The organism is Oceanimonas sp. CAM02 (assembly GCF_032842915.1).
Taxonomy (GTDB): Bacteria; Pseudomonadota; Gammaproteobacteria; order Enterobacterales; family Aeromonadaceae; genus Oceanimonas; species Oceanimonas smirnovii.
The window spans coordinates 1-57,671 of the sequence record NZ_JAWJBK010000027.1; the positions used below are offsets into that span (position 1 = coordinate 1).

Here is a 57,671-nt window from a genome sequence, read left to right on the forward strand (position 1 = left end):
TGCCTGGCGGCCATAGCGTTGTGGAACCACCTGACTCCATGCCGAACTCAGCAGTGAAACGCAACCGCGCCGATGATAGTGTGGCAGCTGCCATGTGAAAGTAGGTCACTGCCAGGCACCCAATAAGAAAAAGCCCTTCACGTTCGTGAAGGGCTTTTTTCGTTTCTGCATCTGATACCCGCTACCCTTTCTATGCTTGCTCCCCAGCTTGTGTATACAATTCTTCTATTCTAATTGATGCATAGCTTTGCTTTTACTGACGTCAATAAAGAGTGTTATAGATCACATTGGTGCAAATCTTGTGTACAAAGAGTTCACATCGATATAACACTTCTGTTTTTTTTACGGTATTATCTATTCATCTCCGCACTCGGTAACAAGCCTTGAAGTGGAGAATGGAGGGTAGTGCCACCGTCTCGACAGGATGTTGGCCAATTAAAAAATGACAGCACTATGGCTGCTCATTGGCAACGATTAACAAAGGGATCTGTTATGACCCAGGAAGCAAACGCCACTCAAGGCAAAAATCACGATCTGCTCTACTCATTACACGACAAGCCCAGTTTCTGGCCGTCTACCTTTGCTGCATTGCAGCACGTACTGGCCAGTCTGGTTGGCGTCATTACTCCCACCCTGATTGTGGGTGGCGCGCTCGGATTGGGTGAACACGTTCCTTATCTGATCAGCATGGCACTCATGGTGTCCGGTGTGGGTACTTTTATTCAGTGTCGCCGCATCGGTCCCGTGGGTGCCGGTATGTTGTGCCTGCAGGGCACCAGCTTCGCGTTTCTGACTGCCGTACTGTCTGCCGGTTTTATTGTTAAAAACCGCGGTGGTACGCCGGAAGATATTCTGGCCACCATCTTTGGTGTGAGCTTCTGTGCCGCCTTTATCGAGATCTTCCTGAGCCGCTTTGTACACAAGCTGCAGAAGATTATTACTCCTGTTGTTACCGGTACCATCATTATTCTTATCGGTATTCCGCTGATTAAAGTAGCCATGACCGACATTGGTGGTGGTTTTGGTGCGCTCAAGACCGATGCCTTCGGCTCGCTCGATAACCTGCTGCTGGCTGGTATTGTGCTGGTAAGTGTTATTCTGCTGAATCGCTCCAAGAATCCCATGGTTCGTCTGGCTGCCGTCGTTATTGGCCTGGCTCTGGGTATGTTGGCTGCCTTCTTTATGGGACGTCTGGATTTCTCCCACGTGGCCAACCTGCCGCTGGTATCCATCCCGGTTCCGTTCAAGTTTGGTTTTCAGTTTGATCTGGCTGCCTTTATCCCGCTGGCCATTCTGTTCTGTGTGAGTGCCATGGAAACCACCGGTGACCTGACTGCCAACTCCACCATCTCCCGTGAGCCGGTGAAAGGTCCGATCTATATCAACCGTATTCGCGGTGGTGTGCTGGGTGACGGTATCAACTCCATGATTGCTGCTGTTTTCAACAGCATGCCCTCTACGACCTTCAGTCAGAACAACGGTGTTATCGCCCTGACTGGTGTGGCCAGCCGCTTTGTCGGACTCTATATTGCTGCCATTCTGTTCATTATGGGTCTGTTCCCCATTATCGGTGGTGTACTGCAGACCATGCCCAAGCCGGTGCTGGGTGGTGCGACTCTGATCATGTTCGGTACAGTGGCAGTCGCCGGTATTCGTGTACTGTCTCAGGCCAACCTGGACCGTCGTAACATGATGATAGTGGCCATTTCAGTAGGTATGGGTATCGGTGTATCCACTGTGCCGGAAGTGCTGCAGGCCCTGCCGGATACTGTAGCCAACATTCTGAGCTCCCCGGTTGCTATGGGTGCCATTACTGCCATCTCTCTGAGCCTGATTCTGCCCGAGGGGCGTACTCAGGACGAGGAAGAAGAGAAAGCGGAAGCTGAAGAAGCGGCTCCGGTGATAGACGGTAAAAAAAAATTAGGTGAGGTTGGTTAATACTCACTGACAAATTGAGCCCGAATAAGCTCAATCCCCTGGCGTACCTTCCCGGATTGTACGTCAGGGGTTTTTACATCCGGGGGATGCGAACTTTCCTGTTATATGGAGTAGAAAGTCTGATGCAAAACCCCAAGACACTCTGGATTAAATCACCCCTTGCCACTCTGGACTCTGCCTGTGCCGGCGGTGTGGTGGTCAGTGACAACACTATTATTGAGCTGGTTGCCAAGGGGGATGTACCCCAGCACTCAATTGATGACACCTTTGATGCCAGCGAGCATGTATTGCTGCCGGGGCTGATTAATGCCCACCATCATTTCTATCAGACCCTGACCCGCGCCCATCCGGTGGCGCTGAACAAGGAGCTGTTTTCCTGGCTGACCTCTCTCTATCCGGTGTGGGCCAAATTGCAGCCGGAAATGATAGCCGTCTCCACGCAAATCGCGCTGACTGAGCTGTTGCTGTCGGGATGTACCACTGCCAATGATCATCATTACCTGTTTCCTCAGGGGCTTGAACAGGCCATTGATATTCAAATGGAGCAAGCTCACAGGCTGGGCGTGCGAGTGCATCTGACCCGGGGTTCCATGAGTCTGGGACAGGAACAGGGCGGATTGCCGCCGCAGTCAACAGTACAGAGTGAAGAGACCATTCTTGCCGACAGTGAGCGACTGATCCATCGTTATCATGACCATGCAGCCGGAGCCATGAGCAGAGTGGCGCTGGCTCCCTGCTCTCCCTTTTCGGTGAGCAGCGAATTAATGAAAGCCTCGGCCCGGCTTGCTGAGCAGCATGATGTGCAATTGCATACTCATTTAGCCGAAACTCACGACGAAACCGAGTTTTGCCAGCGCATGTTTGGTATGCGTCCGGTGGATTACCTGGAGTCAGTAGGCTGGCTTAACAAGCGAACCTGGCTGGCTCATGGCATTCACTTCAATGAAGAAGAAATTATCCGGCTGGGTAAAGCCGGCACTGGCATTGCTCACTGCCCCTCATCCAATATGTTATTGGCTTCAGGTATGTGCCCGACTCTGGATCTGGAAGCTGCCGGTTGTCCGGTAGGCCTGGGAGTAGACGGCTCTGCGTCTAATGACGGATCTAACATGATACTGGAAGTGCGGCAGGCATTACTCCTGCAACGGCTGCGTTATGGTGCCAGTAAAATTACGCATCAAAAGGTACTGAACTGGGCTACCCAAGGGTCGGCTGCCTGTCTGGGACGTGACGATATCGGTGAGATTGCTGTTGGCAAACAGGCTGATCTGGCATTGTTCCGGCTCGATGATATTCAGTTTGCCGGTGCCGGTGATCCGCTGGCAGCACTGGTGCTTTGCGGTGCTCAACGAGCGGACAGGGTCATGGTCGCCGGCCGTTGGCGAGTAACAGAGGGCGCGGTGGAAGGCCTGGATATTGGTGCCTTAAAAGCGCGACAGCGTGAACTGGCAGCACAACTGCGCTAGCACTGGGGACTTTACCAGCGCTTCGTGATATAAATCACGTTTTTATTCGTGGGTATATAAGTTGCGCTGGGATATTAAAGGCTGGTTCGGATTACAGTTGCTGGCACTGATATTGCTTGCCACCTGGTGGCAGGGCTACTGGCTTGGTCTGGATGAGGGAGTATTCTGGTGGTTTAATGAGCGGCTGATAACTGTCCCCGGTTTTGCCGGGCTGGTCGCTTTTGTAAACCAGCGCTGGATAGATGGTGCCATCGCGTTGCTGATGGCACTCTTTGTATTTCGCTATGCCTGGCTGGCATCGGGCAGAGAGCGGGCGCGTATTTGCTGCCTGCTTATTATTATGGCCGGCTCTTTTTCATTGCAGGCAGCGGCAGGCAAGGCATTGCCGGTGAAGCGGCCGAGTCCGACTCTGGCCTATGAGCAAGCGGAGCGGGTCAGCCGGCTGGTGCCGGACATTAAAGCCAAAGACGCCTCGCAAGATTCCTTTCCCAGTGACCACGGTATTGGTTTTGCTACCTTTTTGCTGTTTGCCATTTACCGCTTTCCCCGCCGTTATCTCTATGCAGTCGTGCCTCTGGTGCTGATTCTGGCGATGCCCAGGGTGATGTCGGGAGCGCATTGGTTTACTGACTTTTTCTGTGGTTCCATTCCGCTGGCATTAATCACTGCTGCCTGGTTGTTTCATACTCCGCTGGCACACTGGCTGACTGAAACACTGGTGCGTCCGGCAGAAAAACTGCTGCGGCACTGGCGACTTCAGGGCTAAGCAAAAGGGCGGCGTGACCGCCCTTTGTGATTATTGCGGCAGGCTGATCAGTTCACTGCGGGGAAGTATGTCGTAATCCACAATAACCGGCAGACCTTGCAGCTGCCGGCGCAGCATATCAAAGGCGGCAAAGGCCAGCAGACGGCGGCGCATCAGCGGATCACGAAAATGCATTTTCAGGGTTTGAGCCCGGCAGCCTTCCGGCGTTAATAGCGCCAGAGGAATGCCTTCCGGCCCTTCGGCACCAATGGCCAGAGTGGTGGCCCGGCCGGAGCCTTTCAGCCACTGAGCCAGATCGTCAGCCGTATCAGGCAGTCCCGCCAGATAATGACCCTCAAATTCGCTGGTCAGGGTGTGCAGGGTGTCGGTCAGGCGGCCGCCGCTGGCATCTTCAAATACCACCAGATCCCGGTCGTGCAATTGTGCGGCCAGACCTTCAAACTTCAGCTCGTTACGGGCTACCACATGGCTGCCTACTTGCTCCAGTAACTGGGTTTCAGCAGTTCTGATGGCCTCGCGATTATCAGTGCCGATAATCAGTTTCAGCTCTATGGTAGGAGAGTTAGCTCGATAACCAAGCGTAATGCCGTCAGGCCAGGGCAGCGGATCCAGCCGGTCACTTAAGCCAGACTCAGACAGCCCGAACAAAAAGTAGCGGCGTACCTGGCTCTGACCTCGCTGACCCAGGCGGTTACGCAGCCGGGGCAAAATTTCCTGATCCATCATGTTCTTCAGCTCGGACGGCACCCCCGGAGTAAAGAAAAACAGCGCCCGGTTATATTGCACGGCAAAGCCACAGGCAGTACCAACAGGGTTGTCTACCAGTTCGGCGCCTTCCGGCAGCATGGCTTGCTTGATGTTGCTTTCCGGCATATTACGATTGCGACCGGCGTATTTCTCCTGCATCAGCTTCAGCCATGGTTCATTCAGCACCAGGGGCACGCCGGCGGCTTCGGCCATGGCCTCAGCACTGATATCATCGGAAGTGGGGCCCAGCCCGCCATTGACGATAACCACATCTGCATGGTGGCTACGCTGCTCAAACAGCTCCACCAGATCGGCTTTGTCATCGCCCACGGTAAAGCGCCGGCGCACCTGCCAGCCCTGTTCCAGCAGCCGTTGCGACAGCCAGCCGGCATTGGTATCGGTTATCAGGCCGGTAAGCACTTCATCGCCGGTGCTGATGAGTTCAATCACGGGTTCCATATGCAAATCCTTGAACAAAACTGGCCAAATTCTATCGCATCTGGCAGCAGTAACACAGGTTACTGATGACAAGCAGCGACCCATATTGTAGATTTCTAGATGTCTAGACTTTTCTACCGATGCAGTACATGGAGTAAGCACATGCCCATCAGAATTCCGGATCGCCTGCCGGCGGCCAACGTCCTGAGCCAGGAAAATATCTTCGTGATGACGGAGACGCGCGCGGTTAATCAGGACATACGACCGATGCGGGTGCTGCTGCTCAATTTAATGCCCAAGAAAATTGAAACCGAGAATCAGCTGCTGCGTATGCTGTCGAATTCGCCCCTGCAAATTGGCGTGGATCTGCTGCGCATTGACAACCGGCCTTCCAAAAACACGCCTCAGTCTCATCTGGAGCATTTTTACTTTGATTTTGAGCAGATCAAGGATCAGTTTTACGACGGTTTGATTATCACTGGCGCGCCGCTGGGGCTGACCGATTTTTGTGATGTGGTGTACTGGGACAAAATTGAACAGGTAGTGGAGTGGTCCAAAAGCCATGTGACTTCCACTCTGTTTTTGTGCTGGGCAGCCCAGGCCGGCCTCAAGATTTTGTATGATCTCGACAAACGTACCCGGCTGGAAAAATTATCCGGTGTGTATGAACATCAGAATATGGGGCAGTATGAACCACTGGTGCGTGGTTTTGATGATGTGTTTCTGGCTCCTCACTCCCGCTATGCAGACTTTCCGCTGGACTTGATTCGGGAAAAAACCAACCTCAAGGTACTGGCCGGCTCCGAGCAGGTGGGTATGTATCTGGCGGTAAGCCCGGATCGGCGGCAGGTGTTTGTGACCGGCCACCCGGAATATGACCCCGATACCCTTCATCAGGAATACATGCGGGATCTGTCGGCGGGCATAGAGCCCAGCATGCCGGTGAATTACTATCCCGGCAATAACCCCGATAATGCCCCGCGGGCTACCTGGCGCAGCCATGGTCATCTGCTGTTTTCCAACTGGCTCAACTATCACGTTTATCAGCTGACGCCCTACGATCTGAACACCCTCAGCGCCACCGGCGACACCCTGACCAAAGACTGGGAAGACTGAACATTAAAAAAGGGGCTCACGCCCCTTTTTGTTATTCGATGGGAAAGCCGGCTTTCTCTGCGGCCTTGGCCTTGTTGATCATGGGGGTGATGGTCATGCCCTGCACGATAATCGAGAACAGCACGATGGCGTAGGTCATCATTAATATCAGATCCCGCAGGTCTACCTGACCATCGCTGCCCAGCTTCACCCCCGCCGGAATCGACAGTGCCATTGCCAGTGACAGACCGCCTCGCAGACCGCCCCAGGTAAGAATGCGTACCGAATATTTGTTATAGCTGCGAACCCGGCGAAAGCCGGTATACGGCAGAGCCACACTGAGGAAGCGGCCGGCCAGTACCAGCGGTACCGACAACAATACCAAAATCCAGGCTTGCCAGTGAAACTGTACCAGCAGCATGGCCAGACCAATCAGCAGGAACAGCAGGGCGTTGAGGAATTCGTCCAGCAGGTGCCAGAAGTGATCCAGGTATTTCTGGCTCTGATCCGAAAAGCCGGTATAGCGGGTCCAGTTACCGATAATAATACCTGCCACCACCATGGCCAGGGCACCGGATACACCCAGGACGTTGGCCATGGCAAAACCGGCAGTGGGGACGCACAACGTCATCAGCAGCTCCATGGAGCCATCGTCGGTGGCGCTGATCATAATGTGACACATCAGTCCCAGCAGGGCACCGAAGATGATGCCGCCCACCGCTTCGTGAGTAAACAGGGTCAGCACGGAACCAAAACTGGCCTCGTTGCCGTTAAAGGCCACCGCGAAAATGGTCAGAAAGGCGACCAGGCCGATACCGTCGTTGAACAGCGATTCACCTTCGATCTGAATGGAAATCTGCTCCGGCGCTCCCAGTTTCTTGACAATGGCCAGTACCGCTATGGGATCGGTAGGGGAAATCAGGGTGCCAAACAGCAGGCAGTAAATAAAGGGAATGGGAATGGCAGCGACATAGCCCAGCAGCCAGAGACCACCGGCCACAACAAGCGTGGAGATAAGTACGCCAAAAATGACCAGAATCGAAATTTCCCATTTCTGACTTTTTAATGCGGGCAGATTAATTCCCAGGCCCCCGGCAAACAGCAGAAAGCCAAGGATCCCTTGCAGGAGGAAGGAGCCGAAATCGATAGTTTTAATGACTTCCACCGCATGTTCCTGCAGTCCGGGCCAGGTCGTTTTACCCAGAATCAGCATAAAAACAGAGATGGCAAGAGCGCCGGAGGTAATGGCAATGGTGGTCTGAATTTTCATGATGTACTGATTGACGAAGGCAATGGTGATCGCCATGGCAGCCAAAAAGCACAGAGTGTAATAAACGCTCATGTGAGGGCTCTTCTGAAAGGTTATTTTATTATTTTGCAAGCTTGGTTGGCCGAATATATTCGGTTGCACATAGTTTGCCCTATCAGCCCTGGCTTCACTAGCAAAAATGCCGTGAGGATGTGTATTTTTACACCTTGTTTACCCCCGTAAAACATCAGCCATGCAGATGGCCGGATTTCCGATTGGTTAAATTGTGGTAGCATGAAAGCTGCATACAGGAATCAGGTTGTAACAGGAGTAAGCAGTGTCCAGATCCCCCGTGTTTTCTCAGCTCGAACAGGCTTTGGCCGAACGCATTTTGATCATAGACGGGGGCATGGGCACCATGATCCAGTCACACCGGCTGGACGAGGCCGCCTACCGGGGCGAGCGCTTTGCCGACTGGGGCAGTGATCTCAAGGGCAACAACGATCTGTTGGTGTTGACCCAGCCCGAGATCATCGCCCAAATCCACAGCGATTATTTCGCCGCCGGTGCCGACATAGTGGAAACCAATACCTTTAACGCCACCACCATCGCCATGGCCGACTACCACATGGAAAGTCTGGCGGCGGAGATCAACCTGGAGGCGGCCAGACTGGCGCGCCGGGTGGCCGATGAATGGACCGCCAAGGAGCCCCACAAGCCGCGCTTTGTGGCCGGGGTATTGGGCCCGACCAACCGCACCGCCTCCATCTCGCCGGACGTGAACGACCCCGGCTACCGCAACATCAGCTTTGACCAGCTGGTGGCGGCCTACACCGAGGCCACCGAAGCGCTGATCGACGGCGGTGCCGATCTGCTGATGATCGAGACCATCTTCGATACCCTCAACGCCAAGGCGGCGGTGTTTGCCATTGAAGGGGTGTTTGAGAAGCGTAACGTGCGCCTGCCGGTGATGATTTCCGGCACCATTACCGACGCCTCCGGGCGCACCCTGACTGGCCAGACCACCGAGGCCTTCTATCACTCCCTGCGCCACGCCCAGCCCATCTCCTTTGGCCTGAACTGTGCTCTTGGCCCGGATGAACTGCGCCAGTACGTGGCCGAACTGTCCCGTATCAGCGAGACCTATGTTTCTGCTCACCCTAACGCCGGTCTGCCCAACGCCTTTGGTGAATACGACCTGGACGCCGCCGAGATGGCCGCCCATATTCGCGAGTGGGCCGAAAGTGGTTTCCTCAACCTGGTGGGCGGCTGCTGCGGCTCCACCCCCGAGCATATTCGTGCCATCGCCGAGGCGGTCAAGGGCGTAGCTCCCCGGCCACTGCCCGAGCTGCCGGTGGCCTGCCGGCTGTCCGGCCTGGAGCCGGTGCTGATCACCCCCGAGAGCATGTTCGTCAACGTGGGCGAGCGTACCAACGTGACCGGATCGGCCAAGTTCAAGCGGCTGATCAAGGAAGAGCTCTACGACGAGGCGCTGGAAGTGGCGCTGCAGCAGGTGGAAAACGGCGCCCAGATCATCGACATCAACATGGACGAGGGCATGCTCGACGCCGAGGCCTGCATGGCCCGCTTCCTCAACCTGATCGCTGGTGAGCCCGATATTTCCCGCGTGCCCATCATGATCGACTCTTCAAAGTGGGAAGTGATTGAGGCCGGCCTCAAGTGCATTCAGGGCAAGGGCATCGTCAACTCCATCTCCCTGAAGGAAGGGGAAGCCAAGTTTATCGAGCAGGCCAAACTGGTGCGCCGTTATGGTGCCGCTGTGATCGTCATGGCCTTTGATGAAGTGGGTCAGGCCGACACCCGGGAGCGCAAGTTCGAAATCTGCCAGCGGGCCTACCGGGTGCTGGTGGACAAGGTGGGCTTTCCGCCTGAAGACATTATCTTCGACCCCAATATCTTTGCGGTGGCCACCGGCATCGATGAACACAACAACTATGCGGTCGACTTTATCGAGGCGGTCAAGGACATCAAGGACAACCTGCCTCACGCCATGATCTCCGGCGGCGTGTCCAACGTGTCGTTCTCGTTCCGGGGCAACGAGCCGGTGCGGGAAGCCATTCATGCGGTATTTCTGTATCACGCCATCAAGAACGGCATGGACATGGGTATCGTCAACGCCGGTCAGCTTGCCATCTATGAAGACATCGAGCCCGAGCTGAAGGAGAAGGTGGAGGCGGTGGTGCTCAACCTCAACGATAACGCCACCGAGGCCCTGCTGGAAGTGGCCGAGCGTTATCGCAACAGTGGTGGCCCTGCCAATGACGCCCGGGATCTGGAATGGCGCAGCTGGCCGGTGAACAAGCGCCTTGAGCACGCTCTGGTCAAGGGCCTGACCGACTTTATCGAGGAAGACACCGAAGAGGCCCGCCAGCAGGCGGCGCGCCCGCTGGACGTGATTGAAGGCCCGCTGATGGACGGCATGAACGTGGTCGGCGATCTGTTCGGCGAGGGCAAGATGTTCCTGCCCCAGGTGGTGAAATCGGCCCGGGTGATGAAGCGGGCGGTGGCCTACCTTAACCCCTATATCGAGGCCACCAAGGCGGTGGGTCAGAGCAACGGCAAGATTGTGATGGCCACGGTCAAGGGCGACGTGCACGACATCGGCAAGAACATCGTCGGTGTGGTGTTGCAGTGCAATAACTTTGAGGTGGTGGACCTGGGAGTTATGGTGCCCTGCGAGACCATCCTTAAGACCGCCCGGGAAACCAACGCCGACATGATTGGCCTGTCGGGGCTGATCACCCCGTCACTGGATGAAATGGTACACGTGGCCAAGGAAATGCAGCGTCAGGGCTTCAAGATCCCGCTGCTGATCGGCGGCGCTACCACCTCCAAGGCTCATACCGCGGTCAAGATTGAGCAGAACTACGACGAGCCGGTGGTGTATGTGTCCAACGCTTCCCGCGCCGTGGGCGTGGTGCAGAGCCTGCTGAGTGAGACCAACAAGCCGGCCTTTGTGGCGCGGCTCAATCAGGAATACGAGGTGGTGCGGGATCAGCACGCCCGCAAAAAGCCCCGCACCAAACCGGTGACCCTGGCCGAGGCCCGGGCCAACAAGGTGAACATCGACTGGGACGCTTACACCCCGCCGGTGCCGGTGAAACCGGGCATTCATGAATTCCGCAACGCGCCCATCTCGGTGCTGCGGGAATACATCGACTGGACGCCGTTTTTCCTCACCTGGTCACTGGCGGGCAAGTATCCGCGCATTCTGGAAGACGAGGTGGTGGGTGAAGAAGCCAAACGCTTGTTCGCCGATGCCAACGCCATGCTCGACACCTTGGAGGCAGAGGGTGAGCTGAGCTGTGCCGGGGTGATCGGTCTGTTTCCCGCCAACAGCGTGGGCGACGACGTGGAAATCTACGCCGACGAGTCCCGCTCGCAAGTGCTGCACACGCTGCGCTTTTTGCGTCAGCAGACCGAGAAGAAGGATGGTTTCCCCAACTACTGCCTGGCCGACTATGTGGCGCCCAAGGGCAGCAAGCCGGACTACATCGGCGGCTTTGCGGTCACCGGTGGCATCGGCGAGGACGAGATCGTCAAGCGTTACAAGGATGCTCACGACGATTACAACGCCATCATGGCCAGCGCCGTGGCAGACCGGCTGGCGGAGGCCTTTGCCGAGTACATGCACCTTAAGGTGCGGCGGGAGTACTGGGGCTATGCCCCGGACGAAACGCTCAACAACGACGAGCTGATCCGCGAAAAGTATCAGGGCATTCGTCCGGCGCCGGGCTATCCCGCCTGTCCCGAGCACACCGAAAAAGGCACCCTGTGGCAGTGGCTGGACGTGGAAAACCGCATCGGCATGAAGCTGACCGAGTCCTACGCCATGTGGCCGGGAGCGGCAGTGTCGGGCTTCTATTTCTCCTATCCGGACACCCGCTACTTCGCGGTGGCCCGCATTCAGGAAGACCAGCTGCTGGATTATGCCGCGCGTAAAGGTATGACCAGAGAAGACGCTGAAAAGTGGCTTGCCCCTAACCTGAGTGACTGATGAATCAAAGGCGCCTCTGGCGCCTTTTTGATAAATATTTATCCGTCTTGTTCTGCATCAGTTCAGCAGGGTATATGCTTGTTACTATAAACGGATTTATTAGTGTTAAAAGCTGTGTCTGTGTGCCCTTGCGTCAGGCTGCTGCATCAGGATAAAACTGGTGCTGGACAGTGCTGATTCCCTGGCGTAATTTCAGGCAGCTTTTTAAAAGTGGGAGGAGGTTCCCATGTTTACTGTATCCCGCCCGGGAAAAACTATCTCACAATTACTTGGTTTTTTGCTGCTGGTTTGTCTGACGACTCAGGCTCACGCCAATCCACGTTATGCGGCCATCGTGATCGACGCCGAAAACGGCACAGTACTGCATGCGGCTAATGCTGATGCCAGCCGCTATCCGGCGTCACTCACTAAAATGATGACCCTCTACCTGTTGTTTGATGCCATGGAGCAGGGGCGCATGAGCCTGAATACTGCAATGCCGGTGTCGGCACATGCGGCTTCCATGCCACAAACCAATATTCAGCTCAAAAAAGGCGACAGACTGAAAGTAAAAGATGCCATTCCGGCGTTGATAGTACGCTCGGCCAATGACGTGGCTGTGGTGGTGGCCGAGGCCCTGGGGGGGAGCGAGAGCGCCTTTGCCAAACGTATGACGGCCAAGGCCAGAGAGCTGAAAATGTACAATACCACCTTTCGTAATGCCTCGGGCCTGCCCGACAGCCAGCAAATTTCCACTGCCCGGGATTTGGCTACCCTGTCGTTGCGGCTGATGAAGGATTACCCGGGCTATTATCATTATTTTTCCACCACGTCCTTTACCTATAAGGGTAAAACCTACCATAGCCATAATCGCATGGTGCAGAATGCGCCCGGGGTGGATGGCATGAAGACCGGTTATATTCGTGCGTCCGGCTTTAATGTGGCGACCTCGGCATTGCGGGATGATCGCCGTGTGGTAGGTGTGGTGATGGGGGGTAAAACCGCTCAGTCCCGGGATCAGCATATGGCTTCACTGATTGACCGCAGCATAGGGCGTGCTACTCAGGTTGCCAGGGTAACGCAGGTGCCTGCTGCCGATCGACTGGTCGTTCGTACGCGCACTGTGCGCCAGACAGTAAAACAAGCGCCGAATACTCAGCCACCTCAAGTCCCGGCGGCTGATCCTTTATTTCATGGGGACTGGGCAGTACAAATTGGCTCTTTCCGTATGCCGGAGCAGGCCAGGGACAGAGCCTCGGATGCTGCACGCCGGCTGGGTGATCTGGCGCAGGCCAGGGCGGCTGTTACTGAAGTGGAAATCAGCAACCGGACCCTGTTTCGTGCCCGCCTGATAGGTTTTGAAGAAAAGCAGGCACAGAATGCCTGTCAGCACCTGTCCCGGCAAGGGATGGATTGTCTGGTAGTTCGGCTCTGAGTCCGCATCAGGCGTAGTGCGTAAATACGAAAAAAGGGCAACATTGCTGTTGCCCTTTTTTCGGTCGTCCTGACGGCTCTGTTCCGTGAACCTGATGGCTCCCTGCCATATCCCTGACTGTATTTCACTCCGTGAAATGGTCCGCTTCCCGATCCTTCGGTGTGTCCTGGTCGTTCCTGACCGCGTGTCGTCCTGACCCGCTTCACATCTTCAACCCTGAAGGTGTCCTTGCCGCCTTTCCCGGCGGTGTCCTTGTGCCATTCCTGGCCGGCCTTTCTTCCTGAGAGGCCCTGTGCTTCCTTGCGAGAAGAATAGTAACCCGAACCGGCAATACCGAAAGTCCGGTTTTCAGGCTGACTAAAGTGTCAGGAATGGTTAATAAATGGCATCTTGCTGAATGTAAAGGTGAAAATTTATTCTTTAAGGACTTTGGCCGCATCACAAAAGCATATTATCTGAAGTCAGCTTGAGAGATCTCGCACAAAGCAGCGGGGTTATTGTCAGACTTTGGTCTCATGGTCCAGTAACCAGCGCTTACGTGTCAGGCCACCGGCATAGCCGATAAGGCTGCCATTGGCACCAATGACCCGGTGGCAGGGAATGATAATGGGAATGGGATTGCGGCCATTGGCGGCACCGACGGCCCGCACGGCCCTGGGATTGCCGATGGCAACAGCAATATCGCGGTAACTGCGTTTTTCACCCCAGGGAATGGTTAACAGCGCTTGCCATACTTGCTGCTGAAAAGGTGTGCCGGCAGGGGCCAGTGGCAGCGAAAAGCGGGTGAGCTCGCCGGCAAAATAGGCATTCAGCTGATCACAGGTTTGTGCCAGCAAAGGGCTGGCCGGAGCAGTGGCCGCTAATGGCTTATCGAGAAAAAGAATGCGGGTGATGGCCTCGTCATTGGCTTCAATACGCAATGGACCACAGGGGCTGGGCAAAACGGTATATATCATGATGTGCCACCTTTAAAGCTTGGCCAGCGGCCAGACATCGTAGGCCGGCTCTTCATAAGGGTGAGCGGCGCGTAGTGCTTTCACCGCCGCTTGAATCAGAGAATCTTCGCAAACCAGCTCAATGCGCAGCTCATCCACCCGCTCCAGCTCGCCGGCTGTGCCCAGAAAGGGGTTGGCACCGGCCAAAGGGCGAAACTGACCTTGCCCGCGCGTTTCAAAACAGCACTGGTCATAATCACCGATTTTGCCGGCACCGGTGGCAAACACCGCCTGTTTCACCGCATCGGCATGGGTTTCAGGAACAAAAAATACCAGCTTGTACATGATGTCTCCCTGTTATGGCCGGGGTTAAGGGGGTGTGCAAGAGTGGGCGTTAACGTTCGAAGTATGTGAAATATAACAGAATTCCTTGCTTCAAGAGTGGTTTATTCCACACAGGGAGTGAATAATGAATGTTCCTGACGCGATCGGAACTGGCTCATGAATCAAGCACGCAACCTGATCCGCCGGCTGTTTTCACGGCATACCGGCAGCTTGCTGCCACTGGTGATGCTGGGCGTCTTAACCGGCATCGCAGCCAGTTTGGTAATGATGAGTTTTTTGCTGATTCTTAATGCCACCCTGGGTGGCCTTAACGGTAATAATCTGGAAGACTTCGAGTCACTGGCCTGGTACTGGCAGCTGGGGCTGCCGGTGCTGGGCAGCGCCTTGCTGATCCTGTTATATCATTTCACTCCCCGGAACTGGCAGTCGGTAGGGCTGGCCTATGTACTGGAGCGGCTGCAGTTCGGGCAGGGACGCATTCCTGCCGGCAATATCGGCTTTCAGTTCGTGGCCGCTCTTGTTGCCCTTGGCTCGGGTCACAGTGTGGGCCGGGAAGGGCCTGCTGTACATATGGGGGCGGGCATTGCCAGCCAGGTGGGGCAAGTGACCGGCAGGCCACCCAGCCAGCTACGGCTGTTGCTGGGGTGCGGAACGGCAGCGGCCATTTCTGCTGCCTTTAATACGCCCCTGGCGGGTGTGCTGTTTGCCATGGAAGTGGTGTTGATGGAATACAGCCTGCTGGGGTTTGCGCCCATTATTGCAGCCGCCATCACTGCGTCGGCCCTGACCGGCGCGTTGTTGGGAGAGCACGCCATTCTGGAGCCGGTTCAGCTGTCGCTGGCATCCTATCAGGACATTCCGGGCCTGTTGATCACCGGTTTGTGGGTGGGGCTGCTGGCCGTCTTGTTTCAGCGGCTGGTACTGGTATTTGTTCGCGTTCCGCTTAAGTCCCGGTCGCTCAGACTGTTGCTGGCGGGCATTATTACCGGTGTGCTGGCGCTGGCTGCGCCACAAATTCTCGGTTCCGGCTACGACACCATCAATATTATGCTGAACGAGGGCCTGCCCTGGCTGCTGTTACTGGTGATACTGGCAGGCAAACTGCTGGCCACGGCAGCGGCCATCGGTCTGGGCGTGCCCGGCGGCCAGATTGCGCCTACCCTGATGCTGGGTGTTTGCGCCGGCGGTATAGCCGGGGCGCTTATTCCGGGCACTTCGGATCCGGCACTTTATGCGTTGCTTGGCATGGCTGCCATGATGAGTGCCGTCCTTCATGCGCCGCTGGCTGCCATTGCCACCGTGCTGGAGCTGTCGCTCAGTGCCGAGTCCATGTTACCGGCCATGATAGTGGTGCTGGGAGCCAACCTGTTGTGCCAGCATGGTTTTCATCTTCCTTCGCTGGTTATCACTCAGCTTCGCGTGCGTGGGCAGGAGCTGCAAACTCATCCAGTGCGCACGGCGCTGGCTCAGCGTTATCTGTCGGAGCTGGCCGATATGAGCCTGGTGCACTGGAACGGAAAGGGAGTACCACCTGTCACCAGAGCCCCGGTGCTGATAGTGCAGCGAGATCAGCATTACTATTTGCTGGCCGCAGCCCAGCTTGACGAAAACACCAGTGCCGAAGAGCTGGACAAGCTGCTGACTCCAGGCCGCCGGTTACAGCTGCTGGAGCAGGATATGTCGTTATTGGAAGCCCTGCGCAGTCTGCAAGGTGAGCCCGGTGCCGGCTTTCTGGTGCCGGTTCGGCGCGGTCAGGGGCTGGTCACCCGCAGCCGCCTGGTACGCATGCTGACAGAAGAAGGAGGCTTATATTGAGTACACAAAAACCGGGCTGGCAACTGTCGGCAAACCGGTTGAGCCTGACGGGAGACTGGACTCTGGCGCATTATGCATATTTGCAGCAGATCCTGCAGCCGCTGCCGGCGGAGCAGGTCACAGCGCTGGAAGCAGCAGGTCTGACCCGGCTGGATACCGCGGGTGCCGGCCTGTTGTGGCAACAACTGGGTAGTGGCCTGCCGGTATTGGCGCAGCAGGCCGAAAATCTGAGTGACAAGCAGACATCGTTGTTACTGGCAGTTACGGAAGTGATGGCGCAGCGTGAGCCGGTGCCGGCGGCCATGTCCCGCTGGAGTGACGGGCTGGCCCGGCTGGGACAGCGCGTGGACCGGGGCTGGCTGCAGGGCAAGATGCTGCTGGGATTTACCGGCCTGACTCTGACCACGGCAGCGGGGCTGATGTTCCGGCCATCTCAGTGGCGCATCACTGCGTTGGTGGCACAGATGCAGCAGTGTGGGCTGAATGCGGTGCCCATAGTGGCGCTGCTGACCTTTCTGGTGGGGGCCGTGGTAGCCTTTCTCGGCGCTACCGTGCTGGAGAACTTCGGTGCCACCATCTATACGGTAGATCTGGTGGCTTACAGTTTTATGCGTGAGTTTGGTGTGCTGCTGACGGCTATTTTGCTGGCCGGCCGCACCGCCAGTGCTTTTACTGCCCAGCTGGGTGCCATGAAAGTGAATCAGGAGCTGGATGCTCTGCGCGCACAGGGGCTGGATCCCGTGGCGCTGTTGGTGTTACCCCGATTGCTGGCGTTATTGCTGACCCTGCCGTTACTGGCGTTTATTGCCGTGCTCAGCGGTCTGCTTGGTGGTGCTCTGGTGGGCATGTTGTCGCTGGATATTTCGCTGACTCAGTATTTGGCCATAGTACAGCAGGTGCCCTTGCAGCATTTGCTGGTAGGACTGGGCAAGGCGCCCGTGTTTGCGGTGCTGATTGCGCTTATCGGCTGCCTGGAAGGGTTCAAGGTTTCGGGCAGCGCTCAGTCGGTAGGGGAACACACCACCTCCAGTGTGGTGCAGTCCATTTTTGTGGTGATATTGCTGGATGCGGTGGCGGCGCTGTTTTTAATGGAGATGGGCTGGTGACGGACGCCCTTATTCGCGTGCGGGGCTTGCGCAATTGCTTTGGCTCCCAGGTGGTGCACGAGCAGCTGGATCTGGATGTGATGCCGGGAGAAATTCTGGGGCTGGTGGGGGGATCCGGCAGTGGCAAGTCGGTACTGCTGCGTTCCATTATTGGCCTGCATCGTCCCGATGCCGGCGAAGTACGCCTGTGGCAGCAGGATCTGCTGACCCTGCCGGCGACAGAACGCAGCCAGCTGGAACGGCGTATGGGAGTTCTGTTTCAGAACGGTGCTTTGTTTTCTTCGCTCACTGTGCTGGAAAACGTGGCTTTGCCGCTGGTGGAGCATGCCGGCCTGAGCTGGCAGCAGGCAGTAAAGCTGGCCGATATCAAGCTGGCACTGGCAGGCTTGCCGGCACTGGCGGGGCATCGTTATCCGGCCAATCTGTCCGGTGGTATGGTCAAGCGGGCCGCGCTGGCCCGGGCGCTGGCGCTGGATCCCCAGGTTCTGTTTCTGGATGAGCCCACCGCAGGGCTGGATCCGGTCTCTGCCTCGGCGTTTGATCGTCTGTTGCTGACATTACGCAATGCACTGGATTTGACGGTGGTGCTGGTCACTCATGATCTGGATACCCTTTATACCTGTTGCGACCGGGTGGCGGTGCTGGGGCGAAAGCGGGTACAGACGGTGGGACAGCTGACGCAGGTAGCGGCCTTTGATGATCCCTGGATTCAGGATTATTTTCACGGCCCGCGGGGCAGAGCGGCACAATATGCTGCTCAAGGTAATAAGGAGTAACCCATGGAAACCCGGGCTCATCACGTACTGGTGGGATTGTTTACCCTGCTGACAGCTGCGGCAACCCTGCTGTTTGCGCTTTGGCTGGCCAAAATGGGAGATAACAGCGAGCTGCGCCGCTATGACATCGTGTTTACCGAGCCGGTATCCGGGCTGTCGGTAGGCAGTGCCGTGCAATATAGCGGTATTCGTGTGGGTGAGGTAGAAAGCCTGACCCTGAATCCGCGGGATCCCCGTCAGGTGCGAGCCCGGGTGCGTATTGCCGCCGATGCGCCGGTGAAAACCGACACGCAGGCACGGCTGGCGCTGGCCAACATTACCGGTGCTGCCAATATTGCGCTCAGCCACGGCTCGCCTGACAGTCCGCTGTTATTGCAGAATGAGGATGATATTCCGGTAATACGGGCGGAGCCTTCCCCCCTTACTCAGCTCAGAGTCAGTACTGAAGAGCTGCTGGTGGGGCTGAATACGCTACTGGAGAATGCCAATCGTCTGCTGACCCCGCAAAATGCCGAACACGTTACGCATATTTTAGCCAGCCTGGACACAGTAACCGCTGGGCTGGCACAGCAGCAAGGCAGCCTGCAGCAAGGAGTCACTTCGCTGACCGATGCCGCCCGCCGGCTGGATGCGCTGATGGTTCGGCTCGATACTCAGCTGGCCCGTCATGGTGAGCCGCTGCTGGCCAACACCGCCGCCACCGCTGCCAGCCTGCAGCGTCTGAGCGAGCGGCTGGAGCAATTGCTTGCCCGGCAGCAGCCGGCGCTGGAAGCGGGCGCGCAGGGGCTGGCGGGTGTGGAGCCGGCCCTGCGTGAGCTGCGCCGAACCCTGCGAACCCTGGGTGATGTGACCCGACAGCTGCAGCAGGACCCGGCCGGCACCTTGCTGGAACGTGAGCAAATGGAGGTGTTTGAGCCATGAAACAAATCATGCTTCTGCTGTTTATATTGGGACTGACAGCCTGCTCGGTATTACCGCCGGCTCAGCCGGTCAGCCAGTACCGGCTGGCACCGGCCGCCCCGGTGGCTGAACAGGCCTCGCTCACGTTGAAAGGGCTGCGCCTGGCCCGGCCTCAGGCAGTGGGCGTGCACACCGGCAACCGTTTGTTGGTGCTGACCGGGCAGCAGTCTTATCAGGCCTATGGCGATGCGCGCTGGAATGCGCCCATGCCGTTGCTGTGGCAAGACTGGCTGCTGGATGCCCTGTGGCAGGATGGCCGTTTTGATGCTCTCAGCCGGGAAGAAGACAGCATGCAGGCAGACTGGGAGCTGGCGGGCACCTTGCGTGCCTTTGAGGTGGATGTCAGCCAGGGCCGGCCCCAGGCCCTGATCCGCTTTGACGCCCAGCTGTTGCGCACCAGCGACCGGCGCATTGTGGCCAGCCGTCGTTTTGAGCAGCGGGCCGAGCTGGCCAGCCGCGATGCAGCTGCGGCCGTGGCGGGACTGAGCCAGGCCGCCAATCGGCTGGCTGCCGAGCTGAGCCACTGGCTGCTGATCCAGACGCCATGACGCGGCGGCTGCTGTGGCTGCTATATTGGTTGGCGGCACCGCTGCCGGCGGCGGAGGCACTCAAGGTGGAAGTGCTGCAGAGCCTGCCGCACGATATTCGTGCCTTTACACAGGGGCTGGAGTGGCATGAGGGCCTTCTGTATCAAAGCACCGGCCTGTATGGCCAGTCCAGTATCAGGGTGCTGAATGCCGGTAACGGTAAGCTGAAGCAACAGCGGCCTTTGTCCGGTAGTCTGTTCGGCGAAGGCATTACTCGAGTGGATAACCGCTTGATCCAGCTGACCTGGAAAGAAGGCCGGGCGCTGGTATGGCGGTTGCCTGAGCTTGCCATGGAAAGCGGCTTTACCTATGAGGGAGAAGGCTGGGGCCTGTGTTATGACGGCAGGCACTTATGGATGAGCGACGGCTCGGCCAGTTTACAGCAGCGCCGCCTTAGTGACTTTGGCCTGCAGCAGCGGCTGCCGGTGACCCTGAATGGCAAGCTTCAATATCAGCTGAATGCCCTGGCCTGTGTGGGCGAGCATATTTACGCCAATGTGTGGAAGCAGAGCCATATTTTACGTATTCACAAGGCCAGCGGCAGGGTTGATGGTGTGATTGATGCCACGGCGCTGCTGCCTTTGAGTGGTCGCATCAAGGATGCCGATGCGGTACTGAATGGCATTGCCCATGACCCACAAACCGGTGATTTTTACCTCACCGGCAAGTGGTGGTCCAGATTGTTCAGGGTTCGTTTTGTGCCGGCTGACTGAGGCTGTTACCCCAGCATGGGCCGTAAAAAACGGGCAGTGTGAGACGCTTCGTGTTTCGCTACGGCTTCAGGGGAGCCGGCCACCAGGATCTCACCGCCGCCGCTGCCCCCTTCCGGCCCCAGATCCACGATCCAGTCGGCGGTTTTGATCACGTCCAGGTTGTGCTCGATGATCACCACCGTATTGCCGTGATCCCGCAGCCGGTGCAGCACCGTCAGCAACAGCTGAATATCGTGAAAATGCAGGCCTGTGGTGGGCTCGTCGAGAATATACAGGGTCTGGCCGGTGTCCCGCTTCGACAGCTCCCGGGCCAGCTTGACCCGCTGGGCCTCGCCGCCCGACAGGGTAGTGGCGGACTGACCCAGACGAATATAGGACAGGCCCACGTCCATCAGGGTCTGCAGCTTGCGGGCAATGGCGGGCACAGGGGCAAAGAAATCGCAGGCTTCCTCCACCGTCATTTCCAGCACCTCGTGAATGCTCCTGCCCTTGTAGCGGATTTCCAGAGTTTCCCGGTTGTAACGCTTGCCTTTGCACACATCGCAGGGCACATAGACGTCGGGCAGAAAGTGCATTTCTACCTTGATCACGCCGTCGCCCTGGCAGGCCTCGCAGCGGCCGCCTTTGACGTTAAAGGAGAAGCGGCCCGGCTTGTAGCCACGGGAGCGGGCTTCCTGAGTGCCGGAGAACAACTCACGAATGGGCGTGAAAATGCCGGTGTAGGTGGCCGGATTGGAGCGGGGCGTGCGGCCGATAGGGCTCTGATCGATGTCCACCACCTTGTCCAGCTTGTCGAGGCCGTGAATGGCAGAGTAGGGCGCCGGCTGACTCACCGTGGCCTTGTTCAGCTCGCGATGAGCGAGGGGAAACAGGGTGTCATTGATCAGGGTCGATTTGCCCGAGCCGGACACGCCGGTAACACAGGTCATCAGCCCCAGAGGTAATTCGAGGTTCACCTGTTTGAGGTTGTTGCCGCTGGCGCCTTCAAGTCGCAGCCAGTGCTCGCCCACCGGCGTGCGCTGCGCCGGCACCGCAATGGCCTCACGGCCCGAGAGATAGGCACCGGTAAGCGACTCCGGGTTGGCCATCACCTCTGCCGGTGTGCCCTGAGCCACTATCTGGCCGCCGTGTACGCCGGCACCGGGACCGATATCCAGCACATGATCGGCGGCGCGAATGGCGTCTTCATCGTGTTCCACCACGATCACGGTATTGCCCAGATCCCGCAGGTGAGTAAGCGTGGCCAGCAGTCGTTCGTTATCGCGCTGGTGCAGGCCGATACTGGGCTCGTCCAGCACATACATAACCCCCACCAGGCCGGCACCAATCTGGCTGGCCAGACGAATGCGCTGGGCTTCGCCGCCGGACAGGGTCTCGGCACTGCGGGACAGGGTCAGGTAATTGAGCCCCACATTAACCAGAAAGCCCAGCCGCTCGGTAATTTCCTTCAGAATTTTATCGGCAATCTGCGCCTTCTGGCCATCCAGCTGCAGCCCGGTGAAAAAGGCATGGGCCTCACCAATGGCCATGTCGGACACCCGGGGCAGATTGTGATCCGCCACAAACACATGACGGGCAGCTTCCTTCAGCCGAGTGCCGCCGCAGCCCGGGCAGGCGCGGTTACTCTGGTATTTGGCCAGTTCTTCCCGCACCGAGTTGGACTCGGTCTCCCGGTAGCGCCGCTCCATGTTGTGCACTATGCCCTCAAAAGGGTGCTTGCGCACCAGCACATCGCCGCGGTCATTCATGTAGCGGAATTCTACATTGGCCCGGCCCGAGCCATAGAGCACGGCCTTTTGAATGGGCTTGGACAGGCTTTCAAAAGGGGCTTCCAGATCAAAGTCGTAATGCTCTGCCAGGGACTTGAGCATCTGGTAATAATAATAACTGCGCTTGTCCCAGCCGCGAATGGCACCGCCCGCCAGGCTCAGCTCGGGGTTGGACACCACCTTGTCGGGGTCAACAATCTGCTGGGCACCCAGGCCGTCGCACTGCTCGCAGGCCCCCGCCGGGTTGTTAAAGGAAAAAATGCGCGGCTCCAGCTCGGCAATGGAGTAACCACACTCCGGGCAGGCAAAGTTGGCGGAAAACACCAGCGGCTCTTCCTGCTCATCGTCCATGCTCACCACAGAGGCGATACCGCCGGAGAGCTCCAGCGCCGCCTCAAAAGACTCTGCCAGCCGCAGCTGCAGATCGTCCCGCACCTTGAATCTGTCTACCACCACTTCAATGGTGTGTTTCTTTTGTAATTCCAGCGCCGGCGGATCCGACAGATCGCAGACTTCGCCGTCGATGCGGGCACGAATGAAGCCTTGGGCCGACAGGTTGTCGAGCAGCTTGCTGTGCTCACCCTTGCGGTTGCGCACTACCGGAGCCAGCAGCATCAGCCGCTTGCCTTCGGGCTGCTCCAGTACCTTGTCTACCATCTGGCTGATGGTCTGGGCCGCCAGCGGTAACTCATGGGTAGGACAGCGAGGTTCACCCACCCGGGCAAACAACAGCCGCAGATAATCATGAATTTCGGTAATGGTGCCCACGGTAGAGCGGGGGTTGTGGGACGTGGATTTCTGCTCGATGGAAATAGCGGGTGACAGGCCTTCGATATGATCCACATCGGGCTTTTCCATCAGCGAGAGAAACTGGCGGGCGTAGGCAGACAGCGATTCCACATAGCGGCGCTGCCCTTCGGCATACAGGGTATCAAAAGCCAGGGACGACTTGCCCGAGCCCGACAGACCGGTGATGACGATCAGTTTATCTCTGGGTAATTCCAGGCTGATGTTCTTCAGGTTGTGGGTGCGCGCTCCGCGAACGTCAATTTTATCCATCTGCAGCATGACCAAGTTTTAAACGAGACCGGCTAGTATGGCACTGGATGAATAGCCAGCCAAGGGTACATTGGGGGATTAATCTTGACCGGCGCTCCGTGCTAGACTGCTGCTCTTTTGTGAACAATAACAGCGGAACAGTATTCATGAGCGAACAGCAAGGTTTTAGTCCGCGGGAGCGGCGAGCCTCTTTTACCCTGGCCAGCATCTTTGGCATGCGTATGCTGGGCCTGTTCATGATCATGCCGGTGTTTGCCCTTTATGGTGGCAGCCTGGACGGCTTCTCACCGTTGTGGGTAGGCATTGCCATCGGCGCCTATGGCCTGACCCAGGCCATATTACAGATTCCGGCGGGCTGGCTGTCGGATCGCATTGGCCGTAAGCCGGTTATCTATGGCGGTCTTGCGCTGTTTGCTGCCGGTTCAGTGGTCGCGGCCATGTCCGAATCGGTTTATGGCGTGGTGGCTGGCCGGGTGCTGCAGGGTAGCGGTGCCATCGCCGGTGCCATTCTGGCACTGGCCGCTGATATCACCCGGGAAGAGCACCGTACCAAGGCCATGGCCATTATCGGCGTGTGCATCGGCATTTCCTTTGCGGTGGCCATGGTGGCTGGCCCGCTGCTGGCAGCCCAGTTCGGTCTGGCCGGCGTGTTCTGGACCACGGCGGTGCTGGCAGTGGTGGGCATGCTGATGGTACGCCTGCTGCTGCCGGACTCGGTCAGTAAGGGTCAAATCCGTGACGTCACCGCGGCCCCCGAGCTGTTGGGCCGGCTGCTGAAAGACAAACAACTGCTGCGGCTGGATTTTGGCATTATGCTGCTGCACCTGAGCCTGACCGCGGTATTTGTGGCCTTTCCGCTGTCGCTGGTGGATGCCGGTCTGGTACGGGAGCATCACTGGTGGCTGTATTTTCCCACTCTGCTGGCATCCTTTGTGCTGATAGTGCCGTTTTTGATCCTCGGTGCCCGGCGCAATATGAATAAGGTGCTGTTTCAGGCTTCCATTCTGGTGATGATGGTGGCGCTGGTGCTGATGGCGGTGGCCGGCACTCAACTGTGGCTGCTGGTGCTGGCCATGGTGCTGTATTTTACCGCTTTTAATTTTATGGAAGCCTCGCTGCCGGCGTTTTTATCCATGCTGGCTCCGGTGGGTGGCAAAGGCACGGCCATGGGCATCTACTCCACCAGTCAGTTTCTTGGTGCCTTTATCGGCGGTGTGGCCGGCGGTGCTCTCTATCAGAAACTGGGCGGCTCCGGTGTATTTTTGCTGGTGGCGCTGGCCATGGTGTTCTGGTTCTGGTTGTCGGCAGGCATGACCAATGTCAGCCGAGTTCGGTCTCATATTCTGCCTATCGGTGTTAAGATAGAAACAGAGTCTGCCCGCAGCCAGCTGCTGCAGCGGCTGATGGCGCTGCCGGGAGTGCATGAGGCGTTGATCATTCCCGATGAAGGCGCTGCCTACCTTAAGGTAGATGGCAATATTTTTGAACTGGATCAGGCCAAACGCCTGATCAACCTGTGAGTACGGAGCAAGTTATGGCCAATAGAGGCATCAACAAAGTCATCTTGATCGGGCACCTGGGTCAGGATCCCGAAGTGCGCTATATGCCTAACGGCAATGCCGTCGCCAATATTACTCTGGCCACCAGTGAGACCTGGCGTGACAAGCAGAGCGGCGAACAACGTGAGCGTACCGAATGGCATCGGGTAGTATTTTTCGGCAAGCTGGCAGAAATTGCCGGTGAGTATTTGCGCAAGGGCTCTCAGGTGTATGTGGAAGGCCGGCTGCAAACCCGAAAATGGCAGGATCAGGGTGGCCAGGATCGCTATACCACCGAAGTGGTAGTGGACATGGGCGGTACCATGCAGATGCTGGGCGGACGTCCGCAGGGCGGCGGTCAGCAAAGTCAGGGTGGCTGGAACCAGGGCCAGCAGGGCGGTGGTCAGCCGCAGGGCAACTGGGGCCAGCAGCAGGGTAGCGGACAGCAGGGTGGTCAGCCGCAATATGGTGGCAGCCAGCCCCAGCAGCAGCCCCAAAGCCAGCCCCAGCAGAAACCACAAAGTCAGCCGGTATACAATGAACCGCCCATGGACTTTGATGACGATATTCCGTTCTAGCGGAGCGCCTCAAGACCCCGCTTTGGCGGGGTCTTTTTATTGGCATACGTTAAAAACTGCACGATACTGAGTTGATTACGAGTGGGTTCGCCTGAATCTGCATTAAAAGGAAACCGCCGGCAGGGTGCCGGCCGCAAGGAAAGCACATGAAGTTTACCAATCAGTTTATTACCACCATCACCCTGTGCGTGCTGGCGGCGGTACTGATGGTGTTGATTGGTGCCGGGCTCAGCTTTTATCAGATGGGCATTGCCTATCAGCAGCGTCAGGTTGATGCAGTGGTACGCATGGTGGATGAATCCTGGCAGCCTGAGAGTACTGCTCAGCCCAATATTGATCGCTGGTTGCCGGCGCTGCTGGATACGAACGAACTCATTGTTTTTACTGTGCATGATCAGCATAAAGAGTATTACCGCTCTGGTCTGACTCAGCCGCTGGCGAGTGATGAAATCAGCGAGCAGTACGACAGAGCACTCACCAGTCATGACGGGCTTTTTGTCAGGCTGGTCCTGCGCCCGCCTTTTTACCATATAGACCATTCTCTGGCTGCGGTATCCGGTCTGACCGGTGCCATTATGCTGGTGTTTGCCGGACTGTTGCTCAGTCTGCGCTGGTTTCGCCGGCAGCTGCGTGGTGCCGAACTGCTTGAGCAGCGTGGCCGGCTGATCCTGGACGGCCGGCTCAGTATGCTGCAACACAGCCCGAAAGAAGAGTGGCCTCAGGCTGCCAGCCGCGCTCTGGATAAGCTGATGGCTGACTTGCGTGAAGCCCGTAAGGAGCGTAGTCGCTTTGACACTTTTATTCGGGCCAATGTGTTTGTTGATCGCAATATTGGCATCGGCAACCGGGTGTTTTTTGATAACCGGCTGGAAGCGGCGCTGAATGACTCAGCCAGTCAATCAGCTGCATTATTGCTGGTAGAGCTGCAGGATCTGGAGCACATCAACCATAAACTGGGCCATGACAGAGGTGATGAGCTGCTCAGCTCGGCGTCGGTGTATCTGGGACACCTGATCCGGCGTTATCCCGGTGCCCTGCAGGCCCGCTATACCGGTAATACCTTTGCGCTGATGTTTCCCAACACGGTAGAAAGCGAAGCCCAGGAGGCCGCCCGGCAGGTGCTTAAACTGCTGCGTCGGCTGCACTGGCCTGATGTCGTCAAAGAGCCGGCGGTTTATATCGGCGGTGTTTGTTTTCGCTTTGGCGAACAGTTACATCAGATAGAAGAAGAGGCCGAGCTGGCGTTACGCAGCGCTGCCCTACAGGGTGGTGACGGCTACTTTATGTACTATAAGGGGCTGACCGAAGAAAGCAGTGGCAAAGGTACGGTACGATGGCGCACTTTGCTTGGACGTCTGCTGGAGCAGGATGCCATACTACTGGACCGTCAGGGTATTTACAGCGCTGCAGAGGCCACTCCCGAGAGCATTGAATTGCTTGCCCGTATTCATGATGAGCAGGGGCGGGAGCTGGCTGCCGGTCATTTTCTGCCCATGGCAGAGAAGTGTGGTTTGCTGCAGGATCTGGATCGCTGCATTATGTTGCAAAGCCTGACGGCACTACAAGACGCTGACCGCAAGGCGGTGCTGGCTGTTAACCTGTCGGTCGCCAGTATCCTTAACCGGAGTTTTCACCGCTGGCTGGTGTTTGAACTGATCCAGTTGCCCAGGCCTTTGCTTCATGAGCTGGTCATTGAGCTGTCTGAAGCGGGCGTAGGCCGGCACTTTCTGGAGCTGGTAAAACCACTGCGGGCGCTGAAGGCGCTGGGCTGCCGGCTGGCGGTGGACCATGTTGGCCAGGATGTGGTCAGCACTCAGTACATCAAGGATTATGATCTAGATTACCTCAAGCTGCACCCCAGCCTGGTCAGAGATATTGACAAGAAATCGGTGAATCAGATGGCGGTGCGCAGTCTGTTGGGTAACTGCATGGGCAATCATACCCGGGTGATAGCGGTGGGCGTGGAAACCGAAGCAGAGTGGACCTGCCTGAAGCAGTTGGGCGTGCATGCCGGACAGGGATATTATTTTTCCTGTCCTGAGCGTTTTCAGCTGACTTGAGACCTTGCACTTTGCAGGCCACCGGTATGCAAAAATATCAGCCGGCTATCGGGCGGGTAACAGCCGGCCTCAATATCACGAAACAACCCCAGCATGGCCTTGCCACTGTATATAGGCTCCAGCGGAATGCCCAATGCTGTGCTCAGGGCCGTAATGGCGCTGCGGTCTTCGACGGAGCATTTGGCATAGCCACCGCCATGATGATTCAGGCGTAACCGCCAGCCGTTATCTGATTCAGCAGGGGCATACAGCTGCTGCACCGTCCGGGCCAGCCAGTCTTTGCCTTTGAGTACGGCATAGCCGGTAAGGTGTGTGTGTTCGGGGCGGGCTGACAACAAGCCCGCCAGGGTACCGCCGCTGGCCACCGGCAGGATCAGCTGGTCGCATGCTGGCAGCTCTTGCCACAACTCGGCCACACCAGGCAGGGCCAGCTCGCAGCTGCCGCCTTCAGGAATAAGATAAAAACCGGGGTAGCGGCGGCGCAGTTCGGCAAGAAAATCAGCATGGTGGCGGCGGCGATAGGTTTGACGGTCTACAAACGCCAGCTGCATGCCCCAGCCTTGCGCATCGGACAGGGTGGGGTTGGCGGCGTATTCGGGCTCACCACGTACTATGCCGACGGTAGGCATTCCCAGTGTATTGCCGGCGGCAGCCAGTGCATGTAAGTGATTGGACCAGGCTCCGCCAAAGCTGAGCAGGCCGGCCGCCTGCTCCGACAGCGCTTGGCGCAGCACATATTTAAGTTTTCGCCATTTATTGCCGGATATGGAAGGGTGCAGCAGGTCATCCCGTTTAATATAAAGCGCCACCCTGTGCTGTTGCAGCGTCGTATGCTCAAGTGGTATCAGTGGCGACAGAGAATGGCGAAACAAGTGTTGCCAGCGTTGAAGTTGGATCACGCAAAAATAAACAGAAAGGATTCAGAGGTGCTTAGTGTAGGGAACTTATTGATTTATTAAAACTCGTATTCGATTGCAACCAAGCCTGGCCGGGTTCTGCCTTGCTAGGGGGTGGTTGCGTTGGTAAAGTTAGCCGAATTTTTCCGGTATCAACCCAGGATCCCCTTCAGCATATGTTCAAGAAGCTCAGAGGCATGTTTTCCAACGATTTGTCCATCGACTTGGGAACGGCCAACACCCTTATCTACGTAAAAGATCAGGGCATAGTTCTGAACGAACCCTCCGTCGTGGCCATTCGCCAGGAAAGAGCCGGTTCGGCCCAGAGCGTTGCCGCCGTCGGTCATGCCGCCAAACAGATGCTGGGGCGTACTCCCGGCAACATTGCCGCCATTCGTCCGATGAAAGATGGCGTGATTGCCGACTTCTACGTTACCGAGAAAATGTTGCAGCACTTTATCAAGCAGGTGCACGACAATAATTTCTTCCGCCCCAGTCCTCGTGTACTGGTCTGTGTTCCCTGTGGCTCTACGCAGGTAGAGCGCCGGGCCATCAAGGAGTCTGCCCTGGGCGCCGGTGCCCGTGAGGTTTATCTGATTGATGAACCCATGGCAGCGGCCATTGGGGCCGGCCTGCCGGTATCCGAAGCCACTGGCTCCATGGTGGTGGATATTGGCGGCGGTACCACCGAAGTGGCCATTATCTCCCTTAACGGTGTTGTTTATTCCCAGTCGGTGAGAGTAGGCGGTGATCGTTTTGATGAAGCCATTATTAATTATGTGCGCCGCAACTACGGCTCCCTGATTGGTGAAGCCACTGCTGAACGCATCAAGCATGAAGTGGGCTCTGCTTATCCGGGTGATGATGTTATTGAGATTGAAGTACGGGGGCGCAACCTGGCAGAAGGGGTTCCGCGCAGCTTTACCCTGAATTCCAATGAAATTCTGGAAGCCTTGCAGGAGCCGCTGACCGGCATTGTCAGTGCAGTGATGGTGGCGCTGGAGCAGTCTCCACCCGAGCTGGCGTCAGATATTTCTGAACGCGGCATGGTATTGACCGGAGGTGGTGCTTTGCTGCGTGATCTGGATCGCCTGCTGATGGAAGAAACCGGCATTCCTGTTGTGGTGGCTGATGATCCCATGACTTGTGTGGCCCGGGGAGGCGGCAAGGCGCTGGAGATGATCGACATGCATGGCGGCGACTTGTTTCACTACGACTGATGAATCGGGCCGGGTGACCGGCTCGCTCTTTTAATGAAACTTATTTTTGGTCGCGGACCCTCTTTGCCCATTCGCCTGACACTGGCGGTGCTGGCCAGTCTTGCGCTGATGGTGGCAGACAGCCGTTATCAGTCCTTTTCCGATATCAGGCTTTACCTTAACTCTCTGGTCAGCCCACTGCAGTATATGGCCAACAGCCCGCGCATTTTGCTGGACACTGCTTCAACCCAGCTGATGTCGCGAAAGACCTTGTTAACCCAGGCTGAGCGCATGGAGCGTGAATTGTTTTTGCTGCGGGATGATTTGCTGCGGTTGCGCCACCTGGAGCAGGAAAATCAGCGTCTGCGCGAATTGCTGGGCTCGCCGGTGCAGCAGGACGCAAGGCGCATGGTGGCTGAAATCATGGCGGTGGATACCGATCCTTTCTCCCACCAGGTTGTGATTGATAAAGGCACGCTGCAAGGTGTGTTTGAAGGTCAGCCAGTGCTGAATGAACAGGGGGTGGTAGGACAGGTCATGTCTGTTGGTAAAACCACCAGCCGGGTCTTGCTGATCACGGATGCCAGTCACGGCATTCCGGTGCGGGTGGAGCGCAATGACATTCGCGCCATTGCCAGCGGCAGTGGTCGCCTGGATCGGCTGCTGCTCGACAATATCACCCGCAATACCGACATACAGGAAGGGGACGTACTGCTCAGCTCCGGCCTGGCCGGACGGTTCCCCGAAGGCTACCCGGTCGGCAGAGTTACCCATGTTGGCTATGAGGAAGGCCAGCCCTTTGCCGAGATTCGCATTACGCCTTTTGCGGCCCTGGACAGAGTACGTTATCTGCTATTACTGTGGCCTGAACCCAGAGTGAGAACATCGTTACCAAATGTAGCACCGGAGGGGGCCTCATGAGTGGTTTCCCGTGGCGCAGCAGACTGACCATTATGTTCAGCCTGATGCTGGCGCTGATGTTGTCTATTCTGCCTTTGCCTGATCTGATTGCTCCCTTTCGTCCTGACTGGTTGCTGGTGGTGCTCATTTACTGGAGCATAGCGCTGCCACACAGGGCCAATGTGGGCACTGCCTTTGTAGCCGGTCTGTTACTGGATCTTTTGCTTGGTTCAGTATTGGGAGTAAGAGCTCTGGCGCTGGTTATTCCGGTTTATCTGGCAACATCCCAGTTTCAGCGCATGCGCAATTACTCGGTTTGGCAGCAGGCTTTTGTGGTAGGTGGTCTGGTGATGCTGAACAAGCTGCTGATTTTCTGGACCGCTTACCTTAACAGCGAAACCCAGGTGGACTATCACTACTTCTGGTCCATTGTCAGCAGCATGTTGTTCTGGCCCTGGATCTTTCTGTTGCTGCGCAAATGCCGCCGCCAGTTTTCTCTGACCTGAGGAGCCGATATGAGTATTGCTCTTTACCTGGCATCTGCTTCACCGCGCCGCCGCGAACTGCTGGCACAGCTGGGAGTCAGCTTTGCACTGGTACGCCCCGAGGTGGAAGAGTGCCAGCGACCGGGTGAGTCTGCTGCCGGCTATGTACAGCGGCTGGCGCAGGACAAAGCGCAGGCGGGCGCTGCACTGGCACCAATGCCGCTGCCGGTACTGGGCGGTGACACCATAGTGGTGCTGAACGATGAAGTACTGGAAAAACCCCGGAACGAAGCCCACGGCAAAGCCATGCTGGCGCGCTTGTCAGGGCGCACCCATCAGGTGATGACTGCCATGGCGCTGGCTGTCGATGGTGGATGTGAGGTGGTGCTGGTGACCACTGAAGTAACGTTTCGGTGCCTGAGCGAGGCCGACATCGACCGTTACTGGCGCACCGGCGAGCCCGCCGATAAGGCCGGTGGCTATGGCATTCAGGGAGTGGGCGGGCGTTTTGTATCGGGCATTAATGGCAGCTACAGCGCCGTGGTGGGTCTGCCGCTGGTGGAAACCGAGGCACTGCTGCAGCACCATGGCATCGCCACTGCCTGAATCAGACTCCGGAACAGGGTTATTCTGTGTTAATTTAGGGCATTCTCTATTCGGACTGGCGGAGCCCTTATGTCTGCAGAACTGATTATCAATATGACCCCGGCGGAGACCCGGGTAGCCCTGGTGGAAAACGGTATCCTGCAGGAAGTGCACATTGAGCGGCAGGCCCGCCGTGGCATAGTGGGCAATATTTATAAGGGCAAGGTCAGCAGAGTATTGCCGGGTATGCAGGCAGCCTTTGTGGATATTGGCGGCGAACGGGCCGCTTTTCTGCACGCCTCCGATATAGTTCCTCATACTGAATGTGTCGACACCCGTGAGCAGGCCCACTTTCAGGCGGGCAATATTGCTGAGCTGGTGCGTCAGGGCCAGGACATCATGGTGCAGGTGGTGAAAGATCCGCTCGGTACCAAAGGGGCGCGTCTGACCACCGATATTACATTGCCCTCCCGTTATCTGGTGTTTATGCCCGGCAGTGCCTATGTGGGCGTTTCCCAGCGCATTGATTCCGAGCAGGAGCGGGAGCGGCTCAAAGCGCTGGCTGCCGAGCATGTGGATGAGCAGGGTGGTTTTATTATTCGCACCGCTGCCGAAGGTATTGGCGAGCAGGAGCTGGCTCAGGATGCGGCTTTTCTGAAACGGCTGTGGCGGAAAATTCAGGAGCGCAGAAGCAAATACGCTTCCTGCTCCATGTTATATGAAGATCTGCGGCTGGCGTTTCGTATCGTACGTGATTTTGTCGGGGCCGAGCTGGACCGCATTCGGGTTGATTCCCGGGAAACCTGTGACAGCCTGTGTACCTTTGTGGAAGAGTTTGTACCCGAGCTGTGCGGCCGCATTGAGTATTATCATGGCAATGCTCCCATTTTTGATCTCTACGATGTGGAAAACGAAATTCAGCGCGCGCTGGATCGTAAAGTGGAGCTCAAGTCCGGCGGCTACCTGATCATCGATCAGACTGAGGCCATGACCACGGTCGATATCAACACCGGGGCTTTTGTGGGCCACCGCAACCTTGAAGAAACCATTTTCAACACCAATATCGAGGCCACCCAGGCCATTGCCCGCCAGTTGCGACTGCGCAATCTGGGGGGAATTATCATTATTGATTTCATTGATATGCACGATGAGGATCACAAGCGTCGGGTACTGCACAGCCTGGAGCTGGCGCTGGCCAGAGACAGGGCTAAAACCAATGTAAACGGTTTTTCTCAGCTGGGTCTGGTCGAAATGACCCGCAAGCGCACGCGGGAAAGCCTGGAGCATGTGCTCTGTGATGCCTGCCCCGAATGTAACGGCCGGGCCCGGGTGAAAACCGTAGAGACCGTCAGCTACGAAATTCTGCGGGAGATACTGCGCGTTAATAAAGCCTACGATGCTGACAAGTTTGTGGTCTACGCTTCTACTGCCGTGGCGGACGCCCTGCAGGAAGACGAATCTCATATGCTGGCAGAGCTGGAAGTCTTTATTGGCAAGCAGGTCAAGGTGAATAATGAGCCCCTGTATAACCAGGAGCAGTTTGATGTGGTGATGATGTAGTGCTGAGGCGCACTTTCAGCTGGGCCTGGTTTACCCTGGCCGGCATTGCTGTGGTGCTGGCGCTGCTGGTTACTCTGCTGCGTTTTGGTTCGCCCTGGCTGGCAGGGTTACAGCAGCAGTGGCTGAACCGCATGCTGGCTCAGCACAATCTGAGTCTGAGCATTGCTGATCTGGGGCTGGACTGGAAAGATTATGGCCCTGTACTGGTGCTGGAAAAGCTGCAGTTGCAGGGATCCGAGCAACCCCGGCTGACCCTGCGGCGTGCCCTGATTGATATGCAGCTGTGGCAGAGTTTGCGCCAGTGGCGGCCGGTGCTGAACGAAGTCACGCTTGATGGTCTGCGACTGGAACTGACCCCCGCAGGAGAGAAAGCCAATACCGATCTTGACGAGTTGCGCACCCTGGCATTGCAGGCAGTGCGGAAACTTACCCTGCTCAACGCTCAGCTGGTGCTGGCCAGCCCCGGCAAACCGCTGCTGGAGTTACAAATTCCCGCCCTGCACTGGCAAAACCGGCCCGGTTTGCACCAGGGGGAAGGGCGGCTTGGGTTTGGCAGTGCCGCCGGCCAGCAGTTTGTGTTCAAGGGGCGCCTCGAAGGGGATGATATTCACAGCCTGAGTGGCGGCATCTATATGCAGGCTAAGGGTGTGGATGCCGGCCCCATGCTGGCTCAGGCAAGACCCAATGATAAAAAAGTGGCCGCCCGGCTTTCTTTTGAAGCCTGGCTGGAGTGGCAGCAGGGAGAGCTGCAGGCGGCACTGCTGACTCTGGGAAACAGTGAAGCTCGCTGGGGCGGGGATCACCAGGTGGCGGTAAAGGGGGGCCGTATTCAGTGGCAACCTACCCAGCAGGGCTGGCAGCTGGCCAGCAGCGGCATTGATATCAGCGTGGACGGGGAGTCCTGGCCCAGCTGGAAAGTGCAGCTGGACAGGCACAACAACAAACTGACCGGTTATCTGGACCGGCTCAGCCTCACTGATGTGGCTTTACTGGCCCAGTGGGGGGAGCATTACTGGCCGGCAGCAGCCCGGCAGCTGACGGGAGCGGCACCGGCAGGAGAGCTGGCCAGGCTTTACCTGGAGGCGGATATACCGTCCGCCGGCAGTGACTGGCAGCTGCAGGGAGAATACCGTCATGTCGGTACGCAGGCGTTTGAGTGGATTCCCGGTGTCCGTGGTCTGCAAGGCAGCTTTGTGGTGGCGGCGGATCATGGCCGTTTAAGCGTTCAGCAGCCTGAGGCATCGGCCTGGCAGTGGGACAGCGCTTTTCGTCATGCCTGGCCGGTGCAACAGCTGCAGGCTCAATGGCAGTGGCAAAAGCGCAAGGATGGCTGGTGGCTATGGAGTGATGCGCTGCGTCTTGCCGGTGATGATCTGGATGTGGATGCCCATATCAGCCTGCAGCTGCCTGCTAATGACTCGCCACTGCTCAGTGCTTCGGCCAGTGTGGAGCTGCACCGGGCCGGTGCGGCGGGAGGCTATCTGCCCGAGCCGGTGATGGGCACACCGCTGGTGGACTATCTGGAAGGTGCCATAGTGGCTGGTCAGGCCAGCCAGGCCAAGGTGCTCTGGTATGGCCGGCTTAATCAGTTCCCCTACCATGATGGCAGCGGCCTGTTTCAGGCCAGGGTGCCGCTGCGTCAGGCTGAATTTCGCTTTGATCCTGACTGGCAACCATTAACCGATCTTGATCTGGAGCTGTTGTTTGAGAACGATAACCTCTATATGCAGCAGGGCAGCGGCCGGTTAGGTGCGGCGCGTGCCGTCGATATTGATGCCCGTATTACTCCCCTTGATGAAAACGCGCATCTGGAGCTGAATGCCGGGGTCAGTGGTGCCGGCGAGGCGGTGACGGATTATCTCACGCAATCTCCGTTAAAAAGCTCGGTGGGCGTTGCTCTGGAGCAGATACAGGTGTCAGGTCCGCTCACTGGCAGGCTGGCGCTGAATATTCCTCTGAGCGGTGGTGACGTCGGCGTTGATGGTGAGGTCGATTTTTCTGGTAATCAAGTGCAGGTTACGCCGCTTGCCATGCCGCTGACCAAGGTGACCGGCACCCTGATGTTTGATCAGCAAGAGACCAGGCTGGCCGGGTTGCAGACGCAGTGGCTGGGGCAGCCGCTGACGGTAAATTATGCCGGGCAAGTCACCAATGCCGGCTATGACGCCACGATTGAACTGGCCGGCCGGCTGCAGGGAGACGCGTTGGCGAAGGCACAGCCCGGGCTGGCGGCGCTGAGTGGCGAGACCCGCTGGCAGGGCGATGTGACGCTACGCCTGCAGCAGGGAGAAGTTGGCTATGACGCCAGACTCAGCTCTGATCTGAACGGGCTGCATAGCGAGTTGCCGGCACCGCTGGCGAAAGAAGCAGACTGGACCCGGCCGGTTAAGCTGAACGTTTCCGGCAATGCCACTCAGGCACAAGCACAGCTGAGTCTGGCGCCGGATCTTGATGCCGATGCCGTACTTGAATTCAGTGATGCCGGTACCACTATCCGGCGGCTTTGGGTGACTGCAGGCGGAGCCGACGCGGCCGGGCCAAGAGCTGCGCTGGATATAGCGGCCCATCTGGAAGCGCTGGCGCTGGATGAGTGGATTTCGCTGTCTGAAACGCAAGGCCAGCAGCAGCCTCAGCAAATGAAACTGCACTGGCCTGAAGACTATCGAATGGCACTGCGCGCCGACCGGGGAACACTTTGGGGGCAATTACTCAGTGATTTGCGGCTGGGCGTTACCCCGGAGGCGGCAGAACGGCGGCGTCTCACCATAGATTCGCAACAGGTAAAAGGCAGTCTTACGTGGGCTGACGGTGAGCCTGTGACCGCATTGTTTGAGCGCTTATGGCTTGATCCGCAAACTAATGAGTCTGGCGGAGTTCCTGATGCGCTGTCGCCCTCTGATATTCCGGCGCTGGTGTTCCGCTGTGATGACTGCCGCTGGCGTAATTTGTCACTGGGCAAAATGGGGCTTCAGCTCACGCCGCTGCAAGCTCAAAACGGCATTAGTCTGGATGACCTCTGGCTGGATGGAGATCAGCTGCAGGGGCGTGTTCAGGGGCAATGGCTGCAGCAGCAAGGGCTGAATACCAGCCGTATTCAGTGGCAGGGTGGTGCTCAGTCATTGCAGCAGCTCTGGCGGGCGTTGGGTCATGCCTCTCCCTTTCGGGATACCAAGGCGCTGATTGAGGCGCAATTAAACTGGCCCGGGTTGCCCTGGCAGCCTGAGCCTGCCACCCTGAATGGCACTGTGAGTGTGGAAACCGGTGCCGGTGTGCTGACCGGCGTCAGCGACAAGGGAGCAGGGCTGCTGTCGGTGCTGAGTATGGATTCAGTGCTGCGCCGGCTGCGGCTGGATTTTCGTGATGTATTTGAAGGCGGCTTTTACTTTGACCGCATCAGCGCAACCGGTGAATTCAACAATGGAGTGCTGCACAACAATGATTTCTTACTGGAAGGGGCAGCCGGTGATCTGACCGGTAAAGGGCTGGTTGATCTGCCAGCCAGTCAGCTGAATTACCGCTTTGACTTTACTCCGGATTTAACCGGTAATCTGCCCGTATTAACCGCTTTTGCGTTGACACCGGTCACCGGCCTTTATGTGCTGGCGGCGTCCAAATTGTTTGGCCCGGTGGTGGATGTGTTTACCCGCATTCGCTATGAGGTAACGGGACCGCTGGCCAGCCCGGAAGTCAAAGAGCTGGGGCGGGAACAAAATAAAATCAAACTGCCTGCTATTAACAAGGAGCCATAAATGGAACTGGTCGCTCTGCAACTGAATGCCAGTGATCACTGGCCGGTCAACCAGGCGAAAATTGCTGCCCTGCTGGAACGCCTGCCCGCCAGCCGGCCACTGCTGGTGCAATTGCCGGAAAACGCTGTGGTATTTGGCAACCGCCAGGCCGTGCAGGCCGTGGCCGAGCCATTGGGAAACGGGCCGGTGCAAGACTGTCTGGCCCAGTGGGCAAGGCAATACGGCATCTGGCTGGTGGTGGGTTCCATGCCGACCCAGACAGAGCAGAGTGACAAGCTGCATACCAGCTGTCTGGTATTTAACGATAAAGGCGAGCGGGTAGCCTGTTATCACAAGCTGCATCTGTTTGATGTGGATGTGGCCGATGGCCATGGTCGTTATCGCGAATCCGATACCTTCAGCCCCGGTCATGAGTTATGTGTGGTTGACAGCCCCTTTGGTCGTCTGGGGCTGTCAGTCTGTTATGATCTGCGTTTTCCCGAGCTGTACCGGGCCCTGCGTGAACAAGGGGCGGATATTCTGCTGGTGCCGGCCGCCTTCACCCGCGTTACCGGCAAGGCACACTGGCTGCCCTTGCTACAGGCCAGAGCCATTGAAAATCAGTGTTATGTGCTGGCGGCAGCCCAGGTGGGTGAGCATGCCGGGGGCCGGCAAACCTGGGGGCATTCGGTGATCCTGGATCCCTGGGGTGACATTCAGGCCTGCCTGCCCAATGGTGAAGGCCTGATCGTGGCCCCCCTTGAACAACATCGCCTCGACAGCATACGCCGGCAAATGCCCGTGGCCCAACATGCCCGCCTGCGAGCGGTGTGGAGAGACAACGAATGAGTATTGAACAGATTAATCAAAGCCTGCTGGTGCCCAATGAGCTGGATATGGCCTTGCTCGATGCCCAGCTGGCGCGGCTCAGCCGCCACCAGATCGACTTTGCCGATCTGTATTTTCAGAACAGTGTGCATGAGTCCTGGGTGCTGGAAGACGGCATCGTCAAGGACGGCAGCTACAACATAGAGCAGGGTGTGGGCGTGCGCGCCGTCAGCGGTGAAAAAACCGGCTTTGCCTATTCTGACGAACTTAACGCCACGGCGCTGGATCAGGCGGTGAGTGCCGCCCGGGGCATTGCCGCTCACGGTGGCGACGGTCGCTTCAAGGTGGGCCAGCCGCAGCCGGTGACCGCCCGTTACAGGGGGCTGAACCCGCTGGACAGTCTGCCCCGGGAGCAAAAAATAGCCCTGCTGCAGCAAATGGACGCCTTTGCCCGCAGTCTGGATCCGTCCATTACACAGGTGATCGCTTCCATCTCAGGGGTATATGAAGAAATACTGGTGCTGGCCACCGACGGCACTCTGGCCACGGATCTGCGCCCGCTGGTGCGACTGAACTGCTCGGTACTGGCAGAGCGCAATGGCCGGCGGGAGCGGGGCAGCAGCGGCGGTGGCGGTCGTTTTGGTTATGATTATTTTCTGGAAGAGATCGACGGCCAGCCCAGAGCCATGAGCTATGCCCGGGAAGCGGTGCGTCAGGCGCTGGTGAACCTGGAAGCGGTAGACGCGCCAGCCGGCACCATGCCGGTAGTGCTGGGTGCCGGCTGGCCCGGTGTGCTGCTGCACGAGGCGGTGGGTCATGGTCTGGAAGGGGATTTCAACCGCAAGGGCTCTTCTGCCTACTCCGGTCGCATTGGTGAAAAGGTGGCCTCCGAGCTGTGCACCATAGTGGATGACGGCACCCTGGCCAATCGTCGTGGCTCTTTGACCGTGGATGATGAAGGCACCGCCAGCGGCTATAACGTGCTGATTGAAAACGGCGTGCTCAGGGGCTATATGCAGGACAAGCTCAACGCCCGGCTGATGGGCATGGCACCCACCGGCAACGGCCGGCGCGAGTCTTATGCTCACCTGCCCATGCCGCGCATGACCAACACCTATATGCTGGCCGGCGAGACACCGCCGGACGAGATTATTCGCAGCGTGAAGAAGGGCATTTACGCCCCCAACTTCGGTGGTGGTCAGGTAGACATTACCTCGGGCCGCTTTGTGTTCTCGGCGTCAGAAGCCTATCTGATTGAAGATGGCAAGCTGACCGCGCCAATCAAGGGGGCCACCCTGATTGGTAACGGCCCTGAGGCCATGAGCCAGGTGTCAATGGTGGGTAATGATCTGAGCCTGGACGCCGGCGTGGGCGTCTGTGGCAAGGACGGTCAGAGTGTGCCGGTAGGCGTGGGCCAGCCCACCCTCAAGCTGGACCGCATGACGGTGGGCGGCACCCAGTAACCCGCCACTGAACGCAAAAAACGCCGGCATCATGCCGGCGTTGTTATTTTTATAAGGCTTCGCAGTGAAGGGCTGCTTACGGCTCCAGGTTTTGCTTCAGGTACTGGAACAGTTCCCGGTAGGCTTTGGGGGGCAGGCCGGCGGCCAGCTCCTTGCGGCCGGTGCGGGCCAGCTGGCGCAGCTTTTGCCGGTCGAGCTGGCGGTGCTGGGCCACCAGGTCATTCACCGCCTTGTCACCTTCCTTGATCAGCCGGTCGCGCCATTGCTCCAGCTTATGAAAACGGGCATTGGCCACGGCACTTTTCTGATCAAAGGCATTTAATGCGTCGCGAATAGCGGTGACATCCCGGGTGCGCATCAGCTTGCCGATAAACTGCAGGTGACGGCGCTGCGCCTCACGCTTGTTGGCCAGCTTGTGAGCCAGATCAATGGCGTCTTTCAGCTCGTCATCCAGAGGAACCTTGGCCAGCTCGCTCGGGTTGAGTTTAACCAGGTCCATGCCAAGCTGCTGCAACGCCTGACTTTCCCGTTTCATTTCGCTTTTACTGACCCATTCAATCTCGTCGTCATGATCGGGCTGGTCGTCGTGATGGCGCATTACGTCTCTCTGGAATCGTTAAATAATTGGCTGATGATGATTATTCTACCAGCTTCTCCCAAGGGGCGCAGGGGTCTGTTATGCTAGCAACAAACAGAACCAGCGATTTCATTATGACTCCTGAAGAGATTCACAACGAACAGCGTCAGCTAGAGCTGGCGGTAGAGCAGGCGCTGGAAAGCGCGAAGCGGCTGGGTGCGGACGCCGCAGAGGTTTCCATCAGCAAGCAAACCGGACTGTCGGTCAATACCCGCAATGCTGAGCTGGAAAACATCGAATTCAATAAAGACGGTGCCCTTGGCATTGCCGTTTATCGTGATGGCCGCAAGGGCTCGGCGTCCACCTCGGATCTGCGCCCCGACGCCATTGCCCGCACCGTGGCGGCGGCACTGGATATTTCCCGCTATACCACAGCCGACCCTCATGCCGGCCTGGCCGATGCGGATCAGCTGGCCTGGGAGTCCCCCGAGCTTGAACTGTGCTTTCCCCGTGTCATGGATCCTGCTGAGGGCATTGAGCTGGCGCTGCAATGCGAGCGCTCCGCGCTGGGGCGGGACAAGCGCATCAAACAGTCTGACGGAGCCAGTTACTCTGCCAATGTGGGCATTCGTGTCTACGGCAACAGCCATGGCTTTGTGAAAGGCTTTGCCGGCTCCCGCTACGGTATGAGTTGTGTGCTGATTGGCGAGCAGGACGGTGATATGCAGCGTGAATACGGATTCACCTCGGCGCGCAGCTTTGATGATCTCTGGGCTCCGGAAACAGTGGCCGACGAGGCGGTCAGCCGTACCCTTGGCCGGCTTGGCGGCCGCAAAATCGGGACCACTCAGGCCCCTGTGCTGTTTCATCCCGACGTGGCGGCGGGCCTGTTCGGCCATCTGGTCATGGGCATCAGCGGCGGCAACCTCTATCGCAAATCGTCCTTTCTGCTGGATGCCTGCGGTGAGCAGATATTTCCGGACTGGCTTACCATTCACGAGCAGCCTCACCTGCACAAGGGCCTGGCCAGTGCGCCCTTTGATAATGAAGGCGTGCGCACGGTCGAGCGTAATATCATTGAAAACGGTGTGCTGCAGACCTACCTGCTGACCAGCTACTCGGCGCGCAAGCTGGGCTTGCCGCTCACCGGCCATGCCGGCGGCATTCATAACTGGACCATTTCCAGCAGCGGCCAGAGCCATGCCGAACTGCTCAAACAAATGGGCACCGGCCTGCTGGTGACCGAGATGATGGGGCAGGGAGTGAACATAGTGACCGGCGATTACTCCCGGGGGGCCGCCGGCTTCTGGGTTGAGAACGGCGAAATTGCCTATCCGGTGGAAGAAATCACCATCGCCGGCAACCTGAAAACCATGTTTGCCGGCATTCAGGCCATCGGCACCGACGTGGAAACCCGCTCCAGCCTGCACACCGGCTCGGTACTGATCGACAAGATGAAGATTGCAGGGCAATAAACATAGCTGTAAGCCGGAAGCTTGAAGCTGTAATAAGGGCCGCGCATGCGGCCCTTGGTGTTTTTTGGGGGCTTCCCGCTTCTAGCTTTCGGCTTCCAGCCTCAGTGCAGCAGGATCAGTGTGGCCAGGCCGAGGAAGGACAGCAGGCCCACTGTGTCGGTGATGGTGGTTAATGCCATGGAGCCGGCCAGGGCCGGGTCGATATTAAAGCGTTTCATGATAATCGGAATACTGGCCCCGGCCAGGCCGGCTACCGACAGGTTGATAAACATGGCGGCGGCAATGACCAGGCCAATTTCCCAGCTGCCTTTCCACAGCCCCACCACCACGGAAATGGCCAGCGCCCACAGCATGCCGTTAAACAGACCTACCAGGGCCTCTTTGGTGAGCAGCCAGCGGGCGTTGCTGTCACTGATATGGCCCACCGCCATGCCGCGGATCACCAGTGCCAGAGTCTGGTTGCCGGCAATGCCGCCCATGGACGGTACTATGGTCATTAATATGGCCAGGGTGGCCAATTGGGAGAGAGTGGCTTCAAACATATTGGACACGCTGGCGGCGACCAGTGCCGAGCCCAGATTGATGGCCAGCCAGAAAGAGCGACGGCGGGCACTGACCAGTACAGGAGCAAAGGTGTCTTCGTCATCATCCATTTTGGCCATGCCCATCATGGAGTGTTCACCTTCTTCCCGAATAATGTCGACCACATCGTCGATGGTAATACGGCCCAGCAGCTGATTTTGCTCATCAACTACAGGGGCCGAGAGCCAGTCATGGCGCTCAAACAAATTCGCCACCTCGGTGTCGCTCATGGTCAGCGGAATGGCTTCGACTGTGGTATCCATGGCTTCGGCCACCGTCGTAGTGGGGGACTGTACGACCAGACTGGCGAGAGAAATATCACCCAGCAAGCGGTTATGCTGATCCACCACATACAGGGTATCCGTGCCTTCCGGCAGCTCGTTGTGCAGCCGCAGATAGCGCAGTACCACCTCTATGGTGACGTCCGGGCGCAAACTGATGAACTCGGTATTCATCAGTGAGCCGGCAGTGTCTTCCGGATAGGACAGCGCCAGCTCGGCTCTGTGCCTGTCCTGCTCGTCCATCTCGGTGAGCACCTGATTGAACAGCTGCTCGGGCAAATCCCGCAACACATAAGCCAGATCGTCCGACTCCATGTCTTCCAGTGCCACTGCCAGCTTTTCCGGCGCCATCAGCCGGATAATGCCATCGCGTACCTCTTCTGACAGCTCTTCCAGAATTTCGCCGTAATCGTCGGGGTCAATCAGTTGCCATAACACTTTGCGGCTGGGGGCAGGAGAAGACTCCAGCAGCCAGGCTACGTCGCCGGGGCGCATTTGCTGCAGCATGCGGCGCACATGCACGAACATGCCGCTGTTCAGCGCCTGAGTAATGGCTTCCAGGTGATCCGGTGTGCTGCTCTGATCTGCGGCGTCTGTCATGATCCCGAATTATTCCGATTCGTTAAAGCGTGCCGCCACCAGCTGCTCTACCGCATTCAGGGCGGCTTCGGCTTCCGGCCCTTCTGCCATCACCCTGATGGCCTGTCCCTGAGCGGTTTCCAGCATCAGCAGGCCCATCACGCTGTTGGCGGGAGCCTGTTTCTGCTGATTGCAGACGGTAACTTCAGCATCAAACTGCTGAGTAAGTTGCACCAGTTGTATGGCAGCCCGGGCGTGTAATCCGAGCTTGTTGACGATTTTCAGATCCCGTTCAATTTTCGGCATGGCGCTTTTCCAGCGTGCGGTGGCGCAGTTGCACACTCTTGCCCATCTGGCTAAACACCCTTGCCAGCTGCTCGGCGATAAATACAGAACGGTGCTGTCCGCCGGTACAGCCGATGGAGACGGTGACATAGCTGCGATTATTACGCTCCAGATGAGGCATCCAGGTGATCAGCAGATTTTCCAGCTGCCACAGGTATTTCATGACTTCCGGCTGACTGCTGAGGTAGTCGGCCACCGGCTGATCCTTACCTGTGTAAGGACGCAGCTCGGCAATCCAATGAGGATTGGGCAGAAAGCGGGCATCAAACACAAAGTCAGCATCTTTGGAAACGCCATATTTGTAACCAAAAGACTCAAATACCCAGTTCAGCTCTTTTTCTTTTTTGCCAAGAATACGCTCGCGAATAATTTCGCTGAGATCGTGAATGCTTAAGCTTGAGGTGTCGATACGCAGATCCGCATCGGAAGACAAGGGGGCCAGCAGATGAGTTTCTTCGCGAATGGCCTCATCCAGAGTCAGGCTGTGGCGCGAGAGAGGGTGCAGTCGCCGCGTATCGCCAAAGCGGCGGATCAATACTGCGTTTTCGGCATCAATAAAGAAACTGGATACCTGCACCTCGTCCATGGCCCGCACTTCGGCCAGAAAGGCTTCCAGCTTATCGGGGCTGTCGGGCAGGTTGCGCACATCTATACTCACCGCAACCGCGCCGGGCCGGTTCTGGCGCAGGCGGACCAGCTCAGGCAGTAACTCAACCGGCAGGTTATCGACGCAGTAGTGACCCAGATCTTCAAGCACCCGCAGGGCGACGGTTTTACCGGACCCGGAACGACCACTCACAATCACCAGCTGCATATAGGCTCCTTCAGGCAGAAATCATGATTTGATAAAGCTCTTCGTCACTGCCGGCCTGACGCAGCTGCCGGCAAATCTGTTTGTTGCTGAGCTTTTCAGCAATTAAGGACAGCGTTTTCAGATGTTGTTTACATTCCTGCTCCGGCACCAGCAGCGCAAACACCAGACCAACCGGCTGATTGTCGATGGCATCAAATTCTACCGGTTCGGCAAAAGTCAGCAGTACCGCGGTCGCCTTGTTGTCATTGCCAATACGACCATGAGGTATGGCAATGCCATTACCGATGCCGGTAGTGCCCATCTTTTCACGGGCCAGCAAACAGTCAAAAAGCGGCTGGCTGCCGATATTCAAATGTTCGGCAGCCAGCTCGCTGATAATTTCCAGAGCACGCTTCTTGCTCGTGCAGGGAACTGCACTGCGCGTGCAGTCCCTGCTTAGTATGTCGGCGACTTCCATGGTTACTTTTGCTTGAGCTTCTCTTTGTGTTTGATGATCTGACGATCCAGCTTGTCAATGAGTCCGTCGATGGCGGCATACATATTTTCATGCTGGGCGTTGGCAAACAGCTCACCACCACTGACGTGCAGTTTGGCTTCGGCAATTTGCTGCATTTTTTCTACATTAAGGATGACGTGCACATTGGTAATGTGGTCGAAGTGGCGCTCCAGCCGGGTAAACTTGCTATTAACATAGTCACGCAGTGCATCTGTGATTTCTACATGGTGTCCGGTCAGGTTAATTTGCATAACGTCTTCCTTCTGTCGTTGCCTTTAAACCAGGCGTTTACGCTGATTGGAAGGGGGGATGGCCAGTGACTCCCTGTACTTGGCGATGGTACGCCTGGCCACCTTAATCCCCTGCTCGGCCAGCAACTGAGCAATCTTACTGTCACTCAGCGGCTTGGCCGGGTTTTCTGCTCCGACCAGCTTTTTGATCAGAGCACGAATTGCCGTGGATGAACATTCACCACCATCGTCGGTGCCCACATGACTGGAGAAGAAATACTTAAGCTCAAACACGCCCCGGGGCGAGTGCAGAAACTTTTGTGTGGTCACGCGTGAGATGGTGGACTCATGCATCTCTACTGCCTCGGCCACATGGTTCAGCACCATGGGCTTCATGGCCTCTTCTCCATACTCAAAGAATGCCTGTTGTTGTTCAACAATACAATTGGCAACCTTGAGCAGCGTCTCATTTCGGCTGTCGAGACTTTTAAGGAACCACTTGGCATCCTGCAGATGATTACGAATAAACTGGCCGTCTTCACTATTGCGGGGCTTGTCGGCAAGTGCGGCATAGGTCTGATTCAGGCGTACCTTGGGCATGGCCTCCGGGTTGAGTTCCACGACCCAGGCACCGTTGCGTTTGGTGACCACCACATCCGGAATAACATATTCGGAGCTGCCCTGAATAATGCTGCTGCCGGGGCGGGGTTCAAGCTGCTGGATCAGATTCAGAACTTCTCTCAGCTCGTCTTCTTTCAGCCTGGTCTTGCGCTGCAGAGTACGGTAGTCGCGGTTACCCAGCAGATCCATGTGCTGTTCCAGCAGCAACCGGGCTTCTGCCAGCCAGGGGGTGCTGGCGGGAAACTGGTCGAGCTGAATACACAGGCATTCCTGCACGCTGCGGGCAGCTACGCCGATGGGATCGAAATGCTGAATGCGTTTGAGCACGGCTTCTACTTCGTCGGCTTCAATGCCCAGCTCGTCGGCCGAGGCTGCAGCTAACAGTTCGTCAATATCGGCGGTGAGATAGCCTGCATCGTCCACGGCATCGATAATCGCAAGGGCAATGGCCTGATCGGTATCACTGAAGGGAGTCAGGTTCATTTGCCAGATCAGGTAATCCTGCAGCGTTTCGGTGGTTTCTCCCTGATAGACATTATCTTCCAGCCCTTCCGGCAGACCGGCACCACCACTGACCGGAGAGGCGGTATAAACTTCCTCCCAGCTGGTGTCCATGGGCAGCTCTTCAGAAAGCTGATTACGTTCCATGGCGCTGTCTGCGGCAATTTGCTCCTCGTTGCGATTATCCTCAACCCTGATACTGTCCGGCTCCTCCTGCTCCAGCAGCGGATTACTGTCCAGTGCCTGCTGAATTTCCTGCTGCAGCTCAAGGCTGGACAGCTGCAGCAGACGAATGGCCTGTTGCAGCTGAGGGGTCATGGTCAGTTGCTGGCCAAGGCGTAACTGAAGAGTCGGCTTCATGTATGCTAACGTCCTTCCATATCAACCGCGCGAAGCGGTGCCTTCAGAGGCTGAATTGTTCACCAAGATAGACTTTCTTGACCTGCTCATTGGCCAGGATTTCAGCTGGTGTGCCAGCAGCAATACGGTGCCCGTGGCTGACAATATAGGCCTTTTCACATACATCCAGCGTCTCACGCACATTGTGATCGGTGATCAGTACGCCCAGGCCTCGATCTTTCAGATGTAATATAATTTTCTTAATATCAAGCACAGAGATGGGATCAACGCCGGCAAAAGGTTCATCAAGCAGAATAAAGCGCGGATCTGCCGCCAGTGCCCGGGCAATTTCCACCCGCCGGCGTTCACCACCGGACAGACTCATACCGAGACTGTCACGAATATGGACAATATTGAACTCTTCCAGCAGCTGTTCCATTTTTTCGTTACGGCCGTCGGCGTTCAGATCCTTGCGGGTCTGCAGTACGGCCATCAGGTTATCGGCCACGCTCAGGCGGCGAAAAATGGACGCTTCCTGAGGCAGATAGCCAATGCCGGCGCGGGCCCGCACATGCATAGGCTCATGGCTGATGTCATTGTCGTCTATGGTGATGCTGCCTGCATCCCGCTGCACCAGGCCTACAATCATGTAAAAGGAAGTGGTTTTGCCGGCACCGTTGGGGCCGAGCAATCCCACTATCTGGCCCGTATTTACCGTCAGGCTGACATCTGCCACTACCTTGCGGCCTTTGTAGCTTTTCTGCAGCCCGCGTGCTTTAAGTCTGGCCATGTCAGTCGTTACTCTGGTTGTCGAAATTCTGCACCTGCTCCGGCAGAAAGATGGTGGTTACCCTGTCTTTGCCGCCCTGGCTCTCGGCTTCCATTTGTTCCTTGTCGATAAAGTAGCGGATACGGTAGCCGGTAACGATGTTATCGTCCTGCTTAAGCTCCGCCTCCCGGATCAGGGTGATGGTGCGGGCCGCCATGTCATAGTGAATTTCCCGTGCCTGTGCCTGTACCGGCTTGCCGTTATTGAGCACTTGCCGGTAAGTAGCCGGATTGCCCCTGGCGGTCATGGACTGCAGCCCCTGCTCATTGCGGATCACGACCAGTTCACTGGCACGCACATCTATGCTGCCCTGTTTCACCACTACATTATCGGTAAAGGTCACCTTGTTTTCGGCCAGCTCCACCAGCTGGCGGCCAGCGTCTATGGTAACCGGCTGACGATAGTCACTGTCTTTGGCCTGCACCTGACCCAGGCCCAGCAGGCCGCCAAGACTAAGGATTAAAGTAAGTTGCCCGGGTTTCATTCAGTAGTTCCACCGTTTGTTGATCAAGCTTGCCCAGCAGGCCTGTGCCTTGCGCCTGATACTGCGAGCTTTCCAGTCTTACTGTCTGATCGGAACGCAGCCTGTTGTTAATAAAATCCATCTCCAGATATTCGGTGGTCAGGGTTTCCACCAGCGCATCCGGTTGCAGCCCTTTGCCCACTACATTGCTGGTCAGCACCGCATTATCGCCGGTGTTGATGGTGCCGTTATCACCGCTGAGACGCCATTGCGGCTGGCCGTCAGGAGAATAAAGCAAGATAACAGGTTTTTTCATCAGGGTCATGGAGAGGGACTCGTAGTACTCTGCCTGCTCCGCTTCCATGCCGCGATAGGGCAGCCCCTGTCGGTTGTACTGTATGCTGCTGAGGTTCGTTGCCACAAAATCGGGCTGAAAATCCTGTTCGTTTACCATGATGGTCTGATCGTTGCGAAACCATTGCCAGGTGATCAGCGCGGCCACAAACAGACCGGCAAATATCCAGGTCTGACGGTTCATACGCTCATGCCCTCAGCCTGTGCCAGTATGCCTTGAGCATCCAGCAACAGATCGCACAATTCACGGACGGCACCGTGTCCGCCGGTGGTGCGGGTAATGTAGCCAGCGCGCCGCAGCACCAGCGGATGCGCATCGGCCACTGCCACCCCCAGCCCGCAGTCCTGCATCACCGGCAGATCCACCACGTCATCGCCGATATAGGCCACCTGTTGTGCTGTCAGCTGCAGGTGATCAAGCAGCTCACCATAGCTGCGCAGTTTATCACTCTGACCCTGATAGATATGGCGCACACCCAATGCGTTCATGCGATCCGTGACGATGCGTGAGTTGCGTCCGGTGATCACCGCCACCTCGATGCCGGCGTTAAGCAGTGCCTTGATACCAAAGCCGTCACGGGTGGAAAAACTCTTGTATTCCTCACCGTCATTGCCCAGATAAATCATGCCGTCAGACAGCACGCCGTCCACATCACAGATCAGCAGGCGAATTTGTTTAAGTTGCTGCCAGATCTCCTGGCTGATATCACCATAAAGGGTCTGCACTGTCATCAGATCACTCCTGCGCGTAACAAGTCGTGCATATTAAAGGCACCGATAGGACGCTGCTGTTCATCCAATACCAGCAGACCACTGATTTTTTTCTCTTCCATCAGGTTAACGGCTTCTGCTGCCAGCATGCCCGGAGGAACCGTCGTGCAGCCTTTGGTCATCACCTGCTCGATGCGGGTGTTGTGTACATCCACTTTTTGATCAAGGGTCCGGCGCAGATCACCATCAGTATAGATGCCAGCCAGCCGGCCCTGATCATCGACGACGGCAGTAAAGCCCATACCAGTGCGGCCAATTTCCAGCAGTGCTTCTATCACCAGAGTATGCAGGCCCACACTGGGTACCTTGTCTTCCTTGTGCATGATGTCGGCCACCCGCAGCAGCAGCCGCTTACCCAGGGCTCCGCCGGGATGGCTGAGGGCAAAGTCGTCGGCAGTAAAGCCACGGGCTTCAAGCAGCGCGACCGCCAATGCATCGCCCATGGCCAGGGCCGCCGTGGTACTGGCGGTGGGAGCCAGCCCGAGCGGGCAGGCTTCCTGCTCGACGCGAGTACACAAATGTACATCTGCCTCCCGGGCCATGGTGGATTCAGGCTTGCCGGTCATGCAGATGAGTTTAAGACCACGCCGGCGCAGCACCGGCAACAGTGCGATAATTTCCTCGCTTTCGCCGGAGTTGGACAGCGCCAGCACCACATCCTTGCTGTCTATCATACCCAGATCACCATGGCTGGCTTCTCCCGGGTGAACATAAAAAGCAGGAGTGCCGGTACTGGCCAGGGTAGCAGCGATTTTATTGGCAATATGGCCTGATTTTCCCATGCCGGTGACAATGACCTTGCCGGGACATTCAAACATCAGCCGGCAGGCCTTGTTAAAAGATTCATCCAGATATTGAGAAAGGCCCTCCAGGGCTGCCTTTTCAATATCCAGAACACGTTGGGCAGTGGTGCGATAATCAAATTCAGCTGACATGAGGTTCTCCGCATTAAGGCCGCGACATTATAGAAAAGCCGGGGCCGAGAAGCGACCGGCTTGGTGCATTTGCCCGAGGGCTGCTCTGGTCAGAGGGTGGCGCAAATCGGTGTGCTGTAGTTGCTGATAGTCAGCCGAACTCATACAATCACTTCTTTTTTGCGGGGACATAGCGTGAGTCAAAGCCTTGTTGAAATAAGGGATCTTTGCTTCAGCCGTGGTGATCGACCTCTTTATGAGGGCATCAGCATGGACATTCCGCGTGGAAAGATCACCGCCATTATGGGCCCCAGCGGCATTGGCAAGACCACACTGCTGCGCCTGATTGGCGGCCAGATCAAGCCCGACAGCGGCAAAATACTCTTTGATGGTGCATCCATTCCTGCTCTGGGCCGCAAGCAGTTGTACGACGTACGTCGCCGTATGGGCATGTTGTTTCAGAGCGGAGCGCTGTTTACCGGTATGTCAGTATTTGACAATGTGGCTTTTCCGCTGCGTGAGCATAGCGGTCTGCCGGAAGCCATTATTCATACGTTAGTCATGATGAAGCTGGAAGCGGTCGGCTTACGTGGTGCGGCCGCGTTATTTCCGGCGGAGCTGTCGGGAGGCATGGCCCGGCGCGCGGCGCTGGCCCGGAGTATAGCGCTGGATCCCGAGTTGATTATGTACGATGAGCCTTTTGCCGGCCAGGATCCCATCAGTATGGGCGTACTGGTTCGGCTGATAGCTTCACTGAACCGTGCCCAGCAGCTGACCTCTGTGGTGGTAACTCATGATGTGGGTGAAGTGATGAGCATTGCCGATTACGCCTACATTATTGCCAATAAAAAGGTAATCGCAGCGGGAACGCCGGCAGAGCTGAAAGCGCATCAGGATCCGCAGGTGATCCAGTTTTTGCAAGGCGAAGCTGACGGCCCGGTACCCTTTCATTATCCGGCACCGGATTACAGGGAGTCACTTGCTTATGCTGACTGATACGATTGGTCGTCTGGGCCGCAATGGCGTATCGGCGCTGACGGCGTTAGGGCGCAGTGGCTTTATGCTGACGCATGCGTTGGTGGGCAAGCCAGAGCCCAGAAAACATTTTCCACTTCTGATACAGCAATTACATGTGGTCGGTGTTCAGTCGGTGCTGATTATTCTGGTATCCGGACTGTTCATCGGCATGGTGCTGGCGCTGCAGGGGTATAACGTGCTGGTGGACTTTGGTGCCGAGGGCAGCCTGGGGCAGCTGGTGTCACTATCGCTGCTGCGGGAGCTGGGACCGGTGGTGACGGCGTTGCTGTTTGCCGGTCGTGCCGGCTCGGCACTGACTGCCGAGCTGGGCCTGATGAAAGCCACCGAGCAGCTGTCCAGCCTGGAAATGATGGGAGTGGATCCGCTGCGCCGGGTAGTGGCCCCCCGTTTCTGGGCGGGGGTCATCAGCATGCCCTTGTTGGCATTTATGTTTAATATCGTGGGTATCTGGGGGGCCAAACTGGTTGGGGTTGACTGGCTGGGCGTTGATGCCGGCGGCTTCTGGTCCACCATGCAGGCAGCCGTCGACTGGCAGGACGATATTATGCAGGGCTTTATTAAAAGTCTGGTGTTTGCACTGGTGGTGACCTGGATTGCGTTGTTTAACGGCCATGATGCCAGGCCGACGGCAGCAGGGATCAGTCAGGCAACCACCCGCACTGTGGTTCATTCTTCTCTGGCGGTACTGGGGCTCGATTTTGTGCTGACCGCCATTATGTTCGGGTAACTTAATAATGAAATACAGCAAACTGGAATTCAGCGTCGGCTGCTTTATGCTGGCCGGCATCGGTGCCTTGCTGCTGCTGGCCTTCAAGGTGGCGGGCGTCAGTGTTAATGGCCAGAGCGAAACCTATACCCTCTATGCCCGTTTTGACAACATAGGCGGCCTGAAAGTGCGCTCACCCATCAAGGTGGGTGGTGTGGTGGTAGGCCGGGTGGCCGGTATTCGCCTGGATGCAGAGAGTCAGGTACCGGTGGTAACGCTGGCGGTTAATAAGGATGCCGGTGAATTTTCCGAAAGCAGCACCGCATCGATTCTGACTTCAGGTCTGCTGGGAGAGCAGTATCTGGGCATTACGCCCGGCTTTGCTGATGAAGACATGGGTATCGGCATGCTGGAAAATGGCGATACCATTACTGATACTCAGTCTGCTCTGGTACTGGAAGAGTTAATCGGCAAGTTTATCTATTCCATCGGTAAAGACTGAACCGGTAGTTCACTGAGGAGGAATCATGAAAAAAGTACTGATGTCCTGTTTGCTGGTCATCACCAGCTTGTTAACCATGCCTGCCATGGCAAATACGGATCCCTATCAGCTGGTGGAACAAGTGGCACAGCGCACCTTTGATCGGCTGAAACAGGAGCAGAGCAAAATTGCTGCTGATCCTGAGCACCTGCGGACCATAGTGCGGGAAGATATGTTGCCGGCAGTCGATGTGCGTTACTCCGCCTTTCGCGTTATCGGTGGCCAGCTCAAGAACACGACTTCCGAACAGCGCGAAGAGTTCGTCAAAGCCTTCAGTGATTATCTGGTGGTGACTTACGCCGATGCGCTGGCTGCTTACAAAGAGCAGACCGTCAATATTGGCACCGGCAGTACCTCTGCCGAAGAAACCCTGGCTACAGTACCTGTCACCGTACAGGAGCCGAACAAGCCTGAAATCAAGCTGGAGTTCAAGCTGCGCAAGAACAAGCGCACCGGCGAATGGAAAGTATTTGATATGATTGCTGAAGGTATCAGCCTGCTGTCGGCCAAACAATCTGAACTCAGTGGTCTTATTCGTCAGAAGGGTATTGAGGCCGTGAGTGAGCAGCTGCGAGAGCTGACCCGGAAGCCGGTGACGCCGCTGGAAACCGGACAATGAAACTGAGCCGCCCGCTGACCCGCGAACAGGTGCCGGCCTGGTGGGCAGAGCGTGATACCCTGTTTGCCGATAGTCAGGCAGATTTGAGTGCAGTAGAACGCATTGATTCCACCGGGCTGGCGTTGCTGGTGCAATGGAGCCAGCAGCTCGCTGCTCAAAATAAGCGTCTTGCGTTGCTCTCACCGCCGAAGGAGTTTTATCCTCTGGCCGATTTATACGGGGTAGGCAGTCTGTTTGACCTGCCCGATAACGATTCACGGAGTCCACATGGATCTGAAGAATGAAGTAGAGCGCCGGCTGCGTGATGCGCTGGAGCTGGACGAGCTGCATGTAAAAAATGATGGTGACCACTTTCAGGTGATTGCCGTTGCCGATATGTTTGCCGAGATGAGCCGGGTGAAGCGCCAGCAGGCCATTAACGGCCCGCTGATGGACCTGATTGCCCAAAATGCCATTCATGCCCTGAGTGTGAAAACCTTTACTCCCGAGCAGTGGGCCCGGGAGCGTAAATTTATAATGCCGTCCTGACAGGAGCGCGAATGGACAAGTTCAGAATTCAGGGGCCCTGCCGGCTGGCCGGCGAGGTGACCATCTCCGGTGCCAAAAACGCCGCCCTGCCCATCCTTTTCGGCACCCTGCTGTGTGATGAAGCCATCCACCTTTCTAATGTACCCAGACTGAAAGATGTGGATACCACCCTCAAGCTGCTGGCGTCCATGGGCGTGGATGTGCAGGTGAACGGCGGTGTTACCGTGCTGGCCGGTGGCGTAAACAGCCATATTGCTCCCTATGAGCTGGTGCGCACCATGCGTGCGTCCATTCTGGCGCTGGGGCCGCTGGTGGCCAAGTTTGGCAAGGCTGATGTGTCTTTGCCCGGTGGTTGTGCCATTGGTGCCCGCCCGGTCAACCTGCATATTCACGGCCTTGAGCAAATGGGTGCAAAGATCAGGGTCGAGGACGGCTATATCAAGGCCCGGGTTGATGGCCGGCTTAAAGGTGCCCATATTCTGATGGACATGGTCAGTGTGACCGGCACTGAAAACCTGCTGATGGCAGCAGTGCTGGCAGACGGCCGTACCATTATTGAAAACGCCGCCCGTGAGCCGGAAGTGGTGGACCTGGCCAACTTTCTCAATGCACTGGGTGCCAACATTCAGGGCATTGGGCAGGATACCCTGATCATTGATGGTGTTGAGGCCTTGCACGGCGGTAATTACAGTGTGCAGCCCGACCGCATTGAGACCGGCACTTTTCTGGTGGGCGCAGCGGTAACCGGCGGTGATATCACCTGCCGCAATACCGATCCGCATTTGCTGGAAGCGGTATTAGTAAAACTGCGGGAAGCGGGTGCTCTGGTAGAGACCGGTGAAGACTGGGTTCGCCTTGATATGACCGGTCGTACCCTTAAGCCGGTAGATATCAAAACCGCGCCTTATCCGGCCTTTCCTACCGATATGCAGGCTCAGTTTACCGTGCTGAATGCGGTAGCCAAGGGGGTGGGGCAGGTAACCGAAACCATTTTTGAAAACCGTTTTATGCACGTGCCCGAGCTGAACCGTATGGGTGCCAGCATTGAACTGAATGGTAATATGGCCATTTGCGGCGATACCGAGCAGCTGACCGGTGCCACCGTAATGGCCACGGATCTGCGCGCTTCGGCCAGTCTGGTGCTGGCCGGCTTTGTGGCCGAAGGTACCACCATAGTGGATCGCATCTACCACATTGACCGCGGCTATGAAGTGATTGAAGACAAGCTCGAAGCCCTGGGCGGCAACATAGAGCGGATCAAGGGCAACTGAAGCTGGAAGCGAGAAGTCGTTCGAGTGGACTGAAGTGACAATGAAAAGGGAAGACATGCAGTTGTCTTCCCTTTTTCGTTGGCAGCTCACTTTCTTCTAGCTTCTAGCTTCTAGCTTCTAACTTTCTGTTCAGCGCAGTCGCTGAAAGCGTCTGTCTTCTTCAATTTTCACCGGTACTGTCAGCATTTTGCCTTCTCGTAACAGGGTGACGCGAATTTCCGTGCCCGGCCGGGTTTCTGCTATCGTGTCCATGGCCTGGCGGGTATTGACGATTTCCTTACCATCAAGCGCCAGAATTACATCACCGCTGACAATACCGGCCTTGTCTGCCGGCGCATCCGGGCTGACGCTGTCTACATAAATACCAGCCCGCTCTTCCATATTGAGCAGGCGAGCCATTACCGGCGGAATGTCTGCACCGCCAATACCCAGGTAGCCCCTGATCACCCGGCCATTGGTGATTAATTCCTGCATGATACGGGCTGCCAGAGCATAGGGAATGGCAAAACTGATACCATAGCTTTCCTGATGGGCCACGCTCTGAAATGACGCCGTGTTAATGCCTACCAGCTCACCGTAAACATTCACCAGGGCACCGCCCGAGTTGCCCGCATTAATGGCGGCATCGGTCTGCAGCAGATCCTGACGGCCGTTACTGTCCGGACCCATGCTCGACAGGCCGGTGCGGCCGGTGGCGCTGATAATACCCTGAGTAATGGTCTGGCCCACGTTGTAGGGGTTGCCGATGGCCAGCACAATATCGCCCACCTGTGGGTTGATATCGTCACTTTGTGGAATTTCCGGCAAGCGGTCACCGTCGATTTTCAGTACGGCCAGATCCGTGGGAACATCAAAGCCAATGACTCTGGCAGCAATAATACGTCCGTCCTGCAGAGCCACTATGACCTGATCGGCATCGGCAATTACATGATAATTGGTCAGAACAAAGCCACGAGCTGACATAATTACCCCCGAGCCCAGGCCGGTTGCATTCAGGGTGGGGTTGGCGCTGCTGTGCTGAAAGCTGCGAGTATAGATATTGACCACAGCGGGGCCGGCACGGGAGGCCGCATGGGCAAAGCTGGTAACACCGGTTTGCGGATTACGCCACCAGTGTTCGAGAGATTGAGTACGCAGTTGAGGAAATAATAGCAACAGCAACACTGCCATCAGCACGCCATAAAGCGTACCTTGAAGGCAATATCTGATAAAAGTGGCTGGCCGCATGAAATAAGCCGGTGGCTGCTGAATCCGTAAAGCATAACATAAAGCCGTCATGAAGGGAGCCGCCCAGAGACAGACTCCCTTTCATTTCAGTAAGTTATCTTAGTACCAGATAGATGGATGAATTACCACGCTGAATATTCAGCGCCAGCACTTCGGGCTTACCCTCAATAATCTTGCGCAGCTCGCCCAGCTCTTTTACCCGCTGGCGGTTGACGCCGATAATGACGTCACCTTCCTCCAGGCCGGACATGGCCGCCGGTGAGCGGGGAACCACCTCAGTGACGCGCACGCCGCGTACGCTGTCACCACGGTCACTGTTGGCCAGTGAGGCACCTTCGAGCGCCTGATGCAGGGTGTTGGCAGCAACTTTCTGTTCACTGGCTTTGTCCAGCGTGACTTCAACGGTTTTTTCCTTGCCGTCACGGAAAAGGCCCAGTTCCACGGTGCGCTCTGCCCCCATGGTGGCTACCTTGGCGCGCAGTTCACCAAAGGAGCGAATGGGCTTACCGTCCAGACTGATGATAATGTCTCCGGCCTTCAGCCCGGCTTCATCGGCAGCAGAGTCTTCCAGTACCTGACTGACAAAGGCACCGTGCTGACTGCGATAGCCAAAGGTGCGGGCCAGATCGGACGTGAGCTCGCCGCCCATTACACCAAGCACACCCCGGCGTACTTCACCATACTCAAGTATCTGATCTGCCAGGTTCTTCACCATGTTGGCCGGAATGGCAAACCCGATGCCGATATTGCCGCCGCCCGGGCCGAGAATGGCGGTATTGATGCCCACCAGATTTCCTTTGAGATCCAGCAAAGCACCACCGGAGTTACCCGAGTTGATGGCGGCGTCGGTCTGAATAAAGTTTTCCAGGTTTTCTACATTCAGGCCCGTACGCCCCAGCGCGCTGATTACACCGGTGGTCACTGTCTGGCCCAGGCCAAAGGGATTACCGATAGCAATGGCAAAGTCACCTACGCGTAACTGGTCTGAGTCAGCAAAGCTGATTTCTACCAGGTTTTTGGCGTCCACCTTGAGCACGGCAATGTCTGATTCCTTGTCTGCACCGATCAGTTCAGCTTCATATTCCTGGCCGTCGATCAGGGTAATCAAAATCTTGTCAGCATCTTCAACGACATGATTATTGGTGATCACATAACCTTTTTTGGCATCAATAATCACGCCTGAGCCCAGCGCCTGAAAGGGACGTTCCCGCACCTGCTCACCGGGCATGTTTGGGCCAAAAAAGAACCGAAACGGCTCGGGCAGGACCTGACGGCTGACCTTGTTTCCCGATACCGAGATATTGACCACGCCCGGGCTGACCTTCTCCACCACCGGGGCCAGACTGTTGATTTCACTGCCTGCGCCAAAGGGCAGGGCGGCTTGTGCCGCAGGAATGGTGGTCAGGCCCAGGCTCAGGGCCAGGGCGGACAACAGAAGACGTCGACCTTTCATGCATATGCTCCTAACTGTTAACACAATAAATGCCGGAAGTTGTCTGTCAGACTCATGGCGGCAAGGGGAGTTCCGCGCTGGTAACGAAATGCGGTTACCTTCATTAATTGTGCTTTTTGTGTGGAAGATCAAGCCTCTGCCGGCTCATTCTTGCTGCCGTCAACGGTCAGCCATACACTGAAGCCCCTGTATTTACTCCGTGACCGTCATGACTCCCAGCAGCAAATATCAGTCAGATCTGAATCGTCCCGATTTTGTGAAAGATGCCGCCCAGGCGCAGGCCGTTAGTCACCTGCAGCGTCTTTATGATGACCTGACGGCAGCTCCGCCCGTTACCCCCAGGCCCAGTTTGTGGCAGCGGCTGACCGGCAAGACAGAGACGCCGGTTACTGCAGTGCGCGGACTTTATTTCTGGGGGGGAGTAGGCCGGGGCAAAACCTATCTGATGGATACTTTCTACGACTGTCTGCCTTTTGAGCGCAAGCTAAGGGTGCACTTTCACCGTTTTATGGTGCGGGTACACGATGAGCTGAAAAGTCTGAAGGGGCAAGCAGATCCGCTTAAAGTGGTGGCAGAGCGGCTGGCGCGGGATGCCAGGGTGATCTGTTTTGACGAGTTTTTTGTGTCCGACATCACCGATGCCATGATCCTCGGCACCCTGTTCGAATATCTGTTCGGCCATGGGGTGACACTGGTAGCCACCTCCAATATTCCCCCCGATGAGTTGTACCGCAATGGCCTGCAGCGGGCCCGGTTTTTGCCGGCCATTGACCTTATCAAGGCTAACTGCGAAGTGGTCAACGTGGATTCGGGCACTGACTACCGGCTGCGGACCCTGCAGCAGGCTGAGATTTATCACTCGCCACTGGATGCCCAGGCCAGCGCTAACCTTGAACAGTATTTTTCTCAGCTCAGCAATGAGTCCGGACGCTGGGAAACTGAAATAGAAGTGAATCAGCGGCAGTTAAGTGCCGTTGCGGAAGGTGATGGTGTACTTTACATTGACTTTCATGAGCTGTGCTGCACTGCCCGCTCGCAACTGGACTATATCGAGCTGGCCCGTTGCTACCATACGGTTTTACTGGCCAATGTGCAGCCCAT

General features: G+C 56.9%; 52 protein-coding genes and 1 rRNA gene (1 of these 53 running past the window's edge). 33 read left to right on the top strand and 20 right to left on the bottom strand.

Translation table 11 applies throughout. The features are described from left to right. Positions 1–2: 2 nt before the first annotated feature. From rrf to R0I78_RS08905, 4 genes are all read left to right on the top strand, one after another. Positions 3–117, top strand: a 5S ribosomal RNA gene (gene rrf, locus R0I78_RS08890). A gap of 375 nt (positions 118–492) precedes the next feature. Further along, on the top strand, positions 493–1,938 hold the full coding sequence (locus R0I78_RS08895; protein ID WP_317075098.1) for a nucleobase:cation symporter-2 family protein: 1,446 nt from the start codon (positions 493–495) through the stop codon (positions 1,936–1,938). A gap of 122 nt (positions 1,939–2,060) precedes the next feature. Further along, positions 2,061–3,404: an 8-oxoguanine deaminase gene (locus tag R0I78_RS08900; RefSeq protein WP_317075099.1), complete on the top strand. Its 1,344-nt coding sequence runs from the start codon at positions 2,061–2,063 to the stop codon at positions 3,402–3,404. A gap of 61 nt (positions 3,405–3,465) precedes the next feature. Next, positions 3,466–4,170, top strand: coding sequence for a phosphatase PAP2 family protein (locus R0I78_RS08905; RefSeq protein ID WP_317075100.1), 705 nt, complete (start codon positions 3,466–3,468; stop codon positions 4,168–4,170). A 30-nt stretch (positions 4,171–4,200) separates the two neighbouring features. Here the strand turns inward: R0I78_RS08905 and R0I78_RS08910 are convergent, their stop codons facing one another. Continuing rightward, on the bottom strand, positions 4,201–5,376 hold the full coding sequence (locus R0I78_RS08910) for a CinA family nicotinamide mononucleotide deamidase-related protein (RefSeq protein WP_317075101.1): 1,176 nt from the start codon (positions 5,374–5,376) through the stop codon (positions 4,201–4,203). 141 nt (positions 5,377–5,517) lie between these two features. Here R0I78_RS08910 and metA point away from each other — a divergent pair, with 141 nt between their 5' ends. Then, positions 5,518–6,471, top strand: a complete 954-nt coding sequence (gene metA / locus R0I78_RS08915; RefSeq protein WP_019935080.1) for a homoserine O-succinyltransferase MetA — start codon at positions 5,518–5,520, stop codon at positions 6,469–6,471. Between the two features lie 31 nt (positions 6,472–6,502). Here metA and R0I78_RS08920 read toward each other — a convergent pair whose 3' ends face one another. Then, positions 6,503–7,792 carry a cation:proton antiporter gene (locus tag R0I78_RS08920; protein WP_019935079.1) on the bottom strand — a complete coding sequence of 430 codons (1,290 nt, stop codon included), beginning with the start codon at positions 7,790–7,792 and terminating at the stop codon, positions 6,503–6,505. Between the two features lie 244 nt (positions 7,793–8,036). On the opposite strand from R0I78_RS08920, the gene metH reads away from it, so the two are divergent. Both metH and R0I78_RS08930 read left to right on the top strand, forming a co-directional pair. Next, the gene (gene metH / locus R0I78_RS08925; RefSeq protein WP_317075102.1) at positions 8,037–11,717 is read left to right on the top strand and encodes a methionine synthase; all 3,681 of its coding nucleotides are present in this window, start codon (positions 8,037–8,039) and stop codon (positions 11,715–11,717) included. Between the two features lie 226 nt (positions 11,718–11,943). After that, a complete protein-coding gene (locus R0I78_RS08930) occupies positions 11,944–13,131 on the top strand; it encodes a D-alanyl-D-alanine carboxypeptidase (protein ID WP_317075103.1) in 1,188 nt (395 codons plus the stop codon). A gap of 500 nt (positions 13,132–13,631) precedes the next feature. On the opposite strand, the gene R0I78_RS08935 is transcribed toward R0I78_RS08930, so the two are convergent. Further along, complete coding sequence (locus tag R0I78_RS08935; protein ID WP_395545374.1) at positions 13,632–14,087, bottom strand: methylated-DNA--[protein]-cysteine S-methyltransferase; 456 nt, start codon at positions 14,085–14,087, stop codon at positions 13,632–13,634. A gap of 12 nt (positions 14,088–14,099) precedes the next feature. Then, complete coding sequence (locus tag R0I78_RS08940; RefSeq protein ID WP_019935075.1) at positions 14,100–14,411, bottom strand: YqfO family protein; 312 nt, start codon at positions 14,409–14,411, stop codon at positions 14,100–14,102. Positions 14,412–14,567: 156 nt separating this feature from the next. On the opposite strand from R0I78_RS08940, the gene R0I78_RS08945 reads away from it, so the two are divergent. The 6 genes from R0I78_RS08945 to R0I78_RS08970 are packed head-to-tail and all read left to right on the top strand — an operon-like array spanning position 14,568 to position 20,368. After that, positions 14,568–16,226: a chloride channel protein gene (locus R0I78_RS08945; RefSeq protein WP_317075104.1), complete on the top strand. Its 1,659-nt coding sequence runs from the start codon at positions 14,568–14,570 to the stop codon at positions 16,224–16,226. Next, entirely contained in the window at positions 16,223–17,332 is a 1,110-nt protein-coding gene (locus tag R0I78_RS08950) for an ABC transporter permease (RefSeq protein ID WP_317075105.1), read from the top strand. The genes R0I78_RS08945 and R0I78_RS08950 overlap by 4 nt, the downstream gene beginning before the upstream one ends. Beyond that, a complete protein-coding gene (locus R0I78_RS08955) occupies positions 17,329–18,108 on the top strand; it encodes an ABC transporter ATP-binding protein (RefSeq protein WP_317075106.1) in 780 nt (259 codons plus the stop codon). Before R0I78_RS08950 ends, R0I78_RS08955 begins: the two co-directional genes overlap by 4 nt. A 3-nt stretch (positions 18,109–18,111) precedes the next feature. Then, positions 18,112–19,029 (top strand): MlaD family protein, encoded by a 918-nt coding sequence (locus R0I78_RS08960; RefSeq protein ID WP_019935071.1) that lies wholly within the window; start codon positions 18,112–18,114, stop codon positions 19,027–19,029. Then, a complete protein-coding gene (locus R0I78_RS08965) occupies positions 19,026–19,616 on the top strand; it encodes an ABC-type transport auxiliary lipoprotein family protein (RefSeq protein ID WP_317075107.1) in 591 nt (196 codons plus the stop codon). Before R0I78_RS08960 ends, R0I78_RS08965 begins: the two co-directional genes overlap by 4 nt. Further along, entirely contained in the window at positions 19,613–20,368 is a 756-nt protein-coding gene (locus R0I78_RS08970; RefSeq protein ID WP_019935069.1) for a glutaminyl-peptide cyclotransferase, read from the top strand. Before R0I78_RS08965 ends, R0I78_RS08970 begins: the two co-directional genes overlap by 4 nt. Positions 20,369–20,373: 5 nt before the next feature. Here R0I78_RS08970 and uvrA read toward each other — a convergent pair whose 3' ends face one another. Continuing rightward, positions 20,374–23,196, bottom strand: a complete 2,823-nt coding sequence (gene uvrA / locus R0I78_RS08975; protein WP_317075108.1) for an excinuclease ABC subunit UvrA — start codon at positions 23,194–23,196, stop codon at positions 20,374–20,376. Between the two features lie 146 nt (positions 23,197–23,342). Here uvrA and R0I78_RS08980 point away from each other — a divergent pair, with 146 nt between their 5' ends. From R0I78_RS08980 to R0I78_RS08990, 3 genes are all read left to right on the top strand, one after another. Further along, positions 23,343–24,716 carry an MFS transporter gene (locus tag R0I78_RS08980; RefSeq protein WP_317075109.1) on the top strand — a complete coding sequence of 458 codons (1,374 nt, stop codon included), beginning with the start codon at positions 23,343–23,345 and terminating at the stop codon, positions 24,714–24,716. Between the two features lie 14 nt (positions 24,717–24,730). Beyond that, the gene (locus R0I78_RS08985) at positions 24,731–25,312 is read left to right on the top strand and encodes a single-stranded DNA-binding protein (protein ID WP_019935066.1); all 582 of its coding nucleotides are present in this window, start codon (positions 24,731–24,733) and stop codon (positions 25,310–25,312) included. A gap of 146 nt (positions 25,313–25,458) precedes the next feature. Beyond that, a complete protein-coding gene (locus R0I78_RS08990; protein ID WP_019935065.1) occupies positions 25,459–27,372 on the top strand; it encodes an EAL domain-containing protein in 1,914 nt (637 codons plus the stop codon). Here R0I78_RS08990 and R0I78_RS08995 read toward each other — a convergent pair. Further along, positions 27,360–28,271: a 1-aminocyclopropane-1-carboxylate deaminase/D-cysteine desulfhydrase gene (locus R0I78_RS08995; protein WP_317075110.1), complete on the bottom strand. Its 912-nt coding sequence runs from the start codon at positions 28,269–28,271 to the stop codon at positions 27,360–27,362. The genes R0I78_RS08990 and R0I78_RS08995 overlap by 13 nt on opposite strands. 173 nt (positions 28,272–28,444) lie before the next feature. Here R0I78_RS08995 and R0I78_RS09000 point away from each other — a divergent pair, with 173 nt between their 5' ends. The 8 genes from R0I78_RS09000 to tldD all read left to right on the top strand — a co-directional run bounded on the left by R0I78_RS09000 (position 28,445) and on the right by tldD (position 39,016). After that, on the top strand, positions 28,445–29,488 hold the full coding sequence (locus tag R0I78_RS09000; RefSeq protein WP_019935063.1) for a rod shape-determining protein: 1,044 nt from the start codon (positions 28,445–28,447) through the stop codon (positions 29,486–29,488). Between the two features lie 33 nt (positions 29,489–29,521). After that, entirely contained in the window at positions 29,522–30,388 is an 867-nt protein-coding gene (mreC, locus tag R0I78_RS09005) for a rod shape-determining protein MreC (RefSeq protein WP_019935062.1), read from the top strand. Next, complete coding sequence (gene mreD, locus R0I78_RS09010) at positions 30,385–30,873, top strand: rod shape-determining protein MreD (protein WP_019935061.1); 489 nt, start codon at positions 30,385–30,387, stop codon at positions 30,871–30,873. Before mreC ends, mreD begins: the two co-directional genes overlap by 4 nt. 9 nt (positions 30,874–30,882) lie before the next feature. Then, complete coding sequence (locus R0I78_RS09015; RefSeq protein WP_317075111.1) at positions 30,883–31,458, top strand: nucleoside triphosphate pyrophosphatase; 576 nt, start codon at positions 30,883–30,885, stop codon at positions 31,456–31,458. A 69-nt stretch (positions 31,459–31,527) separates the two neighbouring features. After that, positions 31,528–32,997: a ribonuclease G gene (gene rng / locus R0I78_RS09020; protein ID WP_019935059.1), complete on the top strand. Its 1,470-nt coding sequence runs from the start codon at positions 31,528–31,530 to the stop codon at positions 32,995–32,997. Continuing rightward, positions 32,997–36,746 (top strand): YhdP family protein, encoded by a 3,750-nt coding sequence (locus tag R0I78_RS09025; protein WP_317075112.1) that lies wholly within the window; start codon positions 32,997–32,999, stop codon positions 36,744–36,746. Before rng ends, R0I78_RS09025 begins: the two co-directional genes overlap by 1 nt. Then, positions 36,747–37,574, top strand: a complete 828-nt coding sequence (locus R0I78_RS09030) for a carbon-nitrogen hydrolase family protein (RefSeq protein ID WP_317075113.1) — start codon at positions 36,747–36,749, stop codon at positions 37,572–37,574. Then, on the top strand, positions 37,571–39,016 hold the full coding sequence (tldD, locus tag R0I78_RS09035) for a metalloprotease TldD (protein ID WP_019935056.1): 1,446 nt from the start codon (positions 37,571–37,573) through the stop codon (positions 39,014–39,016). Before R0I78_RS09030 ends, tldD begins: the two co-directional genes overlap by 4 nt. A 76-nt stretch (positions 39,017–39,092) precedes the next feature. Here tldD and yjgA read toward each other — a convergent pair whose 3' ends face one another. Then, positions 39,093–39,614 carry a ribosome biogenesis factor YjgA gene (gene yjgA / locus R0I78_RS09040; protein ID WP_019935055.1) on the bottom strand — a complete coding sequence of 174 codons (522 nt, stop codon included), beginning with the start codon at positions 39,612–39,614 and terminating at the stop codon, positions 39,093–39,095. A gap of 113 nt (positions 39,615–39,727) precedes the next feature. Here yjgA and pmbA point away from each other — a divergent pair, with 113 nt between their 5' ends. Next, the gene (gene pmbA / locus R0I78_RS09045; protein ID WP_410506576.1) at positions 39,728–41,068 is read left to right on the top strand and encodes a metalloprotease PmbA; all 1,341 of its coding nucleotides are present in this window, start codon (positions 39,728–39,730) and stop codon (positions 41,066–41,068) included. A gap of 101 nt (positions 41,069–41,169) precedes the next feature. On the opposite strand, the gene mgtE is transcribed toward pmbA, so the two are convergent. The 11 genes from mgtE to R0I78_RS09100 are packed head-to-tail and all read right to left on the bottom strand — an operon-like array spanning position 41,170 to position 49,208. Then, the gene (mgtE, locus tag R0I78_RS09050; protein ID WP_019935053.1) at positions 41,170–42,531 is read right to left on the bottom strand and encodes a magnesium transporter; all 1,362 of its coding nucleotides are present in this window, start codon (positions 42,529–42,531) and stop codon (positions 41,170–41,172) included. 9 nt (positions 42,532–42,540) lie between these two features. Further along, on the bottom strand, positions 42,541–42,816 hold the full coding sequence (locus R0I78_RS09055) for an HPr family phosphocarrier protein (RefSeq protein ID WP_019935052.1): 276 nt from the start codon (positions 42,814–42,816) through the stop codon (positions 42,541–42,543). Then, entirely contained in the window at positions 42,803–43,669 is an 867-nt protein-coding gene (gene rapZ, locus R0I78_RS09060) for an RNase adapter RapZ (protein WP_317075114.1), read from the bottom strand. Before rapZ ends, R0I78_RS09055 begins: the two co-directional genes overlap by 14 nt. Positions 43,670–43,679: 10 nt before the next feature. Further along, positions 43,680–44,126, bottom strand: a complete 447-nt coding sequence (gene ptsN / locus R0I78_RS09065) for a PTS IIA-like nitrogen regulatory protein PtsN (RefSeq protein WP_019935050.1) — start codon at positions 44,124–44,126, stop codon at positions 43,680–43,682. A gap of 2 nt (positions 44,127–44,128) precedes the next feature. Further along, positions 44,129–44,416 (bottom strand): ribosome hibernation promoting factor, encoded by a 288-nt coding sequence (gene hpf / locus R0I78_RS09070; protein WP_019935049.1) that lies wholly within the window; start codon positions 44,414–44,416, stop codon positions 44,129–44,131. A gap of 24 nt (positions 44,417–44,440) precedes the next feature. Beyond that, a complete protein-coding gene (locus R0I78_RS09075; protein ID WP_019935048.1) occupies positions 44,441–45,877 on the bottom strand; it encodes an RNA polymerase factor sigma-54 in 1,437 nt (478 codons plus the stop codon). A 43-nt stretch (positions 45,878–45,920) separates the two neighbouring features. Next, positions 45,921–46,646: an LPS export ABC transporter ATP-binding protein gene (gene lptB, locus R0I78_RS09080; protein WP_317075115.1), complete on the bottom strand. Its 726-nt coding sequence runs from the start codon at positions 46,644–46,646 to the stop codon at positions 45,921–45,923. 1 nt (position 46,647) lies between these two features. After that, positions 46,648–47,169 carry a lipopolysaccharide transport periplasmic protein LptA gene (gene lptA / locus R0I78_RS09085; protein ID WP_317075116.1) on the bottom strand — a complete coding sequence of 174 codons (522 nt, stop codon included), beginning with the start codon at positions 47,167–47,169 and terminating at the stop codon, positions 46,648–46,650. Further along, complete coding sequence (gene lptC / locus R0I78_RS09090; RefSeq protein WP_019935045.1) at positions 47,138–47,686, bottom strand: LPS export ABC transporter periplasmic protein LptC; 549 nt, start codon at positions 47,684–47,686, stop codon at positions 47,138–47,140. Before lptC ends, lptA begins: the two co-directional genes overlap by 32 nt. Further along, positions 47,683–48,237 carry a 3-deoxy-manno-octulosonate-8-phosphatase KdsC gene (kdsC, locus tag R0I78_RS09095; protein ID WP_317075125.1) on the bottom strand — a complete coding sequence of 185 codons (555 nt, stop codon included), beginning with the start codon at positions 48,235–48,237 and terminating at the stop codon, positions 47,683–47,685. Before kdsC ends, lptC begins: the two co-directional genes overlap by 4 nt. Further along, the gene (locus R0I78_RS09100) at positions 48,234–49,208 is read right to left on the bottom strand and encodes a KpsF/GutQ family sugar-phosphate isomerase (protein WP_317075117.1); all 975 of its coding nucleotides are present in this window, start codon (positions 49,206–49,208) and stop codon (positions 48,234–48,236) included. The genes kdsC and R0I78_RS09100 overlap by 4 nt, the downstream gene beginning before the upstream one ends. A gap of 174 nt (positions 49,209–49,382) precedes the next feature. Here R0I78_RS09100 and mlaF point away from each other — a divergent pair, with 174 nt between their 5' ends. From mlaF to murA, 7 genes are read left to right on the top strand one after another with little or no spacing between them, the layout of a single operon-like run. After that, positions 49,383–50,183 (top strand): phospholipid ABC transporter ATP-binding protein MlaF, encoded by an 801-nt coding sequence (gene mlaF / locus R0I78_RS09105; protein WP_317075118.1) that lies wholly within the window; start codon positions 49,383–49,385, stop codon positions 50,181–50,183. Beyond that, the gene (mlaE, locus tag R0I78_RS09110) at positions 50,173–50,952 is read left to right on the top strand and encodes a lipid asymmetry maintenance ABC transporter permease subunit MlaE (RefSeq protein ID WP_019935041.1); all 780 of its coding nucleotides are present in this window, start codon (positions 50,173–50,175) and stop codon (positions 50,950–50,952) included. The genes mlaF and mlaE overlap by 11 nt, the downstream gene beginning before the upstream one ends. Before the next feature lie 7 nt (positions 50,953–50,959). After that, complete coding sequence (mlaD, locus tag R0I78_RS09115; protein ID WP_317075119.1) at positions 50,960–51,433, top strand: outer membrane lipid asymmetry maintenance protein MlaD; 474 nt, start codon at positions 50,960–50,962, stop codon at positions 51,431–51,433. A 22-nt stretch (positions 51,434–51,455) separates the two neighbouring features. Beyond that, entirely contained in the window at positions 51,456–52,091 is a 636-nt protein-coding gene (mlaC, locus tag R0I78_RS09120; protein WP_410506577.1) for a phospholipid-binding protein MlaC, read from the top strand. After that, a complete protein-coding gene (locus R0I78_RS09125; protein ID WP_019935038.1) occupies positions 52,088–52,375 on the top strand; it encodes a lipid asymmetry maintenance protein MlaB in 288 nt (95 codons plus the stop codon). Before mlaC ends, R0I78_RS09125 begins: the two co-directional genes overlap by 4 nt. Beyond that, positions 52,359–52,619 carry a BolA family protein gene (locus R0I78_RS09130; RefSeq protein WP_019935037.1) on the top strand — a complete coding sequence of 87 codons (261 nt, stop codon included), beginning with the start codon at positions 52,359–52,361 and terminating at the stop codon, positions 52,617–52,619. Before R0I78_RS09125 ends, R0I78_RS09130 begins: the two co-directional genes overlap by 17 nt. An 11-nt stretch (positions 52,620–52,630) precedes the next feature. After that, a complete protein-coding gene (gene murA / locus R0I78_RS09135; protein WP_019935036.1) occupies positions 52,631–53,890 on the top strand; it encodes a UDP-N-acetylglucosamine 1-carboxyvinyltransferase in 1,260 nt (419 codons plus the stop codon). 129 nt (positions 53,891–54,019) lie between these two features. Here the strand turns inward: murA and degS are convergent, their stop codons facing one another. After that, positions 54,020–55,117 (bottom strand): outer membrane-stress sensor serine endopeptidase DegS, encoded by a 1,098-nt coding sequence (degS, locus tag R0I78_RS09140; RefSeq protein WP_026344835.1) that lies wholly within the window; start codon positions 55,115–55,117, stop codon positions 54,020–54,022. 94 nt (positions 55,118–55,211) lie between these two features. After that, positions 55,212–56,570 (bottom strand): Do family serine endopeptidase, encoded by a 1,359-nt coding sequence (locus R0I78_RS09145; protein ID WP_317075121.1) that lies wholly within the window; start codon positions 56,568–56,570, stop codon positions 55,212–55,214. Positions 56,571–56,778: 208 nt separating this feature from the next. Between R0I78_RS09145 and zapE the strand changes: the two genes are divergently transcribed. After that, a protein-coding gene (gene zapE / locus R0I78_RS09150; RefSeq protein ID WP_317075122.1) for a cell division protein ZapE crosses the window boundary here: on the top strand, positions 56,779–57,671 show its 5' portion. It continues 208 nt past the right edge of the window; only the first 893 of its 1,101 coding nucleotides appear in the window; its start codon is at positions 56,779–56,781; its stop codon lies beyond the right edge, outside the window.

Bases quoted from the DNA above. Each gene is read 5' to 3' on its own strand.
- rapZ (WP_317075114.1), bottom strand. From the start codon at position 43,669: ATGCAGCTGGTGATTGTGAGTGGTCGTTCCGGGTCCGGTAAAACCGTC.
- R0I78_RS09030 (WP_317075113.1), top strand. From the start codon at position 36,747: ATGGAACTGGTCGCTCTGCAACTGAATGCCAGTGATCACTGGCCGGTC.
- R0I78_RS09125 (WP_019935038.1), top strand. From the start codon at position 52,088: ATGAAACTGAGCCGCCCGCTGACCCGCGAACAGGTGCCGGCCTGGTGG.
- R0I78_RS08970 (WP_019935069.1), top strand. From the start codon at position 19,613: ATGACGCGGCGGCTGCTGTGGCTGCTATATTGGTTGGCGGCACCGCTG.
- R0I78_RS08940 (WP_019935075.1), bottom strand. From the start codon at position 14,411: ATGTACAAGCTGGTATTTTTTGTTCCTGAAACCCATGCCGATGCGGTG.
- mreC (WP_019935062.1), top strand. From the start codon at position 29,522: ATGAAACTTATTTTTGGTCGCGGACCCTCTTTGCCCATTCGCCTGACA.
- tldD (WP_019935056.1), top strand. From the start codon at position 37,571: ATGAGTATTGAACAGATTAATCAAAGCCTGCTGGTGCCCAATGAGCTG.
- R0I78_RS08910 (WP_317075101.1), bottom strand. From the start codon at position 5,376: ATGGAACCCGTGATTGAACTCATCAGCACCGGCGATGAAGTGCTTACC.
- lptB (WP_317075115.1), bottom strand. From the start codon at position 46,646: ATGGCCAGACTTAAAGCACGCGGGCTGCAGAAAAGCTACAAAGGCCGC.
- R0I78_RS09130 (WP_019935037.1), top strand. From the start codon at position 52,359: ATGGATCTGAAGAATGAAGTAGAGCGCCGGCTGCGTGATGCGCTGGAG.
- mlaE (WP_019935041.1), top strand. From the start codon at position 50,173: ATGCTGACTGATACGATTGGTCGTCTGGGCCGCAATGGCGTATCGGCG.
- yjgA (WP_019935055.1), bottom strand. From the start codon at position 39,614: ATGCGCCATCACGACGACCAGCCCGATCATGACGACGAGATTGAATGG.
- lptA (WP_317075116.1), bottom strand. From the start codon at position 47,169: ATGAAACCCGGGCAACTTACTTTAATCCTTAGTCTTGGCGGCCTGCTG.
- R0I78_RS08980 (WP_317075109.1), top strand. From the start codon at position 23,343: ATGAGCGAACAGCAAGGTTTTAGTCCGCGGGAGCGGCGAGCCTCTTTT.
- uvrA (WP_317075108.1), bottom strand. From the start codon at position 23,196: ATGGATAAAATTGACGTTCGCGGAGCGCGCACCCACAACCTGAAGAAC.
- R0I78_RS08990 (WP_019935065.1), top strand. From the start codon at position 25,459: ATGAAGTTTACCAATCAGTTTATTACCACCATCACCCTGTGCGTGCTG.
- R0I78_RS08930 (WP_317075103.1), top strand. From the start codon at position 11,944: ATGTTTACTGTATCCCGCCCGGGAAAAACTATCTCACAATTACTTGGT.
- murA (WP_019935036.1), top strand. From the start codon at position 52,631: ATGGACAAGTTCAGAATTCAGGGGCCCTGCCGGCTGGCCGGCGAGGTG.
- ptsN (WP_019935050.1), bottom strand. From the start codon at position 44,126: ATGGAAGTCGCCGACATACTAAGCAGGGACTGCACGCGCAGTGCAGTT.
- R0I78_RS08920 (WP_019935079.1), bottom strand. From the start codon at position 7,792: ATGAGCGTTTATTACACTCTGTGCTTTTTGGCTGCCATGGCGATCACC.
- R0I78_RS09100 (WP_317075117.1), bottom strand. From the start codon at position 49,208: ATGTCAGCTGAATTTGATTATCGCACCACTGCCCAACGTGTTCTGGAT.
- mreD (WP_019935061.1), top strand. From the start codon at position 30,385: ATGAGTGGTTTCCCGTGGCGCAGCAGACTGACCATTATGTTCAGCCTG.
- R0I78_RS08900 (WP_317075099.1), top strand. From the start codon at position 2,061: ATGCAAAACCCCAAGACACTCTGGATTAAATCACCCCTTGCCACTCTG.
- R0I78_RS09000 (WP_019935063.1), top strand. From the start codon at position 28,445: ATGTTCAAGAAGCTCAGAGGCATGTTTTCCAACGATTTGTCCATCGAC.
- R0I78_RS08985 (WP_019935066.1), top strand. From the start codon at position 24,731: ATGGCCAATAGAGGCATCAACAAAGTCATCTTGATCGGGCACCTGGGT.
- mlaD (WP_317075119.1), top strand. From the start codon at position 50,960: ATGAAATACAGCAAACTGGAATTCAGCGTCGGCTGCTTTATGCTGGCC.
- metA (WP_019935080.1), top strand. From the start codon at position 5,518: ATGCCCATCAGAATTCCGGATCGCCTGCCGGCGGCCAACGTCCTGAGC.
- hpf (WP_019935049.1), bottom strand. From the start codon at position 44,416: ATGCAAATTAACCTGACCGGACACCATGTAGAAATCACAGATGCACTG.
- lptC (WP_019935045.1), bottom strand. From the start codon at position 47,686: ATGAACCGTCAGACCTGGATATTTGCCGGTCTGTTTGTGGCCGCGCTG.
- rng (WP_019935059.1), top strand. From the start codon at position 31,528: ATGTCTGCAGAACTGATTATCAATATGACCCCGGCGGAGACCCGGGTA.
- R0I78_RS08965 (WP_317075107.1), top strand. From the start codon at position 19,026: ATGAAACAAATCATGCTTCTGCTGTTTATATTGGGACTGACAGCCTGC.
- R0I78_RS09075 (WP_019935048.1), bottom strand. From the start codon at position 45,877: ATGAAGCCGACTCTTCAGTTACGCCTTGGCCAGCAACTGACCATGACC.
- pmbA (WP_410506576.1), top strand. From the start codon at position 39,728: ATGACTCCTGAAGAGATTCACAACGAACAGCGTCAGCTAGAGCTGGCG.
- mgtE (WP_019935053.1), bottom strand. From the start codon at position 42,531: ATGACAGACGCCGCAGATCAGAGCAGCACACCGGATCACCTGGAAGCC.
- R0I78_RS08935 (WP_395545374.1), bottom strand. From the start codon at position 14,087: ATGATATATACCGTTTTGCCCAGCCCCTGTGGTCCATTGCGTATTGAA.
- degS (WP_026344835.1), bottom strand. From the start codon at position 55,117: ATGCGGCCAGCCACTTTTATCAGATATTGCCTTCAAGGTACGCTTTAT.
- R0I78_RS08895 (WP_317075098.1), top strand. From the start codon at position 493: ATGACCCAGGAAGCAAACGCCACTCAAGGCAAAAATCACGATCTGCTC.
- R0I78_RS08945 (WP_317075104.1), top strand. From the start codon at position 14,568: ATGAATCAAGCACGCAACCTGATCCGCCGGCTGTTTTCACGGCATACC.
- R0I78_RS09015 (WP_317075111.1), top strand. From the start codon at position 30,883: ATGAGTATTGCTCTTTACCTGGCATCTGCTTCACCGCGCCGCCGCGAA.
- R0I78_RS08960 (WP_019935071.1), top strand. From the start codon at position 18,112: ATGGAAACCCGGGCTCATCACGTACTGGTGGGATTGTTTACCCTGCTG.
- R0I78_RS09055 (WP_019935052.1), bottom strand. From the start codon at position 42,816: ATGCCGAAAATTGAACGGGATCTGAAAATCGTCAACAAGCTCGGATTA.
- R0I78_RS09145 (WP_317075121.1), bottom strand. From the start codon at position 56,570: ATGAAAGGTCGACGTCTTCTGTTGTCCGCCCTGGCCCTGAGCCTGGGC.